49 protein-coding genes and 3 tRNA genes (2 of these 52 running past the window's edge) are annotated in these 57,343 nt (G+C 61.7%); 30 read left to right on the forward strand and 22 right to left on the reverse strand.

Going from position 1 to position 57,343, the window contains the following annotated elements:
* The 3 genes in view from ACSOSP_RS01175 to ACSOSP_RS01185 are tightly spaced (each overlapping or abutting the next) and all read left to right on the forward strand, a layout consistent with a single transcriptional unit that may run on beyond the window.
* On the forward strand, nt 1-1,201 hold the 3' portion of the coding sequence (locus tag ACSOSP_RS01175) for a xanthine dehydrogenase family protein molybdopterin-binding subunit (protein WP_455309109.1). The gene continues 1,628 nt to the left of window position 1, outside the view; only the last 1,201 of its 2,829 coding nucleotides appear in the window; its start codon lies beyond the left edge, outside the window; its stop codon occupies nt 1,199-1,201.
* Nucleotides 1,198-1,791: a (2Fe-2S)-binding protein gene (locus ACSOSP_RS01180; RefSeq protein ID WP_455309110.1), complete on the forward strand. Its 594-nt coding sequence runs from the start codon at nt 1,198-1,200 to the stop codon at nt 1,789-1,791. Before ACSOSP_RS01175 ends, ACSOSP_RS01180 begins: the two co-directional genes overlap by 4 nt.
* Nucleotides 1,788-3,023, forward strand: a complete 1,236-nt coding sequence (locus ACSOSP_RS01185; RefSeq protein ID WP_455309112.1) for a c-type cytochrome — start codon at nt 1,788-1,790, stop codon at nt 3,021-3,023. Before ACSOSP_RS01180 ends, ACSOSP_RS01185 begins: the two co-directional genes overlap by 4 nt.
* Before the next feature lie 37 nt (nt 3,024-3,060).
* Here ACSOSP_RS01185 and ACSOSP_RS01190 read toward each other — a convergent pair whose 3' ends face one another.
* Nucleotides 3,061-4,011 carry a patatin-like phospholipase family protein gene (locus ACSOSP_RS01190; protein WP_455310794.1) on the reverse strand — a complete coding sequence of 317 codons (951 nt, stop codon included), beginning with the start codon at nt 4,009-4,011 and terminating at the stop codon, nt 3,061-3,063.
* Between the two features lie 282 nt (nt 4,012-4,293).
* On the opposite strand from ACSOSP_RS01190, the gene gltX reads away from it, so the two are divergent.
* The 5 genes from gltX (at nt 4,294) to ACSOSP_RS01215 (ending at nt 7,119) form a co-directional block, all read left to right on the forward strand.
* Nucleotides 4,294-5,700, forward strand: coding sequence for a glutamate--tRNA ligase (gltX, locus tag ACSOSP_RS01195; RefSeq protein ID WP_455309114.1), 1,407 nt, complete (start codon nt 4,294-4,296; stop codon nt 5,698-5,700).
* A gap of 165 nt (nt 5,701-5,865) precedes the next feature.
* Nucleotides 5,866-5,941, forward strand: a tRNA-Ala gene (locus ACSOSP_RS01200).
* Between the two features lie 212 nt (nt 5,942-6,153).
* A tRNA-Glu gene (locus tag ACSOSP_RS01205) sits at nt 6,154-6,229 on the forward strand.
* Between the two features lie 72 nt (nt 6,230-6,301).
* Nucleotides 6,302-6,378, forward strand: a tRNA-Asp gene (locus ACSOSP_RS01210).
* Between the two features lie 276 nt (nt 6,379-6,654).
* Nucleotides 6,655-7,119 carry a GNAT family N-acetyltransferase gene (locus tag ACSOSP_RS01215; RefSeq protein WP_031363968.1) on the forward strand — a complete coding sequence of 155 codons (465 nt, stop codon included), beginning with the start codon at nt 6,655-6,657 and terminating at the stop codon, nt 7,117-7,119.
* A gap of 21 nt (nt 7,120-7,140) precedes the next feature.
* On the opposite strand, the gene ACSOSP_RS01220 is transcribed toward ACSOSP_RS01215, so the two are convergent.
* Nucleotides 7,141-7,992 carry an AraC family transcriptional regulator gene (locus ACSOSP_RS01220; RefSeq protein ID WP_455309115.1) on the reverse strand — a complete coding sequence of 284 codons (852 nt, stop codon included), beginning with the start codon at nt 7,990-7,992 and terminating at the stop codon, nt 7,141-7,143.
* A gap of 161 nt (nt 7,993-8,153) precedes the next feature.
* Here ACSOSP_RS01220 and ACSOSP_RS01225 point away from each other — a divergent pair, with 161 nt between their 5' ends.
* Entirely contained in the window at nt 8,154-8,570 is a 417-nt protein-coding gene (locus ACSOSP_RS01225) for a gamma-glutamylcyclotransferase family protein (protein WP_455309116.1), read from the forward strand.
* A gap of 74 nt (nt 8,571-8,644) precedes the next feature.
* Here the strand turns inward: ACSOSP_RS01225 and aceB are convergent, their stop codons facing one another.
* Both aceB and ACSOSP_RS01235 read right to left on the reverse strand, forming a co-directional pair.
* The gene (gene aceB, locus ACSOSP_RS01230) at nt 8,645-10,240 is read right to left on the reverse strand and encodes a malate synthase A (protein ID WP_455309117.1); all 1,596 of its coding nucleotides are present in this window, start codon (nt 10,238-10,240) and stop codon (nt 8,645-8,647) included.
* 52 nt (nt 10,241-10,292) lie between these two features.
* Nucleotides 10,293-11,072 carry a haloacid dehalogenase type II gene (locus ACSOSP_RS01235; RefSeq protein ID WP_455309118.1) on the reverse strand — a complete coding sequence of 260 codons (780 nt, stop codon included), beginning with the start codon at nt 11,070-11,072 and terminating at the stop codon, nt 10,293-10,295.
* Between the two features lie 134 nt (nt 11,073-11,206).
* Here ACSOSP_RS01235 and ACSOSP_RS01240 point away from each other — a divergent pair, with 134 nt between their 5' ends.
* A complete protein-coding gene (locus ACSOSP_RS01240; protein ID WP_455309119.1) occupies nt 11,207-12,109 on the forward strand; it encodes a LysR family transcriptional regulator in 903 nt (300 codons plus the stop codon).
* A 76-nt stretch (nt 12,110-12,185) separates the two neighbouring features.
* Nucleotides 12,186-12,620, forward strand: coding sequence for a universal stress protein (locus ACSOSP_RS01245; RefSeq protein ID WP_455309120.1), 435 nt, complete (start codon nt 12,186-12,188; stop codon nt 12,618-12,620).
* Nucleotides 12,621-12,768: 148 nt separating this feature from the next.
* Here the strand turns inward: ACSOSP_RS01245 and aceA are convergent, their stop codons facing one another.
* From aceA to ACSOSP_RS01260, 3 genes are all read right to left on the reverse strand, one after another.
* A complete protein-coding gene (aceA, locus tag ACSOSP_RS01250; protein ID WP_455309121.1) occupies nt 12,769-14,073 on the reverse strand; it encodes an isocitrate lyase in 1,305 nt (434 codons plus the stop codon).
* A 382-nt stretch (nt 14,074-14,455) separates the two neighbouring features.
* A complete protein-coding gene (locus ACSOSP_RS01255) occupies nt 14,456-16,132 on the reverse strand; it encodes a DEAD/DEAH box helicase (RefSeq protein ID WP_455309122.1) in 1,677 nt (558 codons plus the stop codon).
* A gap of 489 nt (nt 16,133-16,621) precedes the next feature.
* A complete protein-coding gene (locus tag ACSOSP_RS01260) occupies nt 16,622-16,900 on the reverse strand; it encodes an acyl-CoA-binding protein (protein ID WP_455309123.1) in 279 nt (92 codons plus the stop codon).
* Between the two features lie 182 nt (nt 16,901-17,082).
* On the opposite strand from ACSOSP_RS01260, the gene tsaB reads away from it, so the two are divergent.
* The 4 genes from tsaB to ACSOSP_RS01280 are packed head-to-tail and all read left to right on the forward strand — an operon-like array spanning nt 17,083 to nt 20,348.
* Nucleotides 17,083-17,931, forward strand: a complete 849-nt coding sequence (gene tsaB, locus ACSOSP_RS01265; protein WP_455309125.1) for a tRNA (adenosine(37)-N6)-threonylcarbamoyltransferase complex dimerization subunit type 1 TsaB — start codon at nt 17,083-17,085, stop codon at nt 17,929-17,931.
* Entirely contained in the window at nt 17,928-18,422 is a 495-nt protein-coding gene (gene rimI, locus ACSOSP_RS01270; RefSeq protein ID WP_031363979.1) for a ribosomal protein S18-alanine N-acetyltransferase, read from the forward strand. Before tsaB ends, rimI begins: the two co-directional genes overlap by 4 nt.
* The gene (locus tag ACSOSP_RS01275) at nt 18,409-19,401 is read left to right on the forward strand and encodes a uracil-DNA glycosylase (protein WP_455309126.1); all 993 of its coding nucleotides are present in this window, start codon (nt 18,409-18,411) and stop codon (nt 19,399-19,401) included. Before rimI ends, ACSOSP_RS01275 begins: the two co-directional genes overlap by 14 nt.
* The gene (locus ACSOSP_RS01280; protein WP_455309127.1) at nt 19,335-20,348 is read left to right on the forward strand and encodes a DUF1853 family protein; all 1,014 of its coding nucleotides are present in this window, start codon (nt 19,335-19,337) and stop codon (nt 20,346-20,348) included. The genes ACSOSP_RS01275 and ACSOSP_RS01280 overlap by 67 nt, the downstream gene beginning before the upstream one ends.
* A 49-nt stretch (nt 20,349-20,397) precedes the next feature.
* Here the strand turns inward: ACSOSP_RS01280 and thiD are convergent, their stop codons facing one another.
* The 4 genes from thiD to lplT all read right to left on the reverse strand — a co-directional run bounded on the left by thiD (nt 20,398) and on the right by lplT (nt 24,090).
* Nucleotides 20,398-21,204: a bifunctional hydroxymethylpyrimidine kinase/phosphomethylpyrimidine kinase gene (thiD, locus tag ACSOSP_RS01285; protein ID WP_455309129.1), complete on the reverse strand. Its 807-nt coding sequence runs from the start codon at nt 21,202-21,204 to the stop codon at nt 20,398-20,400.
* Between the two features lie 7 nt (nt 21,205-21,211).
* Nucleotides 21,212-21,838: a thiamine phosphate synthase gene (gene thiE, locus ACSOSP_RS01290; protein WP_455309131.1), complete on the reverse strand. Its 627-nt coding sequence runs from the start codon at nt 21,836-21,838 to the stop codon at nt 21,212-21,214.
* A complete protein-coding gene (gene thiM, locus ACSOSP_RS01295; RefSeq protein WP_455309132.1) occupies nt 21,838-22,650 on the reverse strand; it encodes a hydroxyethylthiazole kinase in 813 nt (270 codons plus the stop codon). Before thiM ends, thiE begins: the two co-directional genes overlap by 1 nt.
* A gap of 132 nt (nt 22,651-22,782) precedes the next feature.
* Entirely contained in the window at nt 22,783-24,090 is a 1,308-nt protein-coding gene (lplT, locus tag ACSOSP_RS01300) for a lysophospholipid transporter LplT (protein ID WP_455309134.1), read from the reverse strand.
* A 514-nt stretch (nt 24,091-24,604) separates the two neighbouring features.
* Here lplT and alr point away from each other — a divergent pair.
* The 3 genes from alr (at nt 24,605) to ACSOSP_RS01315 (ending at nt 27,539) form a co-directional block, all read left to right on the forward strand.
* Nucleotides 24,605-25,675: an alanine racemase gene (alr, locus tag ACSOSP_RS01305; protein ID WP_455309136.1), complete on the forward strand. Its 1,071-nt coding sequence runs from the start codon at nt 24,605-24,607 to the stop codon at nt 25,673-25,675.
* Nucleotides 25,676-25,728: 53 nt separating this feature from the next.
* Nucleotides 25,729-27,117: a DNA repair protein RadA gene (gene radA / locus ACSOSP_RS01310; protein ID WP_031363987.1), complete on the forward strand. Its 1,389-nt coding sequence runs from the start codon at nt 25,729-25,731 to the stop codon at nt 27,115-27,117.
* 200 nt (nt 27,118-27,317) lie between these two features.
* On the forward strand, nt 27,318-27,539 hold the full coding sequence (locus tag ACSOSP_RS01315; RefSeq protein ID WP_200878868.1) for a DUF2866 domain-containing protein: 222 nt from the start codon (nt 27,318-27,320) through the stop codon (nt 27,537-27,539).
* Nucleotides 27,540-27,560: 21 nt separating this feature from the next.
* Here ACSOSP_RS01315 and ACSOSP_RS01320 read toward each other — a convergent pair whose 3' ends face one another.
* A complete protein-coding gene (locus tag ACSOSP_RS01320; protein WP_455309137.1) occupies nt 27,561-29,498 on the reverse strand; it encodes an ATP-binding cassette domain-containing protein in 1,938 nt (645 codons plus the stop codon).
* 158 nt (nt 29,499-29,656) lie between these two features.
* On the opposite strand from ACSOSP_RS01320, the gene ACSOSP_RS01325 reads away from it, so the two are divergent.
* A complete protein-coding gene (locus ACSOSP_RS01325; RefSeq protein ID WP_455309139.1) occupies nt 29,657-30,136 on the forward strand; it encodes a glutathione peroxidase in 480 nt (159 codons plus the stop codon).
* 48 nt (nt 30,137-30,184) lie between these two features.
* Here the strand turns inward: ACSOSP_RS01325 and cls are convergent, their stop codons facing one another.
* From cls to dapC, 6 genes are all read right to left on the reverse strand, one after another.
* Complete coding sequence (gene cls / locus ACSOSP_RS01330) at nt 30,185-31,648, reverse strand: cardiolipin synthase (RefSeq protein ID WP_455309140.1); 1,464 nt, start codon at nt 31,646-31,648, stop codon at nt 30,185-30,187.
* 42 nt (nt 31,649-31,690) lie between these two features.
* The gene (gene prmB, locus ACSOSP_RS01335; protein WP_455309141.1) at nt 31,691-32,575 is read right to left on the reverse strand and encodes a 50S ribosomal protein L3 N(5)-glutamine methyltransferase; all 885 of its coding nucleotides are present in this window, start codon (nt 32,573-32,575) and stop codon (nt 31,691-31,693) included.
* Between the two features lie 28 nt (nt 32,576-32,603).
* On the reverse strand, nt 32,604-33,743 hold the full coding sequence (dapE, locus tag ACSOSP_RS01340) for a succinyl-diaminopimelate desuccinylase (protein ID WP_455309142.1): 1,140 nt from the start codon (nt 33,741-33,743) through the stop codon (nt 32,604-32,606).
* Between the two features lie 132 nt (nt 33,744-33,875).
* Nucleotides 33,876-34,238 carry an ArsC family reductase gene (locus tag ACSOSP_RS01345; protein WP_414948349.1) on the reverse strand — a complete coding sequence of 121 codons (363 nt, stop codon included), beginning with the start codon at nt 34,236-34,238 and terminating at the stop codon, nt 33,876-33,878.
* A gap of 3 nt (nt 34,239-34,241) precedes the next feature.
* Nucleotides 34,242-35,069, reverse strand: a complete 828-nt coding sequence (dapD, locus tag ACSOSP_RS01350; protein ID WP_455309144.1) for a 2,3,4,5-tetrahydropyridine-2,6-dicarboxylate N-succinyltransferase — start codon at nt 35,067-35,069, stop codon at nt 34,242-34,244.
* A 39-nt stretch (nt 35,070-35,108) separates the two neighbouring features.
* Nucleotides 35,109-36,350 carry a succinyldiaminopimelate transaminase gene (dapC, locus tag ACSOSP_RS01355; RefSeq protein ID WP_455309145.1) on the reverse strand — a complete coding sequence of 414 codons (1,242 nt, stop codon included), beginning with the start codon at nt 36,348-36,350 and terminating at the stop codon, nt 35,109-35,111.
* A gap of 483 nt (nt 36,351-36,833) precedes the next feature.
* Here dapC and smc point away from each other — a divergent pair, with 483 nt between their 5' ends.
* From smc to def, 4 genes are all read left to right on the forward strand, one after another.
* Nucleotides 36,834-40,349 (forward strand): chromosome segregation protein SMC, encoded by a 3,516-nt coding sequence (gene smc, locus ACSOSP_RS01360; protein WP_455309146.1) that lies wholly within the window; start codon nt 36,834-36,836, stop codon nt 40,347-40,349.
* Nucleotides 40,350-40,586: 237 nt separating this feature from the next.
* A complete protein-coding gene (locus tag ACSOSP_RS01365) occupies nt 40,587-41,837 on the forward strand; it encodes a cell division protein ZipA C-terminal FtsZ-binding domain-containing protein (protein ID WP_455309147.1) in 1,251 nt (416 codons plus the stop codon).
* A gap of 142 nt (nt 41,838-41,979) precedes the next feature.
* A complete protein-coding gene (gene ligA, locus ACSOSP_RS01370) occupies nt 41,980-44,085 on the forward strand; it encodes an NAD-dependent DNA ligase LigA (protein ID WP_455309148.1) in 2,106 nt (701 codons plus the stop codon).
* A complete protein-coding gene (gene def / locus ACSOSP_RS01375) occupies nt 44,082-44,615 on the forward strand; it encodes a peptide deformylase (RefSeq protein WP_031364002.1) in 534 nt (177 codons plus the stop codon). The genes ligA and def overlap by 4 nt, the downstream gene beginning before the upstream one ends.
* Before the next feature lie 205 nt (nt 44,616-44,820).
* Here the strand turns inward: def and ACSOSP_RS01380 are convergent, their stop codons facing one another.
* From ACSOSP_RS01380 to map, 4 genes are all read right to left on the reverse strand, one after another.
* A complete protein-coding gene (locus ACSOSP_RS01380) occupies nt 44,821-45,060 on the reverse strand; it encodes a hypothetical protein (protein WP_414948356.1) in 240 nt (79 codons plus the stop codon).
* A 217-nt stretch (nt 45,061-45,277) separates the two neighbouring features.
* A complete protein-coding gene (locus tag ACSOSP_RS01385; protein ID WP_455310795.1) occupies nt 45,278-47,458 on the reverse strand; it encodes a pseudouridine synthase in 2,181 nt (726 codons plus the stop codon).
* Between the two features lie 111 nt (nt 47,459-47,569).
* Nucleotides 47,570-50,155: a [protein-PII] uridylyltransferase gene (locus tag ACSOSP_RS01390; RefSeq protein WP_455309149.1), complete on the reverse strand. Its 2,586-nt coding sequence runs from the start codon at nt 50,153-50,155 to the stop codon at nt 47,570-47,572.
* A 443-nt stretch (nt 50,156-50,598) separates the two neighbouring features.
* Nucleotides 50,599-51,408, reverse strand: coding sequence for a type I methionyl aminopeptidase (gene map, locus ACSOSP_RS01395; RefSeq protein WP_455309150.1), 810 nt, complete (start codon nt 51,406-51,408; stop codon nt 50,599-50,601).
* Between the two features lie 478 nt (nt 51,409-51,886).
* Between map and rpsB the strand changes: the two genes are divergently transcribed.
* From rpsB to ACSOSP_RS01430, 7 genes are all read left to right on the forward strand, one after another.
* Nucleotides 51,887-52,639, forward strand: a complete 753-nt coding sequence (gene rpsB / locus ACSOSP_RS01400; RefSeq protein WP_031364008.1) for a 30S ribosomal protein S2 — start codon at nt 51,887-51,889, stop codon at nt 52,637-52,639.
* A 279-nt stretch (nt 52,640-52,918) separates the two neighbouring features.
* Nucleotides 52,919-53,800 carry a translation elongation factor Ts gene (gene tsf, locus ACSOSP_RS01405; RefSeq protein ID WP_455310797.1) on the forward strand — a complete coding sequence of 294 codons (882 nt, stop codon included), beginning with the start codon at nt 52,919-52,921 and terminating at the stop codon, nt 53,798-53,800.
* Nucleotides 53,801-54,157: 357 nt separating this feature from the next.
* The gene (pyrH, locus tag ACSOSP_RS01410) at nt 54,158-54,871 is read left to right on the forward strand and encodes a UMP kinase (protein WP_455309151.1); all 714 of its coding nucleotides are present in this window, start codon (nt 54,158-54,160) and stop codon (nt 54,869-54,871) included.
* 95 nt (nt 54,872-54,966) lie between these two features.
* Nucleotides 54,967-55,527 (forward strand): ribosome recycling factor, encoded by a 561-nt coding sequence (gene frr / locus ACSOSP_RS01415; protein ID WP_089159881.1) that lies wholly within the window; start codon nt 54,967-54,969, stop codon nt 55,525-55,527.
* A gap of 64 nt (nt 55,528-55,591) precedes the next feature.
* On the forward strand, nt 55,592-56,374 hold the full coding sequence (gene uppS / locus ACSOSP_RS01420) for a polyprenyl diphosphate synthase (protein WP_455309152.1): 783 nt from the start codon (nt 55,592-55,594) through the stop codon (nt 56,372-56,374).
* On the forward strand, nt 56,368-57,201 hold the full coding sequence (locus tag ACSOSP_RS01425; protein ID WP_455309153.1) for a phosphatidate cytidylyltransferase: 834 nt from the start codon (nt 56,368-56,370) through the stop codon (nt 57,199-57,201). The genes uppS and ACSOSP_RS01425 overlap by 7 nt, the downstream gene beginning before the upstream one ends.
* Nucleotides 57,202-57,219: 18 nt before the next feature.
* Nucleotides 57,220-57,343 carry the 5' end (the start) of a 1-deoxy-D-xylulose-5-phosphate reductoisomerase gene (locus ACSOSP_RS01430; RefSeq protein ID WP_455309154.1) on the forward strand. The gene runs 1,082 nt beyond the window's last position, so the window shows 124 of its 1,206 coding nt (coding positions 1-124); its start codon is at nt 57,220-57,222; the stop codon falls past the right edge of the window.

Raw genomic sequence — 57,343 nt, forward strand, 5'->3', positions numbered from 1 at the left:
AGACTTTGGCACAGGCGCGGAGTCTTCGTTTGCGAAGGTTGAAATCGCGGCCGACGGCAGAATCACGATGCATCATTCGGGCGCTGAGATTGGCACGGGCGTGTCTACATCGCAAGCAATTGCCTGCGCGAAGTGGGTCGGCAAGCCGGCCGCCGAGGTGCGCATGGCGATTATCGACTGGCCCGAGTTGCCGGTCGTGACCAGTGGCGATCCTTACATGATGTCGCAGGGCCAGCAGGACAAGCTGTCGGCTAATCCGCGCTGGTCTCCGGGGTTGATATCTCCATCGAGCGCAACGAATTCGGCTTTCTATTTCACTCATAGCACGTACGAAGCGGCGCGCGTGGTGTTCACGCACGGCTTGTGGCCGGCGGCGATGGCGATATGGAGCGGTGGCATAGGCGGCGGTCAAGCGGCGCCGCTCGTCGTGCGTCGTGAAGATGCGCGCTGGGTGGAGGGCAAGCTGACGGCCGCAGGTCTCGAGCCGTTGCCGCTCGAACAACTCGCAAGGAAGGCGCATGACCTTGGGCTGGTCACGGGCGCGATCGTGCACGTGTTCAATCGATGGCAATGGAGCGAGGCGGAATTCAATATCGATGGCGTGAGCGAGCGTCTGCCCATCGATGGCTTGTCGCTGCTTCACGGCGCCGGTAAGACCGATGCCAACGCCAACGCGGCACGGGCCCAGCCCGTTTACCGCGCTCTCGATCGCAAGCGTGTGTTCATCGCGCCCGTCAGTCGCAACAACGCCGCGGTCACCTACTACAGCGCGGTCGGAACGCTCGTCGAACTCGCGGTGAACGAAGCGAGCGGCCGGGTCAGCCTGCTTTCGCACCATTCGATCATGGAGTGCGGCAACATGCTTTCGCCGCAACTTGTCTCGGGTCAACTGCAAGGCGGACTGGCGATGGGTATTGGACATGCGCTGCATGAATACCTGCCGCTCTACGAAGAGGGTCCCGGCAACGGCACCTGGAACTTCAACCGCTATCACGTGCCGCGCGCAAGCGACGTCGCTGTCTGGGCCCAGACGGGCGAAGTGCTGCCGCCGCTGTCCGAGACCGATCCGCCGAAGGGCATTGCGGAGGTGGTGATGATTCCGGTCGTCGGCGCCATCGTCAACGGTATCGCGCACGCCATCGGGCATCGCTTCAACGACTTGCCGGTGAAACCGCAAAACATTCAGGAGGCGCTCGCATGACCGCTGCCAACTCAACTCCGACACCGCTCATGCATCAGCCTGTGATCCAGATGAAGCCGATTTCGCTGACGATCAACGGCGCCGCCGTGGGTCCGATCCAGACCCCCGACGGCCTCATGATGATCGACTTCCTCCACGAGTACGTGGGCTTGACCGGCTCGCGGCTTGGCTGCGGGCAGGGCGTTTGCCACGCGTGCGTGGTGATTCTCGACAAACCCGACGGGTCGAGCGAAGAAGTGCGCACGTGCATCACCGGCGCGCTTTACTTCGATGGCAAGAAGGTTCGAACCATCGAAGGCCATGCCAAGCGTAACGAGCAAGGCGAAGTGGTCGAACTGTCGCCGGTGCAGCAGAAATTTCTCGAACACTTCAGCTTCCAGTGCGGGTACTGCACGCCGGGATTCGTCAATGCGGCGACGGTTCTGATCGAGCGGCTCAAGCGCGAGCCGATCGCCAGGGAGTCCGTGGAACAAGAAATAACGAAAGCACTCGACGACCACATCTGTCGCTGCACCGGCTACGTGCGCTACTACGAAGCCGTCAAGGACGTCGTGCTGAACACGCCAGGACTTGTTAAGGATCCCGCATGAACCGGGCCATTTCTCTTCGCCTCGGCGCGCTTGCGCTATGCGTTGCCGCGCTATCTGCTTGCAACGAGCGCTCCGATCAAACGGCAGTCCCCACGCATGAAACGACCGCAGAACAGATCGTGCGTGGCGGTTATCTTGCGAAAGCGGCCGACTGCGCCGCCTGTCACACGATGCCCGGTGGTGCGCCGTTTGCCGGCGGCGTGAAGCTCGGCTCGCCGTTCGGCACCTTCTATGGCACGAACATTACGCCGGACGCGGTGCATGGCATCGGCAAGTGGAGTGCCGCGCAGCTCTACAAGGCCCTGCACGATGGCGTGGCGCCTGACAAGCAGCTCTATCCGGCAATGCCATACACGTCTTACCGGACAATGTCCCGCGCCGACAGCGACGCCATCTACGCGTATCTGATGGCGCAGAAGCCGGCCGCCGTGGCGAACCGGGATCCCGAGCTGATGTTCCCGTTCAACGTGCGGTTTGCCGTGATGTTCTGGAACATCCTGTTCCTCAAGGACAAGTTGCCGGATGCATCAGTGGGAACCTCGGCTGACTGGACCCGGGGACAGTATCTCGCCAATGCGCTGGGTCACTGCGCCGAGTGCCACACGTCGCGCGGCGCGTTCGGGCAGATGAACGGTGCGAGGACGCTGCAAGGATCGATGCTCGGTCGTGTCGTGCCGCCGGATATCACGCCCGCGGGGCTTGCCGCGCGTGGCTGGACCAGCGCCGACTTGCAGGCCTACTTGGCAACCGGAATCAGCCGCCAGGGTTCTGCGCTCGGCGAGATGCATCCGGTGGTCATGCTGAGTACCCAGCACCTGAGCCAGGGTGACCTGCGCGCGCTGTCGACCTATCTGCTCGGCGATGCGCCGCTCCCACCCGCGCCGGTGCAACCGGGTTCCGCCGATGCCGCCCAGGTGGCTGCCGGCCGGGCAAGCTATGTCGCCGTATGTGCGGGGTGCCATGGGCGCGAGGGGGAGGGCAAGCCTCACGTCGCGGTATCGATGCAAGGAAGCTCTACGCTGCGTCAGGCCGACCCGCATAACCTGATCGTCGCGATGCTCGATGGCGTGGACGCCACCGACTTCGCGGGAACGGAAAGCATGCAGGCCATGCCGGGATTCGCCGCCACACTCAGCGACGATGAACTCGCGAATTTGGCCAACTACCTGCGCTCGAGCTGGGGCGGCCAGTTGGGTAACGTAACGGCCGCGAGGGTCAAGGCGTTGCGCTAAGTTGTCTAACGGCTTATGGGCGAGCGCTGCTGTCCAATCAAACGGTAGCGCCTTTCGCCGCCATTTGCCGCTGCAGTTCCGGCCAGATCTTCGCGACCGCTTCCTCGCCGGCGAGGATTGCCGCATTGCGCTGGCCGAAGTCGCTGCCGCTCATGGCGGCGAGGTTCGGGCGGATGACGAAGTCGGCGTATTTATCGAGTTCGTAAGCCTTGATGGTCTGGCCCATGATCGTGAAGGTCTGCATCAGGACGTCGAAGGAGCTTTGCGTCAAGCCCGTCTCAGGGCGCGCCGAAATATCCACCGCGATCACGAAGTCCGCGCCCATCTTGCGCGCGAACGCTGCCGGCACGGGGCTCACCAGGCCGCCATCCACGTACTCATGACCGCCGATCTTCACCGGCTCGAAGATGGACGGCACGCTGCACGACGCACGCACGGCAATGCCGGTGTTTCCACGCTGGAACAGGATCGGCTGGCCGGTCCTCAGGTCCGTCGCGACAATGCCGAGCGGCTTCGCCATTTTCTCGATCGGCCGGTTGTCGAGCGTCTTGTTCAGGTAATTCTGCAGCGCGACGCCTTGCAGGAAACCGCGCGTGCGAAAGGGCATCGCCCAGTCGCTGATCGACGCTTCGTCCATGGTCAGCGCGAGCTTGTTGATCGCAATGCCGTTCATCCCCGATGCCGATAACGCCGCGATCACCGAGCCCGCGCTCGTGCCGCTCAGCAGGTCCACCTTCAGGTTGCGCGCTTCGAGCGCCTTGATGACGCCAATGTGCGCAAACCCCCGCGCCGCGCCGCCGCCGAGAGCCAAGCCAATCCGCACGGGCCGCTCAGGCGTGCTGGTGACAGGCGGTGGCGATGAAGGCGGCGTGACGGCGGTGGAGGAACCGGTGGTCGTGGTGCAAGCCGCGAGCACGGCCGACGCGCAGCCAAGAGAGAACGCGCGCCGCGACAACTGAGGCAGCGACGAAAGCGGGGGCGACGAAATTTTCAAGGAATTCTCCTGCGATGCAACGGGGACGAGCGTTGAGCGTGGAGGCCGCGCAGGCAGGCCGGTTAGCCGTTCGGTTAAGCCATCCAGTGACGGCCGCCATGATAAAACATGATGACCCTGGAAAACGGGCGAAAGCGCCCGGCGGGTATAATTCACACTCGTTTTGACCGCTCGCCAGGTTCGTCCAGAAGACGCGCCGAAGCCGGTCCCCGATATATCGCTTGCCTGGCGCCTCCCGCGCCGGCAAACGCATCTGAGCTATCGAGCACATCGCACATGACCCAAGTCCGTACCCGTTTCGCTCCCAGCCCAACCGGCTTCATCCACCTCGGCAACATTCGCTCCGCGCTTTATCCGTGGGCGTTCGCGCGCAAGATGAAGGGCGTTTTCGTGTTGCGCATCGAGGACACCGACCTGGAGCGCTCGACCGACGCGTCCGTCGACGCCATCCTTGAAGGCATGGAATGGCTCGGGCTCGAGTACGACGAAGGCCCGATCTACCAGATGCAGCGCATGGACCGTTATCGTGAAGTGCTGAAGCAGATGCTCGACCAGGGTCTGGCCTACCACTGCTACATGTCGACGGCAGAACTCGACGCGTTGCGCGAACGCCAGCGCGAGGCCAATGAAAAGCCGCGTTACGACGGCACGTGGCGTCCGGAAGAGGGCAAGGTGCTGCCGCCCATTCCGGAAGGTGTTTCGCCGGTCATCCGCTTCCGCAACCCGCTGGGCGGTGTAGTGAGCTGGGACGACGCGGTGAAGGGCACGATCGAAATCTCGAACGACGAACTCGACGACCTCGTGATCGCGCGTCCGGATGGCACGCCGACCTATAACTTCTGCGTGGTCGTGGACGATCTCGACATGAAGATCACCCACGTGATCCGCGGCGACGACCACGTGAACAACACGCCGCGCCAGATCAACATCCTGCTCGCGCTGGGCGGCGAAGTGCCTGTGTACGCTCACTTGCCCACCGTGCTCAACGAGCAGGGCGAGAAGATGAGCAAACGTCACGGCGCGATGAGCGTGATGGGTTATCGCGATAACGGTTATTTGCCGGAAGCGGTGCTGAACTATCTGGCCCGGCTTGGCTGGTCGCACGGCGACGCGGAGATTTTCTCGCGTGAGCAGTTTGTCGAATGGTTTGACCTGGACCACCTGGGCAAGTCGCCCGCGCAATACGATCCGGACCGGCTGAACTGGCTGAACGCGCACTACATCAAGGAAGCCGATAACGCGCGGCTCGAGACCCTTGTAAAGCCGTTCCTGGCCGACCTGGGTATCGACTCCGCGATGATCGAGCAGGGGCCGCCGCTCGAGCTTGTGATCGGCTTGCTGAAGGACCGCGCATCGACGGTCAAGGAGATCGCCGATAACGCCGCCATGTTCTACCAGGAGCCCGTGATCGATCCCGCCGCGCTCACGCAGCATGTGACAGAAACCGTGCGCCCCGCGCTCGCTGACTTGCGTCAGGCTCTGAGCGAAGTGGAGTGGAGCAAGGAAGCTATCTCGGCCGCGTTCAAGGCCACGCTGACGAGCCACAAGCTCAAGATGCCGCATCTCGCCATGCCGGTGCGCCTGCTGGTCGCGGGCACCACGCACACACCGTCCATTGACGCGGTGCTGATGCTGTTCGGCCGTGAGACGGTGCTGACCCGGCTCGACAAGGGCATTGTCTGAACGTGGAGTGCATGGCGGTGCATGGCGGCGAGTGTCAGCGTCGCGAACGGTGTCTGCTTTGCGCCCAGCGTTCGCACCCCAAGGACGAACTATTTTCAGATGCTGGGCTAAAAGGTATTTACAACTTCAAAAGTGCCCTTTAGAATCTCGCTTCTGTTCTGCAAGGGGGGTATAGCTCAGCTGGGAGAGCGCTTGCATGGCATGCAAGAGGTCAGCGGTTCGATCCCGCTTACCTCCACCACAGAACGGGAACGAAGCTTTTTAAAGCGCCAGAGCATCGGAAAAAAAGCTTCACAAGAATCACAAAGCTGTTTATAATGTCGTTCTTCGCTGCTGACTGACAAGAAATTGATTAATAAGCTTCAAACGATTAAGAAAGTGTTAATCGAAGTTAATCAGAAACAAGTCAGGATTTAAGCGAAAAGAGTAAAAGACATTAACTGAAAAGTTTATGTCCCCATCGTCTAGAGGCCTAGGACATCACCCTTTCACGGTGAGTACAGGGGTTCGAATCCCCTTGGGGACGCCAAAACATCGGCGGTTGCCAAAAGCGCTGCAAGTTTGATGAGCCAACCAACCTCACGAACTGATGGAAAGAAGTGGAGCGGTAGTTCAGTTGGTTAGAATACCGGCCTGTCACGCCGGGGGTCGCGGGTTCGAGTCCCGTCCGCTCCGCCAACAAGTTGTAAAAAGAAAATCCAGCTCATGCTGGATTTTTTTCGTCCACGTTTTTTGCCCTTCGTCCTTCGTCCTTTCCTTCCGCCTCTTTCCCGGTTTTCCTTTCGGTTCTTCCTTTCGGTTCATCCGGCTATTCTTCGTACCACCATTTCGTTGCATCCGGTTAAACGTGTGGCGTGCGTGACATCGAAGCTGCGCGCTCGTAAAACTCTCCATTGCCAGCGCGCGCCGGCTGACTTAGTGTTGATGACTTGATTCAGTTGCTTTCATCGCGCAATGCTCGATCCCACCGAAGCTCTCTCGCCGTTTCAGTTGCGCCTGGCGTCGATGGACGATTTTTCGTTCGCCGAGGCGCTCACGCGCAACAACATGAACGGCTACTACCGCCGCCACAATCTTGTATGGCGCGCCGATCTCTTCCTGGGTAGCTGGCGCGAGTCGGAAAACTTCGTGCTCGAGTGCGACGGCCAGGCCATTGGCGTGATGCGCGTGACGGAAGAAGACCAGTCGCTGCACATCCGCGACGTACAAGTGGTGGAAGGGTGGCGCCGCACGGGCGCGGGCACATTTCTGCTCGATACTGCGCATCGCTGGGCACGCGCGCGGGGACTCACGGAGACGCAGTTGCGCGTATTCGTCGATAACCCCGCTGCCCGGCTCTATATCCGCATGGGTTATAAAACCGCGGGTTCGCGGCTTGCACAATTCGGCGCGATCCGGCACATGGTGCGCGGCGTTTAACGTTTAACTAACGTTTAACGTTCAGCGCTCGCTCGACCCGACGTTCTGGGTATCGTCTCGCGGCTCACCATCGCGGACAAAAAATGCCCGCGGGCTTTCGCCGAACGCACGTCTGAACATCGCGGAAAAGGCGCTCTGGCTTTGATAGCCGAGCAGCAACGCAACTTGCGAGAGCGGCCGGCCCTGGCTCAGTAAAGGAATCGCGCGCGCCAGCACGGCTTGCTGACGCCATTGCGAAAAACTCACGCCGAGTTCACGCCGGAACAAGCGCGCAATCGTACGGGTGCTGGCGCCTGCAAGCGTGGCCCAGTGTTCGAGCGAATCGGCGGAAGCAGGGTCGGCGAGGACGGCTTCGCACAATGCCAGCAGACGTTTGTCGGTGGGCATCGGAATGGAGAGGGGGAGCGGGCGTGAACGCGTAATTTCATCGAGGGCCAGCGTGCCGAGCAGCCGTTCGCGTTCGCTTGAAATCGTCCGGTCATCCAGCGCAACAGCCACCTCGCGCAGCAGCGGCGACACTTCCACCACGCGGCACGCATCCAGTCCCGGCGGTACCACGCTCGCATCTATGTACAAGGTCCGCAGGAACGCGTCCTCTACGATGACCACCTCATGCGTCACGTTCGGCGGAACCCAGATTGCCCGCGACGGCGGCACCATCCACGTCGAGCCTTCCGCTGCGATTCGCAGCACGCCACGAGTCGTGCATGCAACCTGCGCCCACGCGTGTGTGTGACGCGCAATCCGAACGCCCGCGGGCACGGGCCGCGAACGCACGCGAATTGGATGCGCGAGCGTAGGCGAGGACTCGGCCGGAATGTCGAGATGCTCGACTTCTTCGGGTTTCAGCGGTTGATCTGTCTGCGTGAACATGGTTTTAAGCGCTCCTCCACCCTGATATTAAGGTCATCGGGTGGGATTGGCTTTGAAGTCCCGCGCCGGACGTGTTTCTTTGGATTAAGCCATCACGACGTAACGACAGTTTCGTACGCTTGGCATAATGCGCGCTGAATCTTTATCGAAGGAATGAACGCATGCAACACGTATTCGTCTACGGCACGCTGCGAGCGGGCGAGAGCAATGACATTCGCCTCGCGGCAGAGCGTAACGGGATCGCCGCGCCGATGCTGATCGGCTCGGGTCATATCAATGGCCGGCTGTACGACTTCGACGCTTATCCCGGACTGGTGCTTGATTCAGCGGCCGGGCCGGTGCACGGCGATATCTATCGAATCGATGAAACGCTCGTGCCCGTGCTCGATGAAATCGAAGAGATCGTGCCGGGCGTTGTTGGCTTGTACCGCAGCGAGCGGCTAAAGGTCAGCGTGGAGGTTGACGGTCGCGCGCAAGTTATCGATTGCCTGGTTTATCCAGTGGGCGAGGATGCTGTGGAAGGTTTGCCGCGTATCGATAACGGCGATTGGGTTGTGTATCGGAGAGCAAAGCAGTGACTGGTTTATTGCTGATAAAAAAGCCGCCCTGAATTCCAGAGCGGCTTGCAAACAAAGAAGACCCGCGTTAAATCTTAAATCTCTTCGTAAAGCGGTAACGTCAAAAACTCAGCGAACGTATCCGATGTCGACATCGCTTCGAAAATCGTCGCTGCCCGGTCGTACGGTGCGGTATCCCCGGCAACGGCCGCCTTCACCTTCGTCAGTTCTTCCTGCGTGAAGGCGCGGACCATTTCAGCGGTTACTTTACGGCCATCTTCGAGCTTGCCTTTCGGCGAACGGATCCACTGCCACACTTGCGAGCGCGAAATTTCGGCGGTCGCTGCATCTTCCATCAGGTTGTGAATCGGCACGCAGCCATTGCCCGCGAGCCACGAACCAAGATAGTGGATTCCCACGTTGATATTGCCGCGCACGCCACCTTCGGTAATCGGATCTCCGGGGCGGAAATCGAGCAGGTCGGCGGCCGTGACCTGCACGTCCTCGCGCTGCTTCGCGATCTGGTTCGGCTTGTCGCCGAGCACTTTCACGAACTCTTCCATCGCGATCGGCACGAGGCCAGGATGCGCGACCCATCCGCCGTCGTAGCCATCACCCGCATCGCGTGCCTTGTCCGACCGCACGCCGCCCATGGCTTTATCGTTGGCTTCAGCGTCGCCCTTGATCGGAATCAACGCACTCATGCCGCCAATTGCCGGCGCGTTACGTCGGTGGCACGTCTTCAACAATTGAAGCGCATAGGCGCGCATGAACGACACGGTCATCGTGATCTTTGCGCGATCGGCGAGGCAGAAATCGGCGTCGTTCTTGAACTTCTTGATCGCGGAAAAGATGTAGTCCCAGCGGCCGGCGTTGAGCCCCGACGAATGCTCGCGCAACTCATACAGGATCTCGTCCATTTCGAATGCGGCAAGGATGGTTTCGATCAGCACCGTCGCGCGAATCGAACCACGCGGCACGCCTACGATTTCCTGCGCTGCCACGAAGATCTCGTTCCACAAACGCGCTTCAAGATGACTTTCGAGCTTCGGCAAATAGAAGTAAGGACCCGCGCCGCGAGCCAGTTGCTCCTTCGCGTTGTGGAACAGGAACAGCGCGAAATCGAAGATGCCGCCGGATACACGCTGACCATCCACGGTCACATGTTTTTCATCGAGATGCCAGCCGCGCGGACGCACGATCAGCGTCGCGGTTTTATCGTTGAGCTTGTACGACTTGCCGTTCTGTTCAAGCGAAATCGTGCCGCGGACCGCTTCCTTCAGGTTGATATGACCGGTCAGCTGGTTGTCCCAGTTCGGCGTGTTCGAATCCTCGAAGTCCGTCATGTACGCATCCGCGCCGGAGTTCAGCGCGTTGATGATCATCTTGCGTTCGACCGGACCGGTGATTTCCACCCGGCGGCATTCCAAAGCCTTGGGCAACGGCGCAATCGTCCAGTCGGCATCGCGGATGGATTGCGTTTCGGCGAGGAAATCCGGGCGTTCGCCTGCGTCCAGCCGCTTCGTGCGTTCGGCGCGCGCCTTGAGCAACGCCTGACGACGCGGCTCGAATGCGCGATGCAGCGTTGCCACCAGCTCGAGCGCCTCGGGCGTCAGGATGGTCTCGTAGCCGGGTTTGATGTCGGCCGTGATGGTCATGCCCTGCGGCACGTGGGTCAGGGTGTTCGCCATGCTCTTACATCTCCTTGGTCGGTCAGACGGTTTTGCGTGCTGGGTGAATCGGTTAGTTGATGGAACTCCGGGCCATGCGCTTGGAAAGATCGAACGGCGCCGCGTGCTGATGCTGCGGACAGCCTGTATCGATGAAAGCAAGCAGATCGGTCATATCGCGGCCGGCGCCGCGTGGCATCACGCCGAGTTGTTCCGCAGGCATCGCCATGCGGTTAAGCCAGAAGGTCGTGTAGCCGAACCACGTCGCGCCCGTCACGTCCCAGCCATTCGACGACACAAACACGATCTCCGGGGCCGCCACGCCGATCGCTTGCGTTCCGAGTGCGTAGGCTGCGCGGGCAGGTTTGTAGGCCCGCACGGCATCCACAGAGAGGAGGTGATCGAAGAGACCCGACATGCCGGCGCTTTTCACCGCGATGTCCAGCATCTGCGGGTTGCCGTTCGACAGGATCGCTAGTTTCAGATCCGGGCGTTTGCGTAGCGATTTCAGCGCCGCGACGGTGTCCGGAAACGCCGCGAGGCAGGCGTATTCGTCCATCAGGCGCTTTTCCGCGGCCGGGGTGAGCGCATGGTCGAGCTTCAGGCGCGTGGCGGCGTAGCGCAGCGCGTCGAGCGTGATCGCCCAGAAGGGCTCGTATCGGACGCCGGCGGGGTCCGATAGCGTGCGCAACTGCGTGTATTCGATCTGCTTCTGGCGCCACAACTGCGAAAGCGCGTCGCCTTGACCGGGGAATAACTGCTCGGCGGCGGCCACGACCGAGTGCACGTCGAACAGCGTGCCGTAGGCATCGAAGATGACTGCACGAGGAGGTGAAATCGATGTCTGCGACATGGCGGGCACTCCATAAATCAGGTCATCGATAATTCTATTAGTGCGTTGAAATGACCGGAAGGTGCATTCAGATCACTTGATCTTTGACTTTTTCACGCCTAATCTGGCCGCCCGTCATCTGAATACCCTGGCTTATGGACCGCTTCAAGCAAATAGAAACGTTCGTGGCGGTCGTCGCGAAGGGAAGCCTGTCTGCCGCGGCACTCGCCGAGGGCGTCGCGCCTGCCGTGATCGGACGGCGGCTGGACGCGCTGGAAGAGCGGCTCGGCGTGAAGCTGCTCGTGCGCACCACGCGCAGGCTGACGCTTACCTTCGAGGGGTCAGCATTCCTGGAGGATTGCCAGCGGGTCATCCACGACATGCAGAGCGCGGAGGCGAGCGTGTCGGCCGGCGGGGTGAAGGCGAGCGGGCATCTGCGAGTGTCGGCCCCGGCGGGTTTCGGGAGGCGCCATGTTGCCGCGCTCGTTCCTGTTTTCACGTCGATGCATCCGGATGTATCGATCACGCTCGACCTCACGGATCGTATGGTCGACCTGGTGAACGAAGGTTTCGATTGCGCGGTGCGGCTGGGCGAGTTGCCGGATTCGTCGCTGGTGTCGTTGAAGCTGGGTGAGAACCGCCGGGTTTGCGTGGCGTCACCGGAATATTTGCGCGAGCGCGGCGCCCCCGCCGATCTCGACGCGCTCGCGCAGCACAACTGCCTGCCGCTTGGGGCGAGTTCGAATCAGCAGCGCGGCTGGGTGTTCCAGAAAGACGGCAAGGTCGTACAGATGCGCGTGTCCGGCACCATGGAATGCTCCGACGGCGCCGTGCTGCACGAGTGGTGTCTCGCCGGATACGGGCTGGCGTGGCGCTCATGGTGGGAAGTCGGCGAGGACATCGCCCACGGGCGTCTTGTCAGCGTGCTCGATGCTTTCGCCGCGCCGCCAATCGGAATTCACGCTGTCTTTCCACAGCGACGCCATTTGCCGCTACGAGTGCGTCTTTTTCTCGACCTGTTGAAACATACCTTCGGCGCGTCAGGTTATTGGGGTTGATTTGCCCGCTGCCCGCCTTGATCCAGTTACTACAATGAAAGTGCACGATACGATGGCCACTGCCAAGGAGTCGACCATGTTCAAGCACATTCTGGTTCCGACGGACGGATCGGTTCTTTCGCAAAAAGCCATTGATGGCGCGATCGATCTTGCCCAGTCTGTGGGTGCACGGATCACGGCCTATGCGTGCTTGCCGCTGTATCCGTATTCCCCTTTCGCCGATGTCGCCGTCGAGCCGCCCGGGGATTTTCATGAGCGCGCCGAACGTGAAGCACGGGAGCATCTCGGAGCGGTCGAAAAGGCCGCTGACGCCGTCGGCGTTTCGTGTAATTCCGTGACGAGCGTGGAATCCTCGCCGTATATCGGCATTATCGATATTGCTGAGCGGGATGGCTGCGATGTGATTTTCATGGCGTCGCACGGGAGGAGGGGGCTGGGGAGTTTGCTGATTGGCAGCGAGACCCAGCGGGTGCTGACCCACACCAAGATTCCGGTGATTGTTTATCGGTGAAGGGCAGTCATACCGCGCGGCATGCAGATTGAGGGTTTCAGTTGCCACGCATGGTTGACCCATACCGCTTGCCGACCATGAAAACGCAAAAAAGGGCATACGGCTTGTGGCCATATGCCCTTCAGGCGCTTAAAGCAGCTTTGGATTATTAAGCGACTTTCTTCTCGAAGAATTGTTCGTCTTCGGTCGAGCCGTGCAACGCGGTCGTCGATGCGTCTTTTTCAACTGCTTGCGTCACTGCATCGAAGTAGCCCGTTCCCACTTCACGCTGATGCTTCACCGCGGTGAAACCCTTCTCAGCCGCCGCGAACTCCGCTTCCTGCATCTCGACAAACGCGCTCATCTGATTGCGTGCATAGCCGTGCGCGAGATTGAACATCGAGTAATTCAGCGCATGGAAACCGGCCAGCGTGATGAACTGGAACTTGTAGCCCATTGCGCCGAGCTCCTTCTGGAATTTGGCGATGGTCGCGTCGTCCAGGTTCTTCTTCCAGTTGAACGACGGCGAGCAGTTGTACGAGAGCAGCTTGCCCGGGAATTCACGATGAATCGCCTCGGCAAACTTCTTCGCGTACGCCAGATCCGGCTTGCCGGTTTCGCACCAGATCATGTCGGCATATGGCGCGTAGGCGAGGCCACGCGACACGGCTTGTTCCAGGCCCGGCTTCGTGCGGAAGAAACCTTCCACGGTGCGCTCGCCGGTCAGGAACGGCCGGTCGTTTTCATCGACATCCGATGTCACCAGATCCGCCGCTTCCGCATCGGTGCGGGCGAGCAGGATCGTGCTCGTGCCCGAAACGTCCGCCGCGAGACGCGCGGCCGTGAGTTTCGCGATGTTTTCGCGCGTCGGCACGAGCACCTTGCCGCCCATGTGCCCGCATTTTTTCACCGATGCCAGCTGATCCTCGAAGTGCACGCCCGCAGCGCCGGCTTCGATCATCGCCTTCATCAGTTCGAACGCGTTCAGCACGCCGCCGAAACCTGCTTCGGCGTCGGCTACGATGGGCTGGAAGAAGTCGAGATACCCTTCATCGCCGGGATTCTTGCCCTCCGACCACTGGATCTGGTCGGCGCGCGTCAGCGTGTTATTGATGCGCTTGACCACCAGCGGCACCGAATTCGCCGGGTACAGCGACTGATCGGGATACATCTCGCCGGCCACATTCGCGTCGCCCGCCACTTGCCAACCGGACAAGTAGATCGCCTTCAAACCCGCCTTGACCTGTTGCATGGCCTGGTTGCCGGTCAGCGCGCCAAGTGCGTTGACGAACGGCTCATCATGAATCGACGCCCACAGCTTCTGCGCGCCACGTTTCGCCAGCGTGTGCTCTACCGGCACCGACCCGCGCAGCCGCACGACGTCGTCGGCGGTGTAGCTGCGCTTGATGCCCTTCCAGCGCGGATCCGTGTCCCATTGCTTTTGAAGTTCCTGAGCTTGTTGTTGGCGCGTCATGGCGTTTCTCCTCTGATGACCTGACTGATGACTGATGAATGGTCGTCCTGGTTGAGCAGTCGATAAAGTCTCGGTGTTTCTTGATGCTCAACTCTTATATAAGAGTCTAGGGAATGGAGGATGGCGGGGCCAGTTGTTTGGAGAAGTTTTTGGATATAAATTATCTTTATAAATCAATGATTTGAAAATAATATTTCACGATATAAAACGATCTTTTCCATGCCGGGACGTTACGCCTTGTGCCATGCATCAACAATTTCGCGGCACAAAAGATCTTTCCGCATTATGAAATTCAGGGCGTGGACGAAAAAAAACCGACGCACACGGCATCGGTTTCATTTTGTTGGCGCACGCAAGAAGCGCGCGCCGTACTTATTACGACTTAGCTGCCACGACGCGGAGCGCGCGGGCCGTCGTTGCGACGTGCTGCATAGCCGTCACGCGAACCGCCGCCGAAGCCCGAACCACCGTCACGCGATCCGCCACCGCTACGATAGCCGTCACGCGAGCCACCGTCGCGCGAATCGCGGGCACCGGCGCTTGCCGGCTTGTTGCCCCAGCCGCCCGGCTTGGCCGAGCCGCCGTTGCCGGCACCGCCGCTACCGAAGCGGCGACCCGCGCCGCCAGCACCAGCGCCACCGCCCGGACGGCCACGGCCGCCAAAGCCAGGACGACCACCGCCACCGCCGGCCGGAGCCGAGCGACGCGGTTCGAAACCAGCAATAACGCTCACATTCAGCGGCAGGCGAACAAAACGCTCGATGCGCTTCAACGCGCCTTGCTCAGCGTGATGCACGAGGCTGATTGCCGTACCCGTGCGGCCGGCACGGCCCGTACGGCCGATACGGTGAACATAATCTTCCGCGAACTTCGGCAGATCGTAGTTGAACACGTGCGTGATGCCGGGGATGTCGATACCGCGAGCCGCGACATCGGTTGCCACCAGCACGCGCACTTTGCGCTCGCGCAGTGCACGAATCGTGCGGTTACGCGCGCCTTGCGGCAGATCGCCGTGCAGGGCAGCCGATTCGAAACCAGCGTCCGACAAGCGGATAGCCAGTTGGTCAGCGTCGTTCTTGGTCGCCGTGAAGACGATAGCCTGATCCAGGCCGGAGTCGCGCAACAGGTGGTCGAGCAGACGATCCTTGTGATCGCGGTCATCGACGTAATGCACGGTTTGCGCAATGTTGTTCTGCGCTTCGAGCTTTTGAATGATCTCGATGCGTTCCGGGTTCTTCAACAGGCGGCCGGTCAGCGAGCTGATCTTGCCGTCGATGGTTGCCGAGAACAGCAGCGTCTGACGCGTGGCCGGCGTAGCGGCAACAATGGTTTCGATATCGTCGATGAAACCCATGTCCAGCATGCGGTCAGCTTCGTCGAGCACGAGGATTTGCAGTTGCGACAGGTCAATACGGCCGCGTTCCAGGTGGTCGAGCAAACGGCCCGGCGTAGCGACCAGGATTTCCGGGTTCTTCGCGAGCAGCATCAATTGCTGGCCATACGCGACACCGCCAAGAATGCTGACCGTGCGCAACCGGCGCAGGTGCTTGCCGTACGTGGTCGCGGCGGCAGTAACCTGCATCGCGAGTTCACGGGTCGGGGTCAGGACCAGCATGGTCGGACGAGCGACCGGCTGGGTGCGGCGGGCCGGGCGGGCGTTCGGGTCGTGCGGCTCACGCGGAGCGGCAGCCTTCGCTTTTTCGAGCTGCGAGAAACGTTCGATAGCCGGCAGCATGAATGCTGCGGTCTTGCCCGAACCGGTCGGGCTGGAAACCAGCAAGTCGCGGCCGGCGAGCGCTGCGGGAATCGCGCGCTGCTGAACCGGCGTCGGCACTTGATAGCCGGCGGCCGTCAGTGCAACGACGATCTCCGGCGACAGGCCGAGCGACTCGAAGCTCGGGCCAGTCTGCACGGCGATAGCAGCAGCAACGGGCGCGACTGAAGAAATAGGGGCGGGGATAGCGGGCGAAGCAGATGCTGCCGGCGCGGCGGGTGCGTCTTCACCGAGTGCCAGTGCAGCGATGGAGTCCAGCGGGCTATGGGTGTTGCTCGAAGTCATGTCTTTCCTTGAAACGGGGAATAAGGCGTGTGGCGCCAATCGGCATACCCAAGTCGTCAGATTCAGCGAGCAAAGAAGCAGCGAGCAAATCGAAAAACGGGGGCAGCTCGCAACAATAAAGGCGAGCTTTTCGTTAGAAGCTGTATCGGATTCGACAGGCCGAGGCGGCTTTGTCGTCAGCCTGATGCATGATCGGCCGAAGAGAAGGCCTAGCAGGGAGGGGACAGTTTCTAAACTGGATTGGAGCAAAACGCTACGAGGCGCCGCGCTGCGCGGGTTGAATCAACTAATGAATTGATAAAAACCAACAACTCATCCGGTCACAGTGAAGCGCAGGCAAGAGTATAACGGCAATTGTTGCGCTGCGCCAGATTTTAAGACAGTTTGATTCAACTTGTTGTCGGCCGGGGCGGGCAGTTTCGCCTGCATCTTGAAAAAGCGCCGCCGGATGCTCAACCAACGGGCGCCCGACGCCGTTCCACCCGGCTTTTATGCCGAAGCGCCGCTTTTCAGCGATTCCACCAGCCCGATATATTGCTGCTTCGCCGTGTCCTGCGGCGTGCCCGCGAGTGCGGTCCAGGCGTCGTATTTGTATTTGCCGGCGATATCGGCGAAACCCGGCTTGTCGCCTTGCACGTCGCCTACGCTCGCTTGCTTGTAGAGCGCGTAGAGGCGCAGCAGCGTGAGGTTGCCGGGGCGCTCGGGCAATTCCTTGACGTCCGCTTGGGCGAGCGCAAATTGCGCGTCGAGTTCGTTGATTCCGCTCATTCGGTTCTCCGGACATGCTGGTTAAGGACCGGCGATCATAGCAAGCCGGTTGCGCGTGCTTGTCGAGGGTTTCTTCCAGAATTTACCGCCGAGCCGCACTGTGCGGCGCGAGCGGACGTTGTTCGCTGGACGCGCTCGCCCCTCACGGCTCACGCGTTACGCCACGCATTACAATAGCGGCCATGACACGCACCGTTTTGCTCGCCCTCGATACCTCGACCGAATTCTGTTCAGTCGCGCTGCTGATCGCCGACCCCGACCCGACTGCCGCCGCCGTGGTGTATGGAAGCGCTCCTCATTACTCTGCTGGCGAAGTCCACGTCTGGTTCAGCCATGAATTGACGGGACCGGTATCCAGCACGCGCCTTCTGCCCGCGATCCGCGAATTGTTCGATACCGCCGGTTTGAAGCTTCAGGATTGCTCGGCAATCGCGTTCGGCGCCGGACCCGGCTCATTTACCGGTTTGCGCACGGCAACCGGCGTCGCGCAGGGGTTGGCGTTCGGGTTGAGCGTGCCGGTGGTGCCGGTTGGCACCTTGCTCGCCTGCGCGGAGTTCGCGCGCTTGCACGAGCCATCGGCGACGCGCGTACTCGCGGCGCTCGACGCCCGCATGAACGAGGCGTACTGGGCGGATTTCCGCTGGGACTCGGCGGCGGGTGAGTGGGCCACCGTGCAGGCGGCATCGCTCGACCTGCCCGAGGCAATTGTCCGGCCGGACGAGCCGTTCACGCTGGCAGGCAATGCGGCGGCGGCTTTCGGTGATCGATTGGCCATGCCGGCCGCTCCGGCGTGCCGTATCGATTTCGATGCGCTGCCGCACGCGTTGCCCGTGGCGCTCGCCGGGTTGCGCGCGCTGCGTGCCGGCCGGACGGTCGCACCCGATCAGGCTGCGCCCGAGTACGTACGCAACAAGGTCGCACAGACCACCGCCGAGCGGATGGACGCGCGTGCCGCCAAAGTTGCCGCCGCTGCAGGAGATCACGCCGCCCCCGCCGCCCCTTTGGTTCAAACGACGGAGCCTCTACGGTGAGCGGCGTGTTGATGGCGGATCGTTATCTGTCGTCGATGACGGAAGCCGATCTCGATGAGGTCGCCGCCATCGAGAAGCTCGCCTACGAATTTCCCTGGACCCGCGGCAATTTCCAGGACTCGCTGCGCAACGGCTATTTCGGCGTGTGCCTGCGCCATGTCACCGGGACGTTGCTGGGTTATTGCGTGCTGATGCCGGTCGTCGATGAAATGCATCTGCTGAATCTGTGCGTCGCGCCCCAGGCGCAACACGCCGGAGCCGGGCTTACGTTGCTGCGCGAAGCGGTGCGCATCTCGCGGCAGCAGAAACTCGAGGGCGTGCTGCTGGAAGTACGGCCGTCGAATCCGCGCGCCATCCAGCTTTACGAGCGCTTTGGTTTTGCCACCATCGGGCGGCGCAAAAACTATTACCCCGCGCGGCACCGATCGCGCGAGGATGCACTCGTCATGCGTCTGACGTTTTCAAAGGAGGCCGTGGATGGCGCTGCATAAGTCGATGCTGGAAGAGTTCGGGCTGGGAACGGTCTGGGTGAGGCGGGCGGCGTCGGCTTCGGCTTCGGCTTCGGCTGATGCGCCCGTCGCCGTGCCCGATCAGTCGACAGATTCGACAGCGATTGCGCTCGATCGTAAAGCGGCTGCCGTGGCTCCCCGCATGCCAGTCGAAGAAGCGCACGCACCGGTTGCCCGGAAAACTGATCCCGTCGATACGCTGACAGCGCTCGACGCCGCTCTTTCTGCCGCCCAGGCGAGCCATGGCAACGCGCCTCAAGCTCCGCCTGCAACGCCCGCTTCCATAGAACCCCCAGTCTTCGATGACCTCCCGTGGCTCGACGATGTACCGCCGCAAGCGCTTGCCGCATCGGAAACCGCCGATGACACGGCCGCCGATATCGCGACCCTCGACTGGGACACGCTCGCCGCTCGCGTCGCCGTGTGCGAACGCTGCCGTTTGTGCGAGCGCCGCACGAACTCTGTGTTCGGCGTGGGTGACCGGGACGCGGACTGGATGTTGATCGGTGAAGCGCCTGGTGAGAACGAGGACAAGCTGGGCGAGCCGTTCGTCGGCCAGGCGGGCAAGCTGCTCGACAGCATGCTGCACGCGGTGGCGTTATCGCGTGAGGACAACGTGTTCATCGCGAACGTGATCAAGTGCCGCCCGCCCGGTAACCGCAATCCTGAACTCGATGAAGTCGCGCGCTGCGAGCCCTATCTGAAGCGCCAGGTCGAACTGGTGAAACCCAAGCTGATTGTGGCGCTCGGGCGGTTTGCCGCGCAGAGCCTGCTCAAGACGGAGGCGAGCATTGCATCGTTGCGGGGACGGGTGCATGACTATCAGGGTGTACCGGTCATCGTCACGTATCACCCGGCCTACTTGCTGCGCAGTCTCCCCGATAAAGCCAAGGCATGGGCCGATCTGTGCCTCGCACAGGCTACTTACCGCAAGTCGCTGCAGGCGGCAGACGGGCAGTGACGGCCGCGGACGAGATCACGCCATTGCGCAATCCCGCCGTCCGGGATCTCGCTTGGCTGCTGTTCTCGCCAAACTTGCTGAGTGCGTCGCGCGCGGGCGCGCCGCTCGCGCAGCCGGCCGCAACGACGACAGAGCGCCAAACCACGCTGGCCTGGCTCGCCGCGCTCGATCGCGACCCCGCAGCCCTTCATGCACAGGTTCACAAACCGTCGCTGACGCGGCTCGGTTTCTATGCCGAAGCGCTGCTCGAATACTTCCTGACGCATGGCCCGCACGCGCGGCTGATTGCAGCGAACATCCCGTTGCGCACAGCAGGACTTACGCTCGGGGAAGTCGATTTCCTGCTACAGGACGAGCGTGGCGAGCGGCTGCACTGGGAACTCGCGGTGAAGTTTTATCTGCACATCGGCGAGGGTGACGGGGCTGCTACGCTGGCTCACTATGTTGGCCCGAATCTGCAGGATCGCTTCGACCTGAAACACGCGCGGCTCCTGAATCACCAACTGGGTTTGAGTGCACGCGATGAGTTCGCATCGCTCGGTTTCGAGGGTCCGTGGCGCGCCGAGTTGTTCGTCAAGGGACGCTTGTTTTATCGCGATGACGATCTGGGCCTCGCGTCGAATCCGCCGGCTGAACTTGCCGAGAATCATCTGCGAGGGTGGTGGAAAACAGCGTCGGAGTGGCAGGATTCGAAGACGGACGGACTATTTGCTTCGTTGCCCAGATTGGGATGGATGGCAGAACGAACGTTATCGGCGCAAGAGGGGGAGGCGCTGGTTGAGCAGACGGCGGTGTTGTCTGAGCGCGTTGAAACGCTGTCGTCGCCGATCATGGTCGCGCGTTACGAACATTGCCACTTCCCGACCGGCGACATCTGGCGCGAGCACTCGCGCGGTTTTATCGTGCCCGATGAATGGCCGGAGCGCGCCGCTGACTTTGCGGGTTAAGCATGCTTCCTGACCCCGCCGGCCGAGCTCGCGATCAGCGAAGCGACCCTCACCACCACTTGAAAAAATGATGCACCGGACCAACCCCGTGGCCGACGTCCAGCCGCGCGCTCTGTTCGATCGCGCCAGTCAGATAAAGCTTGGCGTCGGCGGTAGCGGCGGCGAGTGAATCGCGTTGGGGCAGCAGCGCCGCAATCGACGACGACAACGTGCACCCCGTCCCATGCGTGTTCTTCACCGGCACACGCGGTCCGCCAAGCCGCAGCGATCCGCTGTCTTCGATCAGCCAGTCGGGGCTATCGGCGGAACTTAAGTGGCCGCCCTTCATCAACACCGCCCGCGCGCCCAATGCTCGCAGCGCTTCGCCCTGGCGCACCATCGCGTCCTCATCTTCAGCCGATGCCACGTTCAGCAACGCAGCCGCTTCCGGCAGATTCGGCGTGACCAGCGTCGCGAGCGGCAGCAGTTCATCGCGTAACGCAGCCACTGCATCCGACGCGAGCAGAGCGTGATTGCTCTTGGAAATCATCACCGTATCGAGCACCACATGCACTGGCCGATACCGGCGCAACGCCGCCGCTACCGCGCGCACCACATCGGCATTGGCGAGCATGCCAATCTTCACGGCATCGACGCGGATATCGTCGAAAACGGCGTCGAGCTGAGCGGTGACGAACGACGCGTCGGGCGTATGGATGGCGGTTACGCCGCGCGTGTTCTGCGCGGTGAGCGCCGTGATAACGGACAAACCGTAAGCGCCAAGCGCCGAGAACGCCTTGAGGTCGGCCTGGATGCCCGCGCCGCCGCCGGAATCGGAACCGGCGATGGTCAGGACGTTTGGGATCGAATGGATCATGAGGTTTTCAGGAGAAGGCCAGCAATCGTTGCGCGGCGAGGCGCGGGTCGGCGGCGGTGCAGATGGCGGATACGACCGCGATCCCGCCCGGTCCCGCGCGTTTGACATCGGCGGCGTTGTGCAACTGGATGCCGCCGATAGCCACCGTCGGATGAAGAGAGCGCGAGCACAGCGCGGCGAGGCCGTCGATACCGCAAGCCGCCGATGCGTCCGGCTTGGTCGGTGTATCGAATACCGGCCCCACGCCGACGTAATCGATCATCGCGCCCAGCGTGTTGGCGTGATCGACCTGCAGCGCGTCTGACACCGACAGCCCGATCAACGCCTGCGCCCCCAGCAGCTTCCTGGCGACATCCGGCGGCAAGTCGTTCTGACCGATATGCACGCCATCGGCGCCGGCCGCGAGCGCGACATCGACGTGATCGTTGATGATAAGCGGCACGCCAAACCGGCGCGTGAGCGGCAACAGATCCAGCGCAAGCGCCAGCCACGCGCGTTTGTGCCACTCGGGCGCACGCAGTTGCACGATCGTCGCGCCGCCATCGAGCGCTGCACGGGTGACATCGAGCGCGCGTGCATGGCCGCCGCACTGAACGGGATCGAGGACGAGATACAGCGAAAGATCGAGCGTCATCACGTGATGGACACTTCACGCGCCACGAGCGTGGCGGTGAACAGGTTGGCATCGAGAGACGCCAGCCGGTCGAGATACGCAACTGCGAAACTGCCTGGCAATGCCGCGTCGCGCGATGCCAACTCACCCGCGATGCTCGAATAGGCGATAGCGGCGACCGTAGCCGCCCAGCGTTCATCGCTATCGGCCACGCCCACAAACGCCGCGACCGTCGCCGATAGCGCGCAGCCCACGCCGGTTACGCGCGTCATCAACGGCGATCCATTCGATAACGCGATCGTCCGGCGGCCGTCAGTCACGTAATCGGTCTGCCCCGTGACGGCCACAACGGCGCCTGTATTGAGCGCGAGGAGTTGGGCGGCGTCGAGCGCGGCTTCGGCGAACGCGGTGCTGTCGACGCCGCGTGCGCTCGATTCGCCGCCCGACAAGCTGATGATCTCCGACGCGTTGCCGCGAATCACGGTGGGATGCATATCGAGCAGGTCAAAGGCGAACGCCGTGCGAAAACTCAGCGGGCCGACCGCGACGGGGTCCAGCACCCACGGTTTATGCGCACGATGCGCGGCCTCCACCGCGGCGCGGATCGCCTTGCTTTGCGGCAAGTCGAGCGTGCCGAGGTTCACCGATACGGCGTTGACCAGCGGCACGAATTCGCCCACTTCCTCGCGGGCGATGACCATCGCGGGTGCAGCGCCCAGCGCGAGCAGCACGTTCGCGGTGAAGTTCGTGACGACGAGATTCGTCAGGCAGTGGACGAGCGGCGCGCGTTCGCGCACGCGCACGGCGAACGAAAAGAGATCGGCGGCGAGCATGGGCAGGGTGTCAGGAAAATGGTGATAGCGGGATTATCGCGCGCCGGGCGGTTGGGTGTCCGGTGTGGTTTCAGGCTCTGACTGGGTCAGCCCGTGCGACCCACACGGACTGCCTAATCCCAAAGCCACCACTCAATGACGAGATTCGCCGATCAGCGCGACCGAATCGAAGGCGCGCTGATTCGCCTGATGCCGCCGCATGACGAAGTACATCATCAGGCAGACGAAGGTGCCGAACAGCACGATCACAAATTGAATCGGCACGTCGAGCCAGACGAGCACGGCGTACAGGCACAACATCACGAGCACCGAGAGGTTCTCGTTGAAATTTTGCACTGCAATAGAGTGACCCGCCGACAACAGCACGTGGCCGCGATGCTGCAGCAGCGCATTCATTGGCACCACGAAGAAGCCCGACAGGCCGCCTACGATCATCAGGAAGATATACGCGACGATCAGATAACCCGGAACGTGCATCCGACCGAAATAGATGCCCCAGTGCACGGGAAACAGATGCTTCGAATAGAACGCGAGCAGCATGACCGCAACACCCATCATGATGCCGACCGGCAACACGGACAGCGACTTCTTCAGCGGCACGCGCGCCGCCGCGAGAATGGCGCCGACCGCCACGCCAACGGCGATGATCGCCTGCAGGATGGCGGCTTCCGAGAGCGACATGCCGAGCGAGACTTCCGCCCATTTGAGCACGATGAACTGCAGCGTCGCGCCCGCGCCCCAGAACAGCGTGGTCACGGCGAGCGAGATCTGGCCGAGCTTGTCGTGCCAGAGCACGTTGAAACAATCGGCGAAATCGGTGATCAGTTTGAGCGGGCGATGCTCCTGCTTCGGATACCGCGCGCCGGTGTCGGGAATCCGCAGGTTGAAAAGCGCCGCGACAATGTACATGAGCACGATCACGAGCATCGCGCCTTCGGCGGGGGTATCGACCTTCGGGATATGCAACTGCAGGATGTGCGACGCAATATGCGGACTGATCAGCGCACCGCCCATGACGGTGCCGAGGATGATCGATCCGACCGTGGTGCCCTCGATCCAGCCGTTCGCCGCGACCAGGCGGTCGGCCGGCAAGAGCTCCGTGAGGATGCCGTATTTGGCGGGCGAATACGCAGCGGCGCCGAATCCGACAATGCCGTAGGCGAGCAACGGATGCGCGCCGACCAGCATCGTCAGGCAGCCGACGACCTTGATCGAGTTGGTGACGAACATCACGTGGCCCTTCGGTCTCGAGTCTGCAAAGGCACCGACGAAAGCGGCCAGAACAACGTATGACAGCACAAAAAACAGCTTGAGCAGCGGTGTCATCCAGTTCGGAGCGTGAAGATCTTTCAGCAGGGCGATCGCAGCGATCAGAAGGGCATTGTCGGCCAGCGACGAGAAAAACTGCGCGGCCATGATGGTGTAAAAACCTTTTTTCATCTGATCCGATGCTAGTCCGCACTGCGGGTAATCCGCCCCGTTCGCACACGGCGCGCTCGTCGCTCGCGTCCGGCTCTGCGCTCAGGCTCCCGTTCAGGCATTTTCTGTTCGAAATGGGTTGTGTGCACGGCTTTATAACACGAAAATAGGCGCATTCTGACTAGCAGTAACGTGCATGACAATTCGCGGACGTTCCGGCCCGAACGTCACCGGTCTGCAAGGCGCCGATAAGACATTGATTCGGGTACTGATTCAGCTATTGGCTCGCCAAATCGGTTATTTTCGAATTTATCACCGTGTGCACGGTCTCTTACTGAGCAGCCATCATATGCAATGATCGATCGGCGGCGGATCTTCCCCAAGCGGCCGATATCGTTTCCGAGAGGTCATGATTAGGGCACGATCGGCTGCCTGCGTGCCGGGTGAGAAACGCAGCCGTTCGGCGAGCCTTCTTGCAACCGTCAAGCTGCGGTCCGCTCTTGCATAATCACCTCTCTTTCCAACTGAACTTCCCATGCCGCGCCCGATATCCGCCACCATCCACACCGCTGCACTTGCCAGCAATCTCGCCGTCGCACGCCGTCACGCGCCGAAATCCAAGATATGGGCCGTGGTCAAGGCCAATGCATATGGCCATGGCGTGGCGCGAGCGTTCCCCGGATTGCGCGCAACCGACGGTTTTGGTCTGCTTGACCTCGAAGAAGCGGTCAAGTTGCGTGAGTTGGGCTGGGCCGGTCCTATCTTGCTGCTGGAAGGTTTTTTCCGTCCGACTGATATCGACGTCATCGATCGTTACAGCCTGACCACGGCCGTGCATTGCGATGAACAGTTGCGGATGCTCGAAATGGCGCGGCTGTCGAAGCCGGTCAATATCCAGCTCAAGATGAACAGCGGCATGAACCGGCTCGGCTACACGCCCGAGCGCTTTCGGGCCGCGTGGGAACGCGCGCGGGCAGTGCAGGGCGTCGGCCAGATCACGCTGATGACCCATTTCTCCGATGCCGACGGTCCGCGCGGCATCGATCATCAACTCGAAGCGTTCGAGCGCGGCGCTGAAGGCATCGCGGGGGCGCGCAGTCTTTCCAATTCCGCGGCCACGCTCTGGCATGCAGCCGCGCATTTCGACTGGGTGCGTCCCGGCATCATTTTGTATGGCGCGTCGCCGTCGGGCAAAACGGCGGATATCGCCACGACCGGACTGCGTCCGGCCATGACGCTTGCGTCCGAGTTGATCGGCGTGCAGACCGTGCCCGCGGGTCACTCGATCGGCTACGGTTCGGTGTTCTCGGCCACAGGTCCTATGCGGATCGGTGTAGTGGCGTGCGGTTATGCCGACGGTTATCCTCGATGTGCGCCCGAAGGTACGCCAGTTATCGTCGATGGTGTGCTGACGCGGATTGTCGGCCGGGTGTCCATGGACATGCTGACGGTCGACTTGACGCCTATCCCAACTGCTGGGATCGGGGCGCACGTGGAGTTGTGGGGCACGAAACTGCCGATCGACGACGTTGCGGCGGCGTGCGGCACGATCGGATACGAGTTGATGTGCGCAGTCGCGCCGCGCGTGCCAATGCGCGCGGAATAGAGCGCGGTTGCTGTGCTTGTTTGGATGTGTAACGACGGAATTCAGGAAGGCGAGTGGCGAAAGTAGCGAAGGTCAAGACACTATACGTATGCAGCGACTGCGGCGGTCAGGCGCCGAAATGGCAAGGTCAATGTCCCGCTTGCGGCGCGTGGAACACGCTGGTCGAGTCGGTGGCGGAGTCACCCTCGGCGCATCGCTTTCAAGCACTTGCGAAGACCTCTCCGGTGCAGCGCTTGTCCGAGATCGAAGCGTCGGACGTGCCGCGCTTTACCACGGGTATTGGTGAATTCGACCGGGTGCTGGGCGGCGGACTGGTGGCCGGCGGCGTGGTGCTGATCGGCGGGGACCCGGGCATCGGAAAATCCACGCTTTTGCTGCAATCTCTGGCGGAAATTGCCCGCGAGCGACCCGCGCTTTATATCAGCGGCGAGGAGTCCGGCGCGCAGATTGCATTGCGTGCGCAACGGCTCGGCCTGCTCGGGGACTCCGGCAACGCAGCACCCGATTTGCGCTTGCTGGCGGAAATCCAGCTGGAGCGAATCCAGGCAACTATCGATACCGAGCGGCCGGAAGTGGCGGTCATCGATTCAATTCAAACTGTTTATTCCGAAGCGCTGACCTCGGCACCTGGATCGGTTGCGCAAGTGCGCGAATGCGCCGCGCAACTCACGCGCATTGCGAAGCAGACGGGCACAGCCATCATCATGGTCGGCCACGTGACCAAGGAAGGCAATCTCGCCGGGCCGCGCGTGCTTGAACACATCGTGGATACGGTGCTGTATTTCGAAGGCGACACCCACTCGTCGTTCCGGCTCGTGCGCGCGTTCAAGAACCGTTTCGGCGCGGTGAACGAGCTTGGCGTATTCGCGATGACCGAGCGCGGTTTGCGTGGCGTGGCGAATCCGTCGGCGCTGTTTTTATCGCAGCATGAGCAGAGCGTTCCCGGTTCATGTGTGCTGGTGACGCAGGAAGGTTCGCGGCCGTTATTGGTGGAAGTGCAGGCGCTTGTGGATACCGCGCATGTCCCGAATCCGCGCCGTCTGGCCGTAGGGCTGGAGCAGAACCGGCTTGCGTTGCTCCTGGCCGTGTTGCATCGGCATGCGGGCATTGCGTGCTTCGATCAGGACGTATTCCTGAACGCGGTGGGCGGCGTGAAGATCACGGAACCCGCGGCCGATCTCGCCGTACTGCTCGCCATCCACTCGTCGATGCGTAACAAGGCGCTGCCCAAGGGTCTGATCGTGTTCGGCGAAGTCGGGTTGGCGGGTGAAATCAGGCCATCGCCGCGGGGTCAGGATCGACTGAAGGAGGCCGCGAAACTGGGCTTCTCGATCGCGCTGATTCCAAAGGCGAATGCGCCTAAGCAGCCTATTGAGGGGCTGGAAGTGATCGCGGTCGACCGGATTGAAGAGGCGATCGATCGCGTGCGGTCGCTGGCCTGAAGCGTTTCGTGATCGCGCTGCGATCTCGGCGCTGGTCGGTCCCTTAGTAATGTCGTGTAAAAAACCGCGAAGTTCGTGTAACCCACGCGGGGCGTGCTTTTTCTATCCTTGTATCGCGACAAACCCGGATACGAGCGGAAAGGAAAAAGGACCACGCCTTGAAACACGCAGATCAAACTTTGTCTCGCCCTTCTTTTCATATGCGCGGCTGCCGAGTGTCCGCGCCCATCCAGCAGCCATGGGGCGGCGGTTGCCGGATCGTCGAATGGATCGACGCCGAAGGGCAGATATCACGCCGTGTAGTCGCCGAAGACGTGACCGAAGATGAGGTTGTAGCGACCATTCGGCGCCACGTGACGGGACGCAAACACGTACTTGTGGACGACGAAGGAATGCCGCGGCAGACGCTGCCCCGCCGCTAGACCAGATTGAGCGGCGGACTTTCAGCCGATCTGCTCCAGTTCCTCGTGTGCCTCGAGCCATTGCGCTTCGAGTGTTTCCAGTTGCCCGTTCACATCGGCCTGACGGCGAATCGATTCCGTGAGTTTGGCCTTCATGGCAGGCTCGTAACTGGCGGCGTCGGCCACGAAAATATCAAGCTGCGCTTTCTCGGCGTTCAGCTTGTCCATCTCCTTCTCGATCTTCGAAATCCGCGATTGCAGCGGCTTTTTCAAATGCGAGAGTTTCTGCCGCTCTTGCGCCTCCTGACGACGCTGCTCCTTGCGGTTCTGCCCCGATTCCAGCGAATCGTCAGTTGAACTACTGCCGGCCATCTCCTTGGCAGCTGCCCGCTGCTCCGCTGCGTGCTGCAGCAGCCAGTCGCGATAATCGTCGAGATCACCGTCGAACGGCTGTAACCGGTGCTTCGCCACGAGCATGAAATTATCGGTCGTGGCGCGCAGCAAATGGCGATCGTGCGACACCAGGATCAAGGTGCCTTCGAACTGCGCGAGCGCCATAGTCAACGCGTGACGCGTTTCGAGATCCAGATGGTTCGTCGGTTCATCGAGCAGCAGTAAGTTGGGCTTTTGCCAGATGATCAACGCCAGCGCGAGCCGGGCCTTTTCTCCTCCGGAAAACGGCGCGATCTTCGCAGTCGCCATTTCGCCGGAAAAATTGAAGCCGCCGAGGAAATCGCGTAATTCCTGTTCGCGTGTGTCGGGCGCGAGCCGCGCGACGTGCTCCAGCGCGGAGTCCTGGGGACGCAAGGTTTCGAGTTGATGCTGCGCGAAATAGCCGATACGCAACCCTTTGCCCTCGCGCACCTTGCCGCTCAACGCTTCAAGCGTGCCCGCGAGCGTCTTGATGAGCGTCGATTTCCCCTGTCCGTTCGCACCAAGCAGGCCGATTCGCTGACCGTTCTGGATAGAGAGCGTGACGCCTTCCACGATCGGCACTTCACCCGCTTCCGTGTGATAACCGCAGCGTACGGCCTCCATCACCATCATCGGGTTCGGCGCGGCATCGGGCTCGCGGAATTCGAACGTGAACGGCGAAGAAGCATGGGCCGGTGCGATGATCTCCATCCGTTCCAGCGCCTTCACGCGGCTTTGCGCCTGCTTGGCCTTGGTCGCCTGCGCCTTGAAACGGTTGATGAAGCTTTGCAGATGCTCCACGGTCTTCTGCTGCTTCACATACGCGCTTTGTTGCAATGCGATCTGCTGCGCGCGCAGGATTTCGAACTGGCTGTAATTACCGCCGTAACGCTTGATCTGCCGATTCTCCAGATGCAGCGTCACGTTGCAGACTGAATCGAGGAATTCGCGATCGTGCGAGATCACGATCAGCGTTCCCGGATAGCGATGCAGCCAGTCTTCCAGCCAGATGATCGCGTCGAGATCCAGGTGGTTCGTGGGTTCGTCGAGCAGCAGCAGGTCCGAGCGGCACATCAGCGCCTGCGCCAGGTTCAGGCGCATGCGCCAGCCGCCGGAGAAGCTCGCCACCGGTTCCTTTGTTTGCGCGAGCGTGAAACCCAGGCCGATCAGCAGGGTTTCGGCGCGAGCGGGCGCGGTGTAACCGTCGGCGTCGGCGAAAGCGGCGTGCGCGTCGGCTTCAGCGGCGCCGTCGTGAGCCGCTGATGCCGCCGCAATTCGCGCTTCGATGCGCCGTAATTGCGTGTCGCCATCGAGCGTGTAGTCGAGCGCGGTGCGATCCACGGCCGGCGTTTCCTGCGCGACGTGCGCGATTTGCCACGACGGCGGCATCGAAAAATCGCCTCCATCAGCGTGCAAGTCGCCGCGCAGCACGGAGAAGAGCGTGGACTTGCCCGCGCCGTTAGCGCCGATGAGCCCCGCCTTTTCGCCAGGATTGAGCGCGAACGTGGTCTGTTCGAAGAGCGGTTTGGTGCCGCGGGCAAGGCTGAACTGGTTGAAACGAATCACGGCGCTAAGACCCAGGAAAGTACGGGAAAACGCTATTTTAGACCGGCGCGGGTGCGCGCCGCCGGCTCATTGACTTTGCCGCGCGCCGTTAGCCGTTCGGCCGAATGTTTTTTGACCCGGGTTTCGCTTAGACTGGATTTTTTCAAGCGGAGTATCGAATGAACCCTATCTACTCGTTTTCGGCGGAAACCCTGGGCGGCGAAACCGTCAGCATGGACAGTTACCAGGGCAAGGTGCTGTTGATCGTGAATACCGCTAGCGAGTGTGGATTCACGCCGCAGTACAAGGGTTTGCAGGAGCTGCACGAACGTTACGCGGATCGCGGCTTTGCGGTGCTGGGTTTCCCGTGCAACCAGTTCGGCAAGCAGGAACCAGGCGATGCCGCTCAAATCGGCAGCTTTTGCGAACAGAACTACGGCGTCACGTTTCCCATGTTTGCAAAGGTCGACGTGAACGGGGCGAACGCGCACCCGCTGTTCCGTTATCTGACCGAGGAAGCGCCGGGCGTGCTGGGGACCGAAGGCATCAAGTGGAACTTCACGAAGTTCCTCGTCGACAAGGAAGGCAACGTGATCACCCGGTTCGGCTCGGTGACCAAGCCGGATGCGATTTCCAGCGATATCGAAAAGCTGCTCTGACGGCGGCTTTCAGGCGACGAAGCGACGTCTGGCTGGACGTCGCGCTCGTCAAAGAATCGGCGAAAACAAGCGCGCGACGTGCATCGCCATGCGGCGCCACGCGGGGGCGCCGAGATAATCGTCGCGGCTGATTTCCCATGATTGCGCGAAGTCGTCGAGCAGCATTTTTTCGACTTCGCTTGCAAAGCCCCGGTCCACGGTCAGGACCATGATTTCGAAGTTGAGGCGAAACGAACGGTTGTCGAGATTTGCGCTGCCAATGGCGGCGGACATGTCGTCCACCAGCACCACTTTCTGATGCAGGAAGCCCGGGCGGTATCGAAAGATCTTTACGCCGGCGAGCAGTGCATCGTACGCATAGAGTGTCGAGGCAGCGAACACCACGCGGTGATCGCGCCGGCTCGGAATCAAAATACGCACGTCCACGCCGCGCAAGACGGCGAGCCGCAGCGCGGAGAACACGGCTTCATCGGGAATGAGATACGGCGTCGTAATCCAGATCCTCGAACGCGCCGCGTTGATCGCTTCGACGAAAAACAGCGAGCACGTTTCCTGGTGGTCGGCGGGGCCGCTCGCGAGGATCAGGCAGCTCATGTCGGCTTCCGATGTCTTCGACGCCTCCACTTCCGGAATGCGTTGTGTCGCCCAGTACCAGTCTTCTATGAACACGAACTGTATGCTCGCAACCGCCGGACCGCGCACTTCAATGTGGGTATCGCGCCAGGGCGACAGACGCGGATTCGCGCCGAGATATTCCACGCCTACGTTGTGACCGCCGACGAATGCGCACTCGCCGTCGACCACCACGATCTTGCGATGGTTCCGGAAGTTGATCTGGAAGCGATTGACGAACTTGCGCTTGGTCGCGAACGGATGCGTTTGCACGCCGCCCGCGCGCAAGGTGTTGACGTAGCGTTTGGGCAAATCGAAGCTGCCGATGCTGTCGTAGAGAAAATAGACCCGCACGCCTTGCTGGGCCTTTCTGAGCAGCAGGTCTTTGAGCTTCTCGCCGAGATCATCGTCGCGAACGATGAAAAACTGCACGATCACATAGACCTTCGCAGCGTCGATGGCTTTGAAGATTGCGTCGAACGTGGCGTCGCCGTTGATCAGCACACGCACCGAATTGCCGCGCAGGAACGGCATGCCGCTCAAACGCGTCAGCGCGCGGATGGTCGGATGGCCCAGATACTCCGCGGGGTCTCCGGCTGCCGCGCCGCGCAGGCGGGCGGCTTCATCGGGGAAATTCCATTCTGTCGGGTGCGCGCTCTTGCGCAGGATCTCGTTTTCCAGCCGTCGCGCGTCAATGTACCCGGCGAACTTGCTGCGCCCGAGAAAGAGATACGGGATCAGCGTGAAGTAGGGCATGGCGACAAGCGACACGGCCCAGGCGACCGCGCCTTGCGAGGTGCGGGTGTTGAGCACCGCGTGGTACGCGGCGGCCGCGCCCAGCAAATGGGCGATCATCACAAACGTGCCGAGATGAAGCCAGTCCTGCGACTCGAAGTGCATGTAAGCGGCGCCTGGTAATACCGGTAATCGAGAGTTGCGCCGTCAGCCCGGCAAGTCGGCTGCCTGGATGAGGAACACGTTGTCGTCGCCGGCGCTGGTCGAGAGCCAGACAATATCGAGGCCGCCGAGCGTGGCTTCCACGTTGGCCCGTTCATTGCCGATTTCGACCACGAGCACGCCGTCTTCGGTCAGCCACTTGCGCGCTTCACCCACAATCCGTTTCACGATATCCATGCCGTCCGCGCCGCCCGCGAGTGCTAGTTCCGGCTCGTGGCGGTATTCAGCGGGCAGGGTTTGCATGGCGAGCGCGTTGACGTACGGCGGATTCGTGATGATGACTTCGTAGCGGCCAACGGGCAGCGGCGCGAACAGATCGCCCTCGTACAGCGCGACGCGCGAATCCAGGTCGTAGTCATCCACGTTTTTATGCGCGACTTCCAGCGCGGGCGCGGAGATATCGACGGCGTCAATGTCCGCATTCAGGAACGCCTGTGCCGCGAGGATCGCGAGGCAGCCGGAGCCCGTGCAGAGTTCAAGCACGCGCGACACTTCGTCGGGGTCCTGCACATACGGCTGCAAGCCATCCTGCAACAACTCGCCAATAAACGAACGCGGCACGATCACGCGCTCATCCACATAGAAACGGTGCCCGTGCATCCACGCTTCGTTTGTGATGTAAGCCGCCGGTACGCGGTCCGTCGCGCGGCGCTCGATCACTTTCATGATGGCGTCGATTTCGGTGTCGAGCAGACGTGCGTCGAGGAACGGATCGAGCGTGTCGATCGGCAAGTGCAAGGTATGCAGCACGAGGTACGCGGCTTCATCGAATGCATTCGATGAACCGTGGCCAAACGACAAGTCTGCCGCAGTGAAACGCGACACGGCAAAACGCAGCAGATCGCGAACGGTGGTGAAGGGAAGCGCCATCGCAGGCTCCTTATAAGAGTGAGTCGGATCAGGCAAGCAGGGTTTCCAGCACGCGCCTATACACGTTTTTCAACGGTTCGATAAACGCCACTTCAACGTGTTCGTCGATCTTGTGAATGCTGCCGTTGGGCGGTCCGAATTCGACCACCTGTTCACAGATGCGCGCAATGAAGCGTCCATCCGAGGTGCCGCCGGTAGTAGACAGTTCGGTGCGCACGCCGGTTTCATCAAGGATGGCTTGCTCCAGCGCGTTCGACAACGTGCCGCGCGGCGTGAGGAACGGCAGGCCGCTCACGCTCCACGCGAGATCGTAGTCCAGATCGTGTTTATCGAGGATCGCGTGAACGCGGCTTTGCAGTCCTTCCACCGTGCTCGCGGTGGAGAAGCGGAAATTGAACATCAGGTCGATGTGACCCGGGATCACGTTCGTTGCACCCGTGCCGCTATGCAGGTTGGAAACCTGCCACGTCGTTGGTGGGAAATATTCGTTGCCGTCGTCCCAATGGGTCGAGACCAGTTCGGCAAGCGCGGGCGCGAGCAAATGGATCGGGTTCTTCGCGAGATGCGGATAGGCAATATGCCCTTGCACACCTTTCACGACCAGCTTGCCGGACATGGAACCGCGCCGGCCGTTCTTGACCATGTCGCCGAGCGTGATATTGGACGTAGGCTCCCCGACGATGCAGTAGTCCAGCCGTTCGCCACGCGCTTTCAACGCTTCGATGACCTTGACGGTGCCGTCGGTGGCGGGGCCTTCTTCGTCGCTCGTGATCAGGAAAGCCAAGGAGCCGCGATGCGCCGGGTGCGCCGCGACGAACTCTTCGCTCGACACGACGAACGCCGCAATCGACGTCTTCATGTCCGCCGAACCGCGGCCGTACAGTTTGCCGTCGCGGTGGCTCGGCACGAACGGCGGCGAGGTCCATTGCTCCAGCGGACCCGTCGGCACGACATCGGTGTGGCCGGCGAACGCGAGCAGCTTGCCGTCGACGCCGTCAGTGCCGCGTTTCACGGCCCAGAGATTCGTGACGCCGCCCGACGCGATCGTTTCGCACTCGAAGCCAATTGCCGATAACCGCTCGATCAGCAGGTTCTGGCAGTGCTGGTCGTCGGGCGTGACGGACGCGCGCGCGATGAGTTGTTCCGAGAGAAGAAGAGTGCCGGACATGGATTCGAGCCACTTTCAATAAAAAATGCCGGCGCGGCGGCCGGCAGGAATCAAGATTCGCGCGTCTGTTGCGCGTCTCTTATCAGGGCGCGCGCAATGCTGCGCTCAAAGTTTAAGGCTTAAATCCAGACTCTAAACGAACAGCGTTTCGTACTTCTCGGCATCGAAACCGAGCGATTTCACGCGGCCGTTGACCACGAGCACGGGCCGCTTGATGATCGACGGCTTGTGGATCATCAACGCAATCGCGCCCGCCGTGGAGCCGGCTTCGTCCTTATACGTATCCGACAGGCCGCGCCAGGTCGTGCCGCGCCGGTTGATCAGTTCGTCGAGCGTGACGTCCTTCAACCAGTCCTGCAACAAGGCCGTGTTCACCCCGGCTTTCTTGAAGTCGTGGAATTCGAACGGCACATCATGTTCTTCCAGCCACACGCGCGCTTTCCTCACGGTGTCGCAATTCGGAATCCCATACACGACGATCTTTTTCGCGGCCATGGATCAATCGCCTCGCAGCAACTCGTTCAGGCCGACCTTGGCGCGCGTTTTTGCGTCAACCTTCTTCACGATCACCGCGCAGTACAGGCTGTGCGAACCGTCCTTCGAGGGCAGGTTGCCCGCGACCACCACCGATCCCGCCGGAATGCGGCCATACGTGACAGAACCCGTTTCGCGGTCATAGATCTTGGTGCTCTGGCCGAGATACACGCCCATGGAGATGACCGAGTTCTCTTCCACGATTACGCCTTCCACCACTTCCGACCGCGCGCCAACGAAGCAGTTGTCTTCGATGATCACCGGGTTCGCCTGCAGCGGCTCCAGCACGCCGCCAATACCTACGCCGCCCGACAGATGCACGTTCTTGCCGATCTGCGCGCACGAACCGACGGTGGCCCAGGTATCGACCATCGTGCCTTCATCGACATACGCGCCAATGTTCGTGTACGACGGCATCAACACGACGTTCTTGGCGATGAACGAACCGCGGCGCGCGATGGCCGGCGGCACGACGCGAAAGCCGCCCGCAGCAAAATCTTCAGCGGTGTAGTTGGCGAACTTCGACGGCACTTTGTCGTAGAACTGGCTGTATCCGCCAGCCGGCATCGGCGCGTTGTCTTCCAGGCGGAACGACAGCAACACCGCTTTCTTCAGCCATTGATTGACCACCCATTCGCCGTCGCGTTTCTCGGCGACACGCGCCAGGCCCTTGTCGAGTTGCTCGATGGCGTGAGCGACGGCGTCGCGCACTTCGGCGGGGGCCGATTTCGGTGACAGCTCGGCGCGGTTGTCCCAGGCGGTATCGATGATCTGCTGAAGTTGTTGCGACATGGTCGTGACTTAAGTGAGTGCTGCGATTTAAGGAGGGATTTACTGCGGCAGCCGATGCTGAGCCAGCCGATGCTGCGTGAGCGTGCTGCAAAATTCGACGATACGCCGCGCACCTTCCACACATTCGTCGACATCGGCGACCAGCGCAATGCGGATGAAGCCGCTGCCGGGATTCGTGCCGTGGGCGTCGCGCGCCAGGAACGAGCCCGGCAAAACGGTCACATTATAGTCGGCGTAAAGGCGGGCGGCGAACTCGGTGTCGGTGAGGCCGGTGCGTGCCACGTTCGCCCACAGGTAGAAAGCGGCGTCGGGCAGGCGGACGTCGAGCACCTCGGCGAGCATGGGGGTGACGGTCGTGAATTTCCTGAGGTACAGCGCGCGGTTGTCGCGCACATGCGCTTCGTCTTTCCACGCTACAACGCTGGCCGCCTGGAACATGGGCGAGAGCGCCGCGCCGTGATAGGTGCGATAGAGCAGGAATTGCTTGAGTATCGATGCATCGCCGGCGACGAAGCCCGAGCGCATGCCGGGCACGTTCGAGCGCTTGGAGAGGCTGGAGAGCATCACCAGCCGTTCGAAACCGCGGCCGAGCTTGTGCGCGGCTTCGAGGCCGCCCAGCGGCGGCGTGGCTTCGTTGAAATAGATCTCGGAATAGCATTCATCGGAGGCAATGACGAAACCATGCCGATCCGATAGCGCAAACAGCTCGCGCCAGTCGTCGAGCGTCAGCACGGCGCCGGTCGGGTTGCCCGGCGAGCAGACGTAGAGCAATTGGGTGCGCGCCCAGACGGCGTCGGGGACGGCTGCGTAATCACAGGCGAAGTTGCGCGCCGGATCGCTGTTCACGAAGTACGGCTCGGCGCCGGCCAGCAAGGCTGCGCCTTCGTAGATCTGATAGAACGGATTCGGGCACACGACAACCGGCGGTTCACCGCCGCTGCGGCTGTCGATCACCGTCTGGGCGAGCGAAAAAAGCGCCTCGCGCGAGCCGGAGACGGGCAGCACTTCCGTGGCTGCATCGACTGCGGGCAGGCCGTAGCGCTCTTTGGTCCAGTCAGCAATGGCCTGACGCAGCGGCTCGCTGCCGGCCGTTGCGGGATACGACGCCAAGCCGGACATTGCATTCACGACAGCCTCGCGGATCAGCGCCGGCGTTGCATGTTTCGGCTCGCCGATACCGAAGCTGATCGGCGCCAAATCCGAGCGCGGCGTGACGCCTTTGAATAGCGCGCGCAGCTTTTCGAATGGATACGGCTGAAGTTTCTGGAGAAGTGGATTCACGGCGAAGTCGGTGCAGACGATGAAACGACAAGGCTCGGATTATAGCCCTCCGCAGGCCCCTGATTGGGTTTGCCGGTGTTTTGAAGGGATTACGCCGGCGGCTGGCAGGCCGTTTTCAAGCGCACGTCGGCATCGGGCCATTGCCGTCGCCGCCAAGCCGAAACCAACCGGCATGAAGCCCTGCAGAACCCCGGCCCGCCGCCCGTTGCGAGCAAAAATCCCCGTGTCAGCAAACCAAAAGAATTCAAGACGCGCGATGGTATGATTGTCACCGTTCGCCGGGTTGCATGCTTGCGGTTTATATATAGAAGGCCTCAAGCAATAGCACCACGGGTTGCTCGCCGTCGCGTCTGATCGACGGGGTTCGGCCCACCGCCCGAGCGTTTTCGACCGGCGTTTGTTTTATCTCCTGCCGCACAAGCATGATGGCTCGGAGGCCCGCCGGCCCGTTCTCCCGAATTCTTTTCAATCAGCGATATCGCCGTGCGTCTGACCTCGATAAAACTCGCTGGCTTCAAGTCCTTCGTCGATCCCACCCATTTCCAGGTCCCAGGCCAGCTTGTCGGCGTGGTGGGCCCGAATGGCTGCGGCAAATCCAACATCATCGACGCCGTGCGCTGGGTGCTCGGCGAATCGCGCGCTTCCGAGCTGCGCGGCGAGTCGATGCAGGACGTGATTTTCAACGGCTCCACGGCGAGGAAGCCCGGTAGTCGCGCCAGCGTCGAACTCATCTTCGATAATGCCGACGGCCGGGCCGGTGGCCAGTGGGGCACCTACGCCGAAATCGCCGTCAAGCGCGTGCTCACGCGCGACGGCACGTCGAGCTATTACATCAACAACCTGCCGGCCCGGCGCCGCGATATCCAGGACATCTTCCTCGGTACGGGTCTCGGACCGCGTGCGTACGCGATCATCGGGCAGGGCATGATCGCCCGGATCATCGAAGCGAAGCCGGAAGAGTTGCGGGTGTTTTTGGAAGAAGCCGCGGGCGTGTCCAAGTACAAGGAACGCCGCCGCGAGACCGAAAACCGCCTGCACGATACCCGCGAAAACCTGACGCGCGTGGAAGACATCGTGCGCGAGTTGAGCGCGAATCTGGAGAAGCTCGAGGCGCAGGCGATTGTCGCGACGAAGTACAAGACGCTGCAGGCCGAAGGCGAGGAAAAGCAGCGGCTCCTGTGGTTGTTGCGCAAAAACGAGGCAGGCAACGAGTCGGAGCGCCAGCAGCGCGCGATCAGCGACGCGCAGATCGAACTCGAAGCGCAAACCGCCAAGCTGCGGGAAGTCGAAGCGCAACTCGAAACCTTGCGCGTGGCGCACTACAGCGCAAGCGACGCCATGCAGGGCGCCCAGGGCGCGCTGTACGAGGCGAACTCGGAGGTGGCCAAGCTCGAGGCGGAGATTCGCTTTATCGTGGAATCGCGTAATCGGGTGCAGGCCCAGATCGCTGCGTTGAGCGCTCAGCGCGAGCAATGGCAGATGCAAGCCGAGAAAGCCCGCGGCGAGATCACCGATGCCGAAGAGGCGCTGGCTATCGGCGAGGAAAAGGCGGCGATCGCGCAGGAAACGGCTGCGGCGAAACACGACGAATTGCCCGCGCTCGAAGCGCGTTTCCGCGACGCCCAAGCTGAGTTGAACGCAGAGCGCGGCGGTATCGCGCAGACTGAACAGGCGTTGAAACTCGAGGCCGCGCATCAGCGCAATGCGGATCAGCAATTGCAGCAGTTGCAGCAGCGTCACGAACGCCTGAAAAGCGAAGCGGGCGGTTTGGACGCGCCCGACGAAGCGCAGCTTGAAGAGTTGCGCATGCAACTGGCCGAGAACGAGGAAATTCTCGCTGAAGCTCAAGGCCGCCTCTCCGACGCGCAGGACACGCTGCCGCGCCTGGATGGCGAACGTCGCTCGGCACAAGAAAAAGTGCAGGCCGAAAGCGCGCTGATCCATCAGCTTGAAGCGCGGCTTGCGGCGTTGAAACAGTTGCAGGAAAACGTCCAGACCGAAGGCAAGATCCAGCCGTGGCTCGATAAACACGAACTCGGTTCGTTGCCGCGGCTGTGGAAAAAGCTGCACGTTGAAGCGGGCTGGGAAACGGCGCTGGAGTCCGTTCTGCGTGAGCGGCTCGCGGCGCTGGAAGTATCGAATCTCGACTGGGTGAAGGCGTTCGCGACCGACGCGCCGCCGGCCAAATTGGCGTTCTATGCGCCGCCCAACGCCGGCCGTCCGCAGGAAACACCTGCCGGCTTGCGGCCGTTGCTTGCTCTGCTTCGTATCGATGACGCCGGCCTGCGCGCCGTCCTGACTGACTGGCTGGGCCAGGTTTTTGTCGCCGATGACATCGCCCAGGCGCTTTCCTCGCGTTCGCAATTGCCGGACGGCGCCGCGTTCGTGGTGAAGGCCGGGCATGTGGTGACGCGAGTTGGCGTGCAACTCTACGCTGCCGACTCCGAGCAGGCCGGCATGCTCGCGCGCCAGCAGGAAATCGAAAACCTGACGAAGCAAGTACGCGCGCAAGCTCTCCTCGCCGATGAAGCCAAGGCCGCGGCCGTGCGAGCGGAAGCGGCGCACACGCAGGCATCGGCAAGTCTCGGCGATGCCCGTTCTTCCGCCGAACGCGCGACCCAGCGCGTCCACGCATTACAAATGGATGTGCTGAAGCTTGCTCAGGCGCAAGAGCGCTACATGCAGCGCAGCACGCAGATCCGCGAGGAACTGGCTGAAATCACCGCACAAATCGATGAACAGCGCGCCCTGCGTGCAGAATCGGAAGCGAATTTCGAGCGTCACGACGGCGAACTCGCTGAGTTGCAGGCACGCTTCGAAGACAATCAACTGGCGTTCGAAGCACTCGACGAAGCGTTGACCCACGCCCGCCAGGAAGCGCGCGACCTCGAACGCGCGGCCACTGACGCCAGCTTTGCGGCGCGCGGGCTGGCGGCGAAGATCGAGGAATACCGGCGCAACATCGAAACGGCGAAGGATCAGAGCGAACGCGTAGCCGGAGCGCTTGAAGACGCCCGCGCCGAACTCGAAACGATCAACGAGCAAACGGCGCACACCGGCTTGCAGGATGCGCTCGAATTGCGCGCGGCCCGCGAATCGGCGTTGCAATCGGCACGTATCGAACTCGACGATCTCACTGCGCGCCTGCGTCAGGCCGACGAATTGCGGCTTATCGCGGAACGTTCGCTGCAGCCGTTGCGCGACAAGATCAGCGAATTGCAGTTGAAGGAACAGGCGGCTCGCATCAGCGGCGAGCAGTTCATCGAGCAACTGGCGGTGGCGGGTGTGAATGAAGCCGACTTGCAGGCCAAGCTCACGCCGGACATGAAACCCTCGTATCTGCAGGGCGAAGTCACGCGGCTGAACAACGCAATCGCGGCGCTTGGCGCCGTGAACATGGCGGCTCTCGATGAACTCGCCGCGGCGAGCGAACGTAAGGAGTTCCTCGACGCGCAATCGGCGGATTTGAACGATGCCATCGGCACGCTGGAAGACGCGATCCACAGGATCGACCAGGAAACGCGTTCGCTGTTGCAAGGCACGTTCGATGAAGTGAACCGTCATTTCGGCGAGCTTTTCCCGCGTCTTTTCGGCGGCGGTCAGGCGAAACTCGTGATGACCGGCGACGAAATTCTCGATGCCGGCGTGCAAGTGCTCGCGCAACCGCCGGGCAAGAAGAATTCGACCATTCACTTGCTGTCGGGCGGCGAAAAGGCGCTCACCGCCACCGCGCTCGTGTTCGCGATGTTCCAGTTGAATCCGGCGCCGTTCTGTCTGCTGGACGAAGTGGACGCGCCACTCGACGACGCCAACACGGAACGCTTTGCGAACCTGGTGCGGGCGATGTCGGAGAAGACGCAGTTCCTCTTCATCTCGCACAACAAGATCGCGATGGAAATGGCGCAACAGCTGATCGGCGTGACGATGCAGGAACAGGGCGTCTCGCGGATTGTTGCCGTGGATATGGAATCCGCGGCGGGTTTCGCCCAGAATGCTTGAAAGTTTGACCGGGCTTTCTTGGCACGGATGGCAAAAAAGTGTGAAGAGCCGGCCTGGGAGGCCGGTTTTGGCGCGCAGGCGCGGAGTGACCCACGCGGTGCGGATGAAAAATCCGGCGCTGCTCGGGTCGCAGATCGCGCAGCGTAAGCTCAACAAGCGCTCAATCGAGCGCCGGATGCCTCAATAGCGCCGCCAGGCGCGCCGAGAGCGCAACCAGAAAAGAATGACGGAGAGTGCATGGACGAGTTGACACTCGGGTTGATTGGAGCGGGGGCCGTGGTGGTAGGCGGTGTGGTGGTGTACAACGCGTGGCAGGGCGCCAAGGTGCGCCGCAAGATGCCGCGCCCTATGCCTGACGAAGCAGCGGAGTCGCTTGCACGCAACGACGCCGACGAGGAGCATCCGTTCATCGAACCGACCCGCCCGGTGCGGCGCGAACCCGCCATGGGCGAGGGTGAGGGCGAGAAAGCGGACACGCGGGTCGAGCCAAGTTTCGGCGGTGCGCCGCTCTCCACGGTGGCGCCGGCCGATACCGCAGTCGATATCCAGGCTGAAGCGACCTCGGTAAATGGCGATTTCCCGGAGACGAATTCGTCGACCATGTCGCCCATCCTGGCGGACGATGACGACCCGGTTTTGCCCGCGGCCACCACGATTTCATCGGCGCCGCCGGCTACTGTTGACCGCCGGATCGATTGCGTGGTGCCGATCCGTTTGCTGGCCCCCATCGCGGGCGAAAAGCTGATTCCGAGCGCGCAGAAGCTGCGTCGCGCGGGCGCGAAGCCTGTGCATATAGAAGGCAAGCCGGAAGGTGGCACGACCTGGGAGCTGCTTAAAAACGGCGCGCGTTATGAAGAGCTGCGCGCGGCGGCACAATTGGCCAATCGCGGCGGCCCGCTGAACGAGCTGGAGTTCTCGGAGTTCGTCACGGGCGTGCAGCGTTTCGCCGATGCTATCGACGGTTCGCCCGAATTCCCCGACATGCTGGAGACGGTCGGCATGGCGCGCGAACTCGACGCGTTCGCCGCTCAATGCGACGCGCAGTTGTCGATCAACATTCTCTCCGACGGCGCGCCGTGGTCGGCTAACTATGTGCAAGCGGTGGCCTCGCAGGACGGCTTGCTGCTGTCGCGCGACGGCACGCGTTTCGTCAAGCTCGATGCACGCCAGAATCCGGTATTCATGCTGCTTTTCGGCGATACCAACTTCCTGCGCGACGACCTGACGTACAAGGGCGGCCAGATGATCACGCTGGTGCTGGATGTGCCGGTGGCCGATGAGGACATCCTGCCGTTCCGCCTGATGTGCGATTACGCCAAGTCGCTTTCCGAGCGCATTGGCGCGCGGGTGGTGGACGACCAGCGCCGGCCATTGCCGGAATCGTCACTGCTGGCAATTGAAAAGCAGTTGATGACGCTGTACGCGAAGCTTGAACATGCCGGTATTCCGGCAGGCTCGCCCGCCACACGGCGATTGTTCAGCCAATAAAAACTGACAGCGGCGCCGGTTGGACAGTTAGCGATTTTCGTCGGGCATCGTGGCTTCGACTGCACGGCCAATGCCACGATCAGCCGATCTCTGAGACAATCAACAGGTCGGTTTCTTCTAACTATCTAGCCTGTCTCGCCGCATGTCTGCCAAACCGAAAGCTGCTGCCAAAGCTGATTCCGCCGCCTCCATTGCTTCGGCTGCGCACGGCGCGCCCGTCGCCAGCAAAGAGCGGCCGGCTGAGCGTGCCGTCTGGCTGCGCACGGAACTCGAGCGCGCCAACTACGCGTACTACGTTCTCGATCAGCCGGATCTGCCTGACGCCGAGTACGACGTCCTGTTCAAGGAGCTGCAGCAGATCGAGACGGATCAACCCGACTTGATCACGCCGGACTCGCCCACGCAACGCGTCGGTGGCCAGGTCGCAACGGGTTTTCAGCCGGTCACGCACGACGTGCCCATGCTCTCGCTGAACAACGGTTTCGCCGACGAAGACATCATCGCGTTCGATAAACGCGTCGCCGACACGCTCGGTCACACGCCCGTGGAATACGCGTGCGAATTGAAATTCGACGGCCTGGCCATCTCTCTTCGTTATGACGACGGCATCTTCGTTCAGGCAGCCACGCGGGGTGATGGCGCCACGGGCGAAGAGGTCACGGAAAACGTCCGCACCATCCGTTCGATCCCCCTGAAACTCAAGGGCAAAAACCTGCCGAAACGGCTCGATGTGCGCGGCGAAGTGCTCATGTTCAAGCGCGATTTCGAGAAGATCAATGCGCGCCAACGCGAGGCTGAACAACGCGAGTTCGCGAATCCGCGCAATGCGGCGGCCGGTGGTTTGCGGCAACTCGATCCCAAGATGACCGCGCAGCGCCAGTTGTCGTTTTTCGCTTATGGGATTGGCGTGCTGGAAGGTGTGGACATGCCGCCGTCGCACTCGGCGCTGCTCGACTGGTACAAGGAAATGGGCCTGCCGGTCAACGCGGAGCGCGGCGTGGTGCAGGGCGCGGAAGGCTTGCTCGAGTTCTTCCGCAAGACCGGCGAGAAACGCGATGGTCTGCCGTATGACATCGACGGTGTGGTCTACAAGGTCAACCAGCGCGACGAGCAGGACAAGCTGGGTTTCGTGTCGCGTGCGCCGCGTTTCGCGCTCGCGCACAAGTTTCCCGCGCAGGAAGCGCTCACGCAGTTGCTGGCTATCGACGTTCAGGTCGGCCGGACGGGCGCTATCACACCGGTTGCGCGCCTGACGCCTGTGTTTGTCGGCGGCGCGACGGTCACGAACGCGACGCTGCATAACGAAGACGAAGTGCGGCGCAAGGACATTCGTATCGGCGATACGGTGATCGTGCGGCGTGCCGGCGACGTCATTCCCGAAGTGGTTGGCGCGATTCTCGACCGGCGTCCGGACGATGCCCGCGAGTTCGTGATGCCGACCGAGTGCCCGGTCTGCGGATCGAAGATCGAAAGGCTTCCTGACGAAGCCATTGCGCGCTGCACCGGCGGCCTGATCTGTCCCGCGCAACGCAAGCAGGCGCTGTGGCATTTCGCACAACGGCGCGCGCTGGATATCGATGGGCTGGGAGAGAAAATCATCGACCAGCTGGTCGAGCAGAACATTGTGCGCACGCCCGCGGATCTGTTCAATCTCGGCGTGGCCAAGCTCGCCGCGCTAGACCGTTTCGCCGATAAATCCGCCCAGAATCTGTACGATTCGCTCGAAAAGGCGAAGCAAACCACCTTGCCGCGTTTTCTGTACGCGCTCGGTATTCGTCACGTCGGGGAATCGACGGCGAAAGACCTGGCCAAGCATTTCGGCTCGCTCGATCCGATCATGGCGGCGAGCGTCGAGCAATTGCTGGAAGTGAACGATGTCGGCCCGGTCGTGGCCGAGTCGCTGCACAATTTTTTCAGCGAAGAACACAATCAGATGGTGATCGAGCAGTTGCGCGCGCCGGGCAAGGTGACCTGGCCCGAAGGCCCGCCCGCGCCGAAGGCGCCGCAGGGCGTGCTCGCCGGCAAGACGGTCGTGCTCACCGGCACGCTGCCCACGTTGTCCCGCGAAGACGCGAAGGAGATGCTGGAGGCGGCGGGCGCGAAAGTGGCGGGATCGGTGTCGAAGAAGACGGATTATGTGGTGGCGGGAACGGAGGCGGGCAGCAAGCTCGTGAAAGCTGAGGAACTCGGCGTCCCGGTGCTCGACGAAGATGGTATGCGCAGGCTTTTGGAGGGAGAAACCCCATGATTCGCGAAATCCTCAAGATGGGCGATCCGCGTTTGTTGCGTATCGCGGAGTCAGTCGATCACTTCGATACGCCCGAGCTACATGCTCTCGTTGAAGACATGTTCGACACCATGCGCCACGCCAACGGCGCCGGGCTGGCCGCGCCGCAGATCGGCGTGGATGCGCAGGTCGTGATCTTCGGTTTCGCGCACAACGAGCGTTATCCGGAGGCCGAACCCGTGCCGGAAACGGTGCTGATCAACCCGATCATCACGCCGGTCTCGCACGACATGGAGGAGGGGTGGGAAGGGTGCTTGTCGGTGCCGGGTTTGCGCGGCGCCGTGCAGCGATACACCATGATCCGCTATCAGGGGTTCGACCAGTACGGCTCACCTATCGAACGGCTGGCGGAGGGATTTCATGCTCGTGTCGTGCAGCACGAATGCGATCACCTGATCGGCAAGCTTTATCCCATGCGGGTTACGGACTTCTCGAAATTTGGTTTCACCGAGATCCTGTTTCCGGGGCTTGATCCGAAAACCGACGATTGATCGATGGGTTGGTTTGGCGGGGTATCAAGCCATATGACGAAATAAGGGCCGCGAAGAATCGCGGCCCTTTTGTTTGGCGAGATGGTTGCAGCAGAAGCAGCTTTCGTCGCAGCGCATCGCGTGATTAGCCGGCAACGCGCTCAGCCGTGGCGGATCACATTCATCATCGAGAATCAGCGACCGCCAAAACCCTGCGGCGGCATCGTCAAGCGAAGCTTTTCTTGGGTCCCGACGCCATTGCCGGCTGGCGAAACAATGCGATGTGCTCCGGATTGGCCGATGCCTGCAAGCGTCCGTCCGGCAATCGCGCGATCACAACTTCACCCACGCCCGGGCTGGTCACGACGACTTCGTCGCGCACGGCGAGCAGCGCGTCGAGTCGTCGCCGGCCGCTGACGATTTCGAGGCCGGTCTTGGTTTCGCGAACAATGATTTCGACGGACATGGCAATTCTCCAGTAGCTCAGCGCCTAAGTACACGCGACTCGAAGCGGTAAATTGCGCGTGTACCTGACTAACGGTCATGCGTCACATTTTCTTTAGCCAAAAAGTTGGCCAAAAAAAAATCGATGCGATCGGCGGGCGCCGTTCGCATCGATTGGTAACAATTTCTTGGTTTTTCCGCGACGATTTGGAGCGCGGAAAGCTTCAAACGAAGCCGCTTTAGAACGCTTCGTCCGCGCCCAGATAACGCCACTGACCCGGCGGCAAGGCGCCGAGCGTCACGCGGCCCATCCTGATCCGCTTCAGGCCAACCACTTCCAGACCAACCAGCTCGCACATCCGGCGAATCTGGCGTTTTTTGCCTTCACGCAGGACAAAGCGCAACTGTTCACCGTTTTGCCAGCTGACCTGCGCTGTTTTGAGCGGCACGTCGTCGAGCGAAAGTCCGTGACGCAGCAACGCGAGGCTTTCGGGCGGGAAGTGCGGTTCGATATCGACTTCATGCTCGCCGAATTTCACGCGCACGAGATATTCCTTATCGACGTCCGAATGGCCGCCAATCAATTGCTTCGCTACCCGGCCGTCCTGGGTCAGGACGAGCAGGCCGGTCGAATCGATATCCAGGCGGCCTGCCGGTGCAAGCGTGCGCAGATGCAGCGGCGTGAAACGGATGCCGGACTGGTCGTCGGCCCAATGGTTGGACGGATTGACCAGCGTGACAGCCGGTTGATACCCGTCTTCCGCCTGACCGGACACGTAGCCGACCGGCTTGTGGATCAGGATGGTGACCTGCTGCATCTGGGCCGCGTGCGCGGCGGGCGCAATTTCAACGTTCTGGTCGGGACGAATCTTGGTGCCGAGCGTATCGATGACTTCGCCGTCGACGAGCACCCAGCCCTTTTCGATCCATTCATCGGCTTCACGGCGTGAGCACAGGCCGAGCTCCGACATCACCTTCGACAAGCGCACGAGCCCTTCTTCATTTTCGCGCGCGATGCGGGCGGGTGAGGGCGGGGCGTCGGCGTCGCGCGGTTTTGACGGCTTCGATACCGGTTTGCGTGCGGCGGGTTTGCGCTCCTCGCCGAAGCGTCCGGATGTGTCGCGTGCTACGTAAGGGCTATCGCCCGAGGGCCGTTGGCGGTCGGTGGGAGCCGGACGTGGGCTGCCGTCGTGTGCGTGGTTGCGCTCGCGCGGGGCGGCGCCATGCTCACCGCGGTCATTGAATGCCGGGCGCGGCGTGCGGTCGCTGCCGGGGCCGCGCGAATCGTCGCGGGGCTTGAACGGACGGCGTTCGGCGTCGCCGGAAGGGCGGTCGCCACGCGGGGCGCTGCGGTCGCCGAAGGAAGGACGGGGGCCACGGTCGCTGCTCGGACCTCGCGGAGCATCGCCACGCGGGGTGAACGGACGGCGTTCGCCATCGCCGGAAGGCCGATCGCCACGCGGCGCGCCGCGGTCGCCAAACGACGGACGCGGGCCACGGTCGCTGCTCGGACCACGCGGGGTGAACGGACGGCGTTCACCATCGCCGGAAGGCCGATCGCCACGCGGAGCGCCACGGTCGCCAAAGGACGGACGCGGACCATGATCGCTGCTAGGACCACGCGGCGTGAATGGACGACGTTCACCATCGCCGGAAGGCCGATCATCGCGCGGAGCACCACGATCGCCAAACGACGGGCGCGGACCACGGTCGCTGCTCGGCCCACGCGGAGCATCGCCACGGGGCGTGAATGGACGACGCTCACCATCACCGGAAGGCCGATCACCGCGCGGAGCACCACGATCGCCAAACGACGGGCGCGGACCTCGATCATTACTCGGACCACGCGGCGTGAACGGACGACGCTCACCATCGCCGGAAGGCCGATCACCACGCGGAGCGCCACGATCACCAAACGACGGACGCGGACCACGATCACCGCTAGGACCACGCGGAGCATCGCCACGCGGCGTGAACGGACGACGTTCTCCATCGCCGGAAGGCCGATCACCACGCGGAGCACCACGATCGCCAAACGACGGACGCGGCCCACGATCACCACTCGGACCACGCGTCGCATCACCACGCGGCGCGTATGGACGACGTTCACCATCGCCCGAAGGCCGATCACCACGCGGAGCGCCACGATCGCCAAATGACGGACGCGGACCGCGATCACCACTCGGACCACGCGGAGCATCCCCACGCGGCGCGTACGGACGGCGTTCACTATCGCCGGAAGGCCGATCACCACGCGGAGCACCACGATCGCCAAACGACGGACGTGCCCCACGATCACCCGCGCCACGCGAATCATCACCACGCGCCTTGAAAGGTTTCCGCTCTCCGGAGCCCGCACCCGCCGGCCGAGCACCACCCGCCGGTTTATCGCTACGCACAGGCCGGTCGCCGCTCGCCATCTCGGCGCGAGGAGGTTTCTTCCGTCCGGCAGCGCTGCCGGTACGAACGGGGGAACGTGCCGGCGATGCCGGGCGCGGGTGCTTCGCTGTCAGTTTGACGCGCATATATTCTCAGGCTGCGATCGCGCGCAGCAGTTCGGTTTCGACCTGGATCTGCGTCCGGTTGTCGGATAGGGTTTTGCCGTCGAGCAGGAACACGTCTTCCACGCGTTCGCCAAGCGTATTGATCCGCGCCGCGTGGACGCCGATCCGGTGCTGGGCCAGAACCCGCGCGATCGAATAAAGGAGGCCCTGCCGGTCGTTAGCCGATACGGACAGGATGTAATACTGACCACGTTCGTCGGGACGTAAATCCACCCGCGGCGTGATCGGAAAAGTGCGTACAAGCCGTGAAACCCGTCCCTTCGACGGTTCCGGCAAGATGCCCTCGGCAGTCAGCAACATGCTCAACTGCTGTTCGACGAGGTTCGCAATGTCGCGATAATGCCCGTCATGGTCGGGATGCGCGACCAGAAAATTGTCGAGTGCGTAGCCGTGCCGGGTGGTGGTGACACGTGCATCGAGCACGGACAGGCCGTTTTTGTCGAAATAAGCGCAAATCCCGGCGAACAGGTCCGGTCGGTCCTGCACGTACACCAGTACCTGGAGCGCGGCGCCAATCGGCGACGGCCGCGCGCGCACGATCGGCTTTTCGCTCTCAACGTGTTTATAAAGCACGCGGGTCTGCCAGGCGATATCGGCGGCGTCGTGGCGCAGGAAATAACCGACGTCGAGCTTCTCCCACAGCACTTTTTCCGCGTTTTCGGGCACGGTTTCAAGGCGCAGCAACGCGAGCGCGTCTTCCTGGCGCGACTTGAGTTCCGAGTGCGCGTGCAGTTCGGCGCCGCCGAGCACGGCGCGCGTGGCACGGTACAAATCTTCGAGCAGCTTGCCTTTCCACGCGTTCCAGACTTTGGGACTGGTGCCGCGGATATCGGCGACGGTCAGCAGGTACAGCGCGGTCAAGCGGCGCTCGGTCTTGACCATCGATGCAAACTGCTTGATGACTTCCAGATCGCTCGTGTCCTGCTTCTGCGCGACCTGGCTCATGGTCAGATGCTGTTCCACGAGCCATACCACCAGGTCGCTGTCGTCCGCGCCGACATCGTGTTCACGGCAAAAACGGCGTGCATCCGCCATGCCTAGCACGGAGTGATCGCCGCCGCGGCCCTTGGCGATATCGTGAAAAAGCGCCGCAATATACAGCACCCACGGGCGCTCGAAATTGCCCATCAACTGGCTGCAGAACGGGTATTCATGCGCGTGTTCGGCCAATGCAAAGCGCCGCAGATTGCGCAACACCATCAGGATGTGCTGATCGACGGTATAGACGTGATACAGGTCATGCTGCATCTGGCCGACGATGCGCCGGAAGTTGAGCAGGTAACGCCCGAGCACGCTTGTCTGGTTCATCAGCCGCAGCGCGTGCGTGATGCCTTCGGGCTGCTTCAGGATCTCCATGAACAGGCGCCGGTTCTCGGCATCGCGCCGCCAGTCGCGGCCCATCAGGTCGCGGGCGTTATAGATCGCCCGCAGCGTTCGGGCAGATAAACCCTTCACGCCGCGCGTCTGTTCGTACAGCAGGAACGCTTCGAGAATGGCGTTGGGTTCACGCTCGAAGACGTCGTCGCTGGCAATTTCCAGCATGCCCTGCTTCTCGACGAAACGCTCGTTGAGCACGCGCGTGATGCCGCTCGTCGATGGAAACAGTCGCGCTTCCACGTTCTGGATCAGGATGGTGGCAAGCTGCGTGACGGCTTTGGCGGCCCAGTAGTAGCGGCGCATGAGTTGTTCGCTCGCACGCTTGGACGATGTCGCCTTGTAGCCGAGGCTTTCGGCCAGCGCCGTCTGCAAGTCGAAGACGAGGATGTCCTGGCGTCGCCGGGCGATCACATGCAGTCGCGCGCGCAGCGTCTTGAGAAAACCTTCGTTGCGGCGCAGTTCGCTCGCTTCGCGTTCGGTGATGAGGTCGCGCGAATCCAGTTCACGCCAACTGCTGCCGAAACCGGCTGCGCGCGAGATCCATAAAATAAGCTGCAAGTCGCGCAGGCCGCCGGGACTTTCCTTGATATTCGGCTCGAGGCTGTACGGCGTGTCCTGATATTTGGCGTGCCGCTGGCGCATCTCCAGGACTTTCGCCTGGAAGAACGCACGCGGATCGAGCGTCTGCCGATAGCGTTCCTCGAAGGTCTCGAACAGCGTTTCGTCGCCTACTATGCGCCGCGCTTCCAGCAGCGAGGTCTGGATGGTGATGTCGTTGCTCGCTTCATCGATGCACTGCGTCACCGAGCGCACGCTGCTGCCGATCTCCAGGCCCAGGTCCCACGCCATGCCGATCAGCCGCTCGATCCGCGCGGCCAGTGACACCGTGTGGTCGAGGGTTTCGTCATCGGGCAAGAGAACGAGGATATCGACGTCCGAGTAAGGCGCAAGCTCGCCGCGCCCGTAACCGCCAACCGCAATCAACGCCGCCGATTTCGGCATCGCGCAGGCTTCCCAGGCGCCGCGGAGCGCTTCGTCGGTGGCGCGCGCGAGGGCGTGCATCAGGCCATCGACGTTGGTCGCGCTCTGGAAGCGCTCGAGCAGGGCCGCCTTGGCCGTCTTGTACGAGGCTTTCAACAAATCAGCGCGGGTTGGGGCGTCGGCAGGTACGCTCATGGGCAGGCGGGTCGTCAGGTCAGTGGGTGAAAATTGCTCGTAGCGAACAGACTGTTCGCCGGTTTTTATTCAGGCTTCGGCGATGCGGCCGGTGCGTACCCCGGCATGGGCTGCATGAAGCGGGCGACGTGCAACGCTGGTGCTTGAAACAAGGTCCAGGATGCCGTACGGGCAGTTGTGGCCGCGAGCTCGAGATATCAGAGAGCGGATGCGGCTGATGCCATCCCCGCCCTATGCCAACCTCTGTACCGCCAGCTTAAGCTGTCTTTAAACCCGGCGAAATAACTGGTTTAAACGATCCGGCGCCATGCACGGACAAAAACTCAACAAGTGAAAGCGCCTGATCGGCAGACCACAACGCATGCACCGCTCGGCCAAGGCACGCAGCGCTTGAACCCGGTCCATCGAGGACAAAACATCCCCCGATTTTCAATCAGCCAGCGTCAAGCCGTTGCGGCGATCAATTGCGAAGGTGCTTGCGTACCCGCCGACACGGTCAGCACGTCGTAACCCGTAGGCGTCACCAGCACCGTATGTTCCCATTGCGCGGACAGGCTGCGGTCGCGCGTCTTGACGGTCCATTGGTCGGGCATGGTGCGGATATCGCGCCGGCCGGCATTAATCATGGGTTCGACGGTAAAGATCATGCCCGCCTGCAACTCGATGCCCGTGCCGGGGCGGCCGTAGTGCAGCACTTGCGGATCTTCGTGGAACACCTTGCCCACGCCGTGGCCGCAGTACTCGCGCACCACGCTGTAGCCCTGCGCCTCGGCGTATTTCTGGATGGCGTGCCCGATATCGCCCAGATGCGCGCCCGGCTTGATCTGGTCGATTCCGAGCCACATGCAGTCGAACGTGGTTTGCACGAGGCGTTTCGCGAGAATCGATCCTTCGCCGACCAGGAACATGCGGCTGGTATCGCCGAAATAGCCTTCCTTGATCACGGTGATGTCGATATTCAGCGCGTCGCCGTTTTTCAGTGTCTTGTCGCCGGGAATGCCGTGGCAAATCACGTCGTTGACCGAGATGCAGGTGGCTTTCGGATACGGCGGGTAGCCGGGCGGCTGGTAATTCAGCGGCGCGGGCACGGTGCCTTGTTCCTGCAGCATGTACTCGTGGCAGAGGCGATCGAGTTCACCCGTCGTCACGCCGGCCACAATATGGGGCGTGATGAAGTCGAGCACTTCGCTGGCAAGCCGGCAGGCGACGCGCATTTGCGCGATATCGTGGTCGTTTTTCAGCGTAATGGACATGACTTGTATCGAGAAAGCGTGTAAGCGGCTGTTGGCGCCAATCGGCCATTATCGCACCTTAGAGGGCTCGCCGCACCCGGGCGCGGGCCGCAGAGGCGGTTTTAGAGCGGCCGCCGCCCAAATTTACCGATCGCAGCAGTCTCACACCAGACACCGCGGCGCGCGACAGGGCAATGGGGAAAGCAGCCCGTGCAAGCCTGTCCGAGTGATCGGACGTCTTGAGTCCTGCCATTCGTGCGTGATATACTCGCTGGCTAAGTCTGCATCTACTTTGTAATCGTCTTTTCAATGCGGCATTTCTGAAAACACCATGTTTTTATGAAATGCCAATGCAAAGGCGTGAAGCAGGATCGGACTTTGAATCGCAAGCCGGCGCACCCAGGGTGTCCGGCGCCCCGGTCCGGGGAAACTCGGCTAAGAAACACGGGGCGCCCGATGCGGCAGCCGGCTTAAGACCTAACCCTCGCGGAGAACTCTCATGGCAGTAACAATGCGTGAAATGCTGGAAGCCGGTGTCCACTTTGGTCACCAAACGCGCTTCTGGAACCCGAAAATGGCCCCGTTCATTTTCGGTCATCGCAACAAGATTCACATTATCAACCTCGAAAAAACGCTGCCGATGTACAACGACGCGCTGAAGTACGTGCGTCAACTGGCAGCGAATCGCGGCACGATTTTGTTCGTTGGCACGAAGCGTCAGTCGCGTGACACGGTGGCAGAAGAAGCGCAACGCGCTGGCATGCCTTTCGTGAACGCACGCTGGCTCGGCGGCATGCTGACCAACTTCAAGACGCTGAAAGTATCGATCAAGCGCCTGAAGGACATGGAAGCAGCGCTGGAAGCCGGTGAAACGGAACGCATGAGCAAGAAGGAAGCGCTCCTGTTCGAACGCGAAATGGCCAAGCTGGTGAAGTCGATTGGCGGCGTGAAGGACATGGGCGGCATTCCGGACGCAATTTTCGTGGTCGACGTCGGTTACCACAAGATTGCAGTGACCGAAGCCAAGAAGCTGGGCATTCCGGTTATCGCCGTGGTTGATACGAACCACTCGCCGGAAGGCATCGACTACGTGATCCCGGGTAACGACGACGCCAGCAAGGCTGTCATGTTGTACACGAAGGGCGTGGCTGACGCGATCCTCGAAGGCCGTTCGAGCGCGGTGAACGAAGTGGTGCAGGCAGTTCGCAGTGGTGACGGCGACGACTTCGTGGAAGTCAACGCAGAAGCGTAAGTCTCTGCATACGACGCCGACGTGATGTATCCGGCAAGAAAGGGGGCTTTGCGAAAGGCCCCTTTTTTTTAACCGGCCGCAACTGCAACGTAAAGTAACAACGGCACTATTCGTGGGCAGCAGAACGCGAAACAGTCGTGAAGTACCTGGGCAGTACCAGTGAAGTATCAGTGAAGTATCCAGCAGCACCCCCATTCTGGCCGCGGGCGTTTCTCGCCGGCGGCGCGTGTCAATAGTGCGATACGTGCGCGAGCACGGCACAGACTCAAGGAGCAAATGATGGCGGCAATTACCGCAAGCATGGTGGCAGAACTGCGCGCAAAGACCGACGCGCCCATGATGGAATGCAAGAAGGCGCTCACCGAAGCCGAAGGCGACATGGAGCGCGCTGAAGAGCTGCTGCGCGTGAAGCTGGGCAACAAGGCGAGCAAGGCAGCATCGCGTGTGACGGCTGAAGGCATCATCACGGCGCACATCGACGGCGGCGTGGGTTCGCTCGTCGAACTGAATTGCGAAACCGACTTCGTCGCCAAGAACGACGACTTCCTGGCATTCGGCAAAACCGTCGCCGAGCTCGTGGCGAAGAACAGCCCGGCCGATGTCGCTGCCCTCGGCGCGCTGCCGCTGGAAAGCTCGACGGTCGACGCAGTGCGTCTCGCGCTGGTCGGCAAGATCGGTGAAAACGTGTCGATTCGCCGTTTCGTGCGTTTTGAATCCGCCAACAAGCTGGCTTCGTACCTTCACGGTACGCGCATCGGCGTGCTGGTCGAGTTCGCGGGCGCGGACGAGCAGGTCGGCAAGGACGTTGCCATGCACATCGCTGCAATGAAGCCGGTTTCGCTGTCCTCGGACGACGTTCCGGCGGAACTGATCGCGAAGGAACGCAGCATCGCCGAGCAAAAGGCCGCGGAATCGGGCAAGCCGGCTGAGATCGTCGCGAAGATGGTCGACGGCAGCGTCCAGAAGTACCTGAAGGAAGTCTCGTTGCTGAACCAGACGTTCGTCAAGAACGACAAGCAGACGATCGAACAGATGTTGAAGGCAGCCAGCGCGTCGGTGCAGAAGTTTGCGCTGTTCGTGGTCGGCGAAGGCATCGAAAAGCGTACGGACGACTTCGCTGCTGAAGTGGCCGCGCAAGTTGCCGCCGCCAAGCAAGGCTAAAGCGTCAAAACGGCGGTCAGGACTGCGCCAGGCTGTTCGGGCGTAGCAATGCCGCGCAGCATCAGCCGGTCCGTTCAACCGGACCGCTCGATAGAAGCGCGGTGACCGCCGAGTCAAAAATGCAGTGAAAGCAGCACAATGCGAGCCCGGCGTTCCCGAATGCGGAACGTCCGTCTCGCGCCCTCATGGCGGTCAAAACCGCGCCGGACGGGCAAAACGGGGCTATTTCAGGTAAGCCCCGGGTTAATCCGTCACGCCGCCGCGGCTTGTCCAATATGGGATGCTTGCCGGAAATATCGTTTCACCCCTACAGTTCTACGTTGTTGCACTCCCTCTCGGCGCGATCGGAACCCTCATATGCCCACAGCCTACAAACGCGTACTCCTCAAACTCTCCGGCGAAGCACTAATGGGCGACGATGCCTTCGGCATCAATCGCGCGACAATCGAAAGGATGGTGGCAGACGTCGCGGAAGTGGTGCAAATGGGCACGCAACTCGCGGTCGTCATTGGCGGCGGTAATATTTTTCGCGGCGTGGCAGGCGGTGCGGCCGGTATGGACCGTGCAACGGCCGACTACATGGGTATGCTGGCCACCATGATGAACGCGCTCGCATTGCAGGACGCCATGCGCCACGCGGGTATCGAAGCGCGTGTGCAATCCGCGCTGCGCATGGACCAGGTGGTCGAGCCGTACATCCGCCCGCGCGCCATCCGCCAGCTCGAAGAAGGCAAAGTGGTCATTTTCGCGGCCGGTACGGGCAACCCGTTTTTCACCACGGACACAGCCGCTGCGCTGCGCGGCTCGGAAATCGGTGCGGAAGTCGTGCTGAAAGCAACCAAAGTGGACGGTGTATATTCCGCCGATCCCAAGAAAGACCCGAGCGCCACGCGCTACAGCACGATCAGTTTCGACGAAGCGATCGGCAAGAACCTGCAGGTGATGGACGCGACGGCGTTTGCGCTGTGCCGCGACCAGAAGCTGCCTATTCGTGTGTTTGCGATCAATAAGCCGGGCGCGCTCAAGCGCATCATTCAGGGCGATGACGAAGGTACGCTCGTCCACGTGTAAACTCTCGCGGTGACAAAAGGGCGAGGGCGGGCGCGCTCCCAGGGAATTGCGCTGCCATCGCCGGCACTGCATGCAATAAAAGTACGGAGGCTCAAATGAGTGTGGCTGACATTAGGAAGAGCGTCGATCAGAAGATGCAAAAGTCGATCGAAGCGTTCAAGAACGATCTCGCGAAGATCCGCACGGGTCGCGCGCATACGGGATTGCTGGATCATATCCAGGTGGATTACTACGGCTCGAGCGTGCCCATTTCGCAAGTGGCGAACATGACGCTGATCGACGCCCGTACGATCGGCGTGCAGGCGTGGGAAAAGAAGATGGTTCCGGTGGTGGAAAAGGCGATTCGTGACTCGGATCTCGGCCTGAACCCGTCGAACCAGGGCGATCAGATCCGCGTCCCGATGCCCGCGCTGACCGAAGAACGTCGCCGGGAACTGACGAAGGTCGTCAAGAGCGAAGGCGAAAACGCCAAGATTGCGGTTCGCAATCTGCGCCGTGACGCCAACGAGCAACTGAAGCGGCTCGTGAAGGACAAGGAAATCTCCGAGGACGACGAACGTCGTGCAAGCGATGACGTCCAGAAACTCACCGATAAAAACGTCGCGGAAATCGACAAGCTGGTTGTGTCGAAAGAAGCCGAAATCATGACGGTTTGAGGCCGTTTCCGGTCTCTTGCGTCGTGCCGGCGCGTCACTCTGTCGATACTTAGATTCAACGGCCATGACCTATACCAGCTCTACCGTTCGCGTACCCGATGTCGCGGCTGTCCCGCGCCATATCGCGATCATCATGGACGGCAACGGCCGTTGGGCGACGCAACGGCGCCTGCCGCGCGTCGCCGGCCACACGCGTGGCGTCGACGCCGTGCGGGCAACAGTCGAAAGCTGTGCGCGCCAGGGCGTCGAATTCGTGACGCTGTTCGCTTTCAGTTCCGAAAACTGGCGTCGTCCGACCGACGAAGTCTCGTTCCTCATGCGCCTGTTCGTCACGGCGCTCGAGCGGGAAGTCGGCAAGCTGCACGCCAACGGCATCCGTTTGCGCGTGGTCGGCGACACTTCCATGTTCGACGACCGCATCCGTGCGCTGATCCAGCGCGCTGAAACCAAGACGGCGCGCAATACGCGCCTGACGCTGACCATTGCGGCGAATTACGGCGGCCGCTGGGACGTCATGCAGGCGGCGAAAAAGCTGGCGGAACAGTCGGTCAAGGAAGGCCGCGTGATTCCCGTCGACGAAGCCGCATTCGAGCAGCACTTGGCCATGGCCTACGCGCCGGAACCTGACCTCTTCATCCGCACGGGCGGGGAGCAGCGCATCAGCAACTTCCTGCTGTGGCAGATGGCGTACACCGAACTCTATTTCACCGATACCTACTGGCCCGATTTCGACGCCGAAGCACTGGCTCGCGCGATCGAATCGTATGCTGAACGCGAACGCCGCTTCGGGCGGACGAGCGCACAGCTCGAACCGCAAGCGCAGAAGGCCGACACCCTTTCATGCTAAAGACCCGTGTCATCACGGCAATCGTCCTGCTGGCAGTGCTTCTGCCGATCACGTTTTTCGCGCCAGTCGGCGTTTTTGCGGCATTGATCGCCGTTGTGGTCATCTTTGCCGCCTGGGAGTGGGGGCGCCTGCTCAAGCTTACCGGCGGGTCGCCGGTGGTGTACGCGGTGATTGCCGGCATGGCGCTGATCGCCAGCACGCGGCTCGGGCTGGGTTACAAACCGCTGTATCAGATGGCGGCCATATTCTGGGTGCTGGCCGGCCCGTTCGCGCTCGCCCGCAAGCCTGCGCTGGCCGACGGTCCGTGGCGCGTGTTCCTTTTGTTCGCCGGCATTGTGACGTTCGTGGCCTGCTGGCACGCACTCGTTGCGGCCCGTACGGTCGGGGTGGCGTTCGTGCTATCGCTTCTCCTAGTCGTATGGCTGGCTGACATTGGCGCATACTTCGCCGGAAAAGCGTTCGGTCGTCATAAACTCGCGCCGTCCATCAGTCCGGGCAAAACCCGCGAAGGCGCGTTGGGCGGCTGGCTGGCCGTGATGATCGTCGGCTCGGCGGGCGCGGCCACGCTGGTTTTTGCGCCGACACTTTTTTCGGCGCTGGTGCAGCATCTCGGCTGGGCCGGGGCGCTGCTCTCGTTGACGGTGCTGACGGTATTCAGCGTAATTGGCGACCTGTTCGAGTCTCTGCTGAAACGCCAGGCCGGCGTCAAGGATTCGAGCGGATTGTTGCCCGGGCACGGCGGCGTCCTCGACCGGATCGACGCATTGTTGCCTGTATTGCCGATCGCACTCCTGTTGCTCGGTCCTGTTGCCCAGTCAATCGGCTAATCGGCTAAAGAAGGATTTATGCAAAAACGTCTGACTCTGCTCGGCTCCACGGGCTCGATCGGCGAGAGCACGCTCGACGTCGTGGCGCGGCACCCGGACCGCTTCCAGGTCTACGCGCTCACCGCCCATCGCAACGGCGACA

This window comes from Caballeronia sp. KNU42 (assembly GCF_053760385.1).

Bases quoted from the DNA above. Each gene is read 5' to 3' on its own strand.
- gltX (WP_455309114.1), top strand. From the start codon at position 4,294: ATGACCCAAGTCCGTACCCGTTTCGCTCCCAGCCCAACCGGCTTCATC.
- ACSOSP_RS01345 (WP_414948349.1), bottom strand. From the start codon at position 34,238: ATGGCCGCGAAAAAGATCGTCGTGTATGGGATTCCGAATTGCGACACC.
- tsf (WP_455310797.1), top strand. From the start codon at position 52,919: ATGGCGGCAATTACCGCAAGCATGGTGGCAGAACTGCGCGCAAAGACC.
- ACSOSP_RS01255 (WP_455309122.1), bottom strand. From the start codon at position 16,132: ATGACTTCGAGCAACACCCATAGCCCGCTGGACTCCATCGCTGCACTG.
- map (WP_455309150.1), bottom strand. From the start codon at position 51,408: ATGTCCATTACGCTGAAAAACGACCACGATATCGCGCAAATGCGCGTC.
- def (WP_031364002.1), top strand. From the start codon at position 44,082: ATGATTCGCGAAATCCTCAAGATGGGCGATCCGCGTTTGTTGCGTATC.
- ACSOSP_RS01390 (WP_455309149.1), bottom strand. From the start codon at position 50,155: ATGAGCGTACCTGCCGACGCCCCAACCCGCGCTGATTTGTTGAAAGCC.
- ACSOSP_RS01235 (WP_455309118.1), bottom strand. From the start codon at position 11,072: ATGTCGCAGACATCGATTTCACCTCCTCGTGCAGTCATCTTCGATGCC.
- aceB (WP_455309117.1), bottom strand. From the start codon at position 10,240: ATGGCGAACACCCTGACCCACGTGCCGCAGGGCATGACCATCACGGCC.
- lplT (WP_455309134.1), bottom strand. From the start codon at position 24,090: ATGAAAAAAGGTTTTTACACCATCATGGCCGCGCAGTTTTTCTCGTCG.
- ACSOSP_RS01240 (WP_455309119.1), top strand. From the start codon at position 11,207: ATGGACCGCTTCAAGCAAATAGAAACGTTCGTGGCGGTCGTCGCGAAG.
- aceA (WP_455309121.1), bottom strand. From the start codon at position 14,073: ATGACGCGCCAACAACAAGCTCAGGAACTTCAAAAGCAATGGGACACG.
- ACSOSP_RS01315 (WP_200878868.1), top strand. From the start codon at position 27,318: ATGCGCGGCTGCCGAGTGTCCGCGCCCATCCAGCAGCCATGGGGCGGC.
- alr (WP_455309136.1), top strand. From the start codon at position 24,605: ATGCCGCGCCCGATATCCGCCACCATCCACACCGCTGCACTTGCCAGC.
- rpsB (WP_031364008.1), top strand. From the start codon at position 51,887: ATGGCAGTAACAATGCGTGAAATGCTGGAAGCCGGTGTCCACTTTGGT.
- ACSOSP_RS01380 (WP_414948356.1), bottom strand. From the start codon at position 45,060: ATGTCCGTCGAAATCATTGTTCGCGAAACCAAGACCGGCCTCGAAATC.
- tsaB (WP_455309125.1), top strand. From the start codon at position 17,083: ATGACACGCACCGTTTTGCTCGCCCTCGATACCTCGACCGAATTCTGT.
- thiD (WP_455309129.1), bottom strand. From the start codon at position 21,204: ATGATCCATTCGATCCCAAACGTCCTGACCATCGCCGGTTCCGATTCC.
- dapD (WP_455309144.1), bottom strand. From the start codon at position 35,069: ATGTCGCAACAACTTCAGCAGATCATCGATACCGCCTGGGACAACCGC.
- pyrH (WP_455309151.1), top strand. From the start codon at position 54,158: ATGCCCACAGCCTACAAACGCGTACTCCTCAAACTCTCCGGCGAAGCA.
- ACSOSP_RS01385 (WP_455310795.1), bottom strand. From the start codon at position 47,458: ATGGCGAGCGGCGACCGGCCTGTGCGTAGCGATAAACCGGCGGGTGGT.
- cls (WP_455309140.1), bottom strand. From the start codon at position 31,648: ATGCACTTCGAGTCGCAGGACTGGCTTCATCTCGGCACGTTTGTGATG.
- ACSOSP_RS01220 (WP_455309115.1), bottom strand. From the start codon at position 7,992: ATGTTCACGCAGACAGATCAACCGCTGAAACCCGAAGAAGTCGAGCAT.
- prmB (WP_455309141.1), bottom strand. From the start codon at position 32,575: ATGGCGCTTCCCTTCACCACCGTTCGCGATCTGCTGCGTTTTGCCGTG.
- ACSOSP_RS01365 (WP_455309147.1), top strand. From the start codon at position 40,587: ATGGACGAGTTGACACTCGGGTTGATTGGAGCGGGGGCCGTGGTGGTA.
- ACSOSP_RS01245 (WP_455309120.1), top strand. From the start codon at position 12,186: ATGTTCAAGCACATTCTGGTTCCGACGGACGGATCGGTTCTTTCGCAA.
- thiE (WP_455309131.1), bottom strand. From the start codon at position 21,838: ATGACGCTCGATCTTTCGCTGTATCTCGTCCTCGATCCCGTTCAGTGC.
- uppS (WP_455309152.1), top strand. From the start codon at position 55,592: ATGACCTATACCAGCTCTACCGTTCGCGTACCCGATGTCGCGGCTGTC.
- dapE (WP_455309142.1), bottom strand. From the start codon at position 33,743: ATGTCCGGCACTCTTCTTCTCTCGGAACAACTCATCGCGCGCGCGTCC.
- frr (WP_089159881.1), top strand. From the start codon at position 54,967: ATGAGTGTGGCTGACATTAGGAAGAGCGTCGATCAGAAGATGCAAAAG.
- ACSOSP_RS01275 (WP_455309126.1), top strand. From the start codon at position 18,409: ATGGCGCTGCATAAGTCGATGCTGGAAGAGTTCGGGCTGGGAACGGTC.
- ACSOSP_RS01225 (WP_455309116.1), top strand. From the start codon at position 8,154: ATGCAACACGTATTCGTCTACGGCACGCTGCGAGCGGGCGAGAGCAAT.
- ACSOSP_RS01325 (WP_455309139.1), top strand. From the start codon at position 29,657: ATGAACCCTATCTACTCGTTTTCGGCGGAAACCCTGGGCGGCGAAACC.
- ACSOSP_RS01260 (WP_455309123.1), bottom strand. From the start codon at position 16,900: ATGAGCGGAATCAACGAACTCGACGCGCAATTTGCGCTCGCCCAAGCG.
- ACSOSP_RS01425 (WP_455309153.1), top strand. From the start codon at position 56,368: ATGCTAAAGACCCGTGTCATCACGGCAATCGTCCTGCTGGCAGTGCTT.
- ACSOSP_RS01185 (WP_455309112.1), top strand. From the start codon at position 1,788: ATGAACCGGGCCATTTCTCTTCGCCTCGGCGCGCTTGCGCTATGCGTT.
- ACSOSP_RS01280 (WP_455309127.1), top strand. From the start codon at position 19,335: ATGGGCCGATCTGTGCCTCGCACAGGCTACTTACCGCAAGTCGCTGCA.
- ACSOSP_RS01215 (WP_031363968.1), top strand. From the start codon at position 6,655: ATGCTCGATCCCACCGAAGCTCTCTCGCCGTTTCAGTTGCGCCTGGCG.
- ACSOSP_RS01180 (WP_455309110.1), top strand. From the start codon at position 1,198: ATGACCGCTGCCAACTCAACTCCGACACCGCTCATGCATCAGCCTGTG.
- thiM (WP_455309132.1), bottom strand. From the start codon at position 22,650: ATGCTCGCCGCCGATCTCTTTTCGTTCGCCGTGCGCGTGCGCGAACGC.
- ligA (WP_455309148.1), top strand. From the start codon at position 41,980: ATGTCTGCCAAACCGAAAGCTGCTGCCAAAGCTGATTCCGCCGCCTCC.